At 58.8% G+C, this 57671-nt stretch carries 52 protein-coding genes, 1 tRNA gene and 1 riboswitch; of the genes, 30 read left to right on the top strand and 23 right to left on the bottom strand.

The window, feature by feature from the left end:
• Positions 1 to 749 precede the first annotated feature (749 nt).
• From QZ377_RS05035 to QZ377_RS05020, 5 genes are all read left to right on the top strand, one after another.
• Positions 750 to 1670, top strand: a complete 921-nt coding sequence (locus QZ377_RS05035; protein WP_291440107.1) for a LysR family transcriptional regulator — start codon at positions 750 to 752, stop codon at positions 1668 to 1670.
• A gap of 145 nt (positions 1671 to 1815) precedes the next feature.
• On the top strand, positions 1816 to 3954 hold the full coding sequence (locus QZ377_RS05030; protein WP_291440106.1) for an FUSC family protein: 2139 nt from the start codon (positions 1816 to 1818) through the stop codon (positions 3952 to 3954).
• Entirely contained in the window at positions 3926 to 4138 is a 213-nt protein-coding gene (locus QZ377_RS12630; RefSeq protein WP_365854233.1) for a DUF1656 domain-containing protein, read from the top strand. The genes QZ377_RS05030 and QZ377_RS12630 overlap by 29 nt, the downstream gene beginning before the upstream one ends.
• 31 nt (positions 4139 to 4169) lie before the next feature.
• Positions 4170 to 5099, top strand: coding sequence for an efflux RND transporter periplasmic adaptor subunit (locus QZ377_RS05025; protein WP_291440105.1), 930 nt, complete (start codon positions 4170 to 4172; stop codon positions 5097 to 5099).
• A 9-nt stretch (positions 5100 to 5108) separates the two neighbouring features.
• Positions 5109 to 6605 carry an efflux transporter outer membrane subunit gene (locus QZ377_RS05020; protein ID WP_291440104.1) on the top strand — a complete coding sequence of 499 codons (1497 nt, stop codon included), beginning with the start codon at positions 5109 to 5111 and terminating at the stop codon, positions 6603 to 6605.
• 329 nt (positions 6606 to 6934) lie between these two features.
• Here the strand turns inward: QZ377_RS05020 and QZ377_RS05015 are convergent, their stop codons facing one another.
• The 3 genes from QZ377_RS05015 to QZ377_RS05005 form a co-directional block, all read right to left on the bottom strand.
• The gene (locus QZ377_RS05015) at positions 6935 to 7519 is read right to left on the bottom strand and encodes a phospholipase D family protein (RefSeq protein WP_291440103.1); all 585 of its coding nucleotides are present in this window, start codon (positions 7517 to 7519) and stop codon (positions 6935 to 6937) included.
• A 66-nt stretch (positions 7520 to 7585) separates the two neighbouring features.
• A complete protein-coding gene (locus QZ377_RS05010; RefSeq protein ID WP_291440102.1) occupies positions 7586 to 7948 on the bottom strand; it encodes a hypothetical protein in 363 nt (120 codons plus the stop codon).
• Positions 7949 to 7961: 13 nt separating this feature from the next.
• Positions 7962 to 8390 carry a hypothetical protein gene (locus tag QZ377_RS05005; protein ID WP_291440100.1) on the bottom strand — a complete coding sequence of 143 codons (429 nt, stop codon included), beginning with the start codon at positions 8388 to 8390 and terminating at the stop codon, positions 7962 to 7964.
• A gap of 175 nt (positions 8391 to 8565) precedes the next feature.
• Here QZ377_RS05005 and QZ377_RS05000 point away from each other — a divergent pair, with 175 nt between their 5' ends.
• The 9 genes from QZ377_RS05000 (at position 8566) to QZ377_RS04960 (ending at position 15898) form a co-directional block, all read left to right on the top strand.
• Positions 8566 to 8919, top strand: a complete 354-nt coding sequence (locus QZ377_RS05000; protein ID WP_291440098.1) for a helix-turn-helix transcriptional regulator — start codon at positions 8566 to 8568, stop codon at positions 8917 to 8919.
• A gap of 419 nt (positions 8920 to 9338) precedes the next feature.
• Positions 9339 to 10019 (top strand): IS1595 family transposase, encoded by a 681-nt coding sequence (locus tag QZ377_RS04995; protein WP_291440096.1) that lies wholly within the window; start codon positions 9339 to 9341, stop codon positions 10017 to 10019.
• A 43-nt stretch (positions 10020 to 10062) separates the two neighbouring features.
• Complete coding sequence (locus QZ377_RS04990; RefSeq protein ID WP_291440094.1) at positions 10063 to 10527, top strand: hypothetical protein; 465 nt, start codon at positions 10063 to 10065, stop codon at positions 10525 to 10527.
• A 158-nt stretch (positions 10528 to 10685) separates the two neighbouring features.
• Complete coding sequence (locus QZ377_RS04985) at positions 10686 to 10868, top strand: hypothetical protein (RefSeq protein WP_072312438.1); 183 nt, start codon at positions 10686 to 10688, stop codon at positions 10866 to 10868.
• Positions 10868 to 11341: a zeta toxin family protein gene (locus tag QZ377_RS04980; RefSeq protein WP_291440090.1), complete on the top strand. Its 474-nt coding sequence runs from the start codon at positions 10868 to 10870 to the stop codon at positions 11339 to 11341. Before QZ377_RS04985 ends, QZ377_RS04980 begins: the two co-directional genes overlap by 1 nt.
• 75 nt (positions 11342 to 11416) lie before the next feature.
• Positions 11417 to 12763: an AAA family ATPase gene (locus QZ377_RS04975; protein WP_291440088.1), complete on the top strand. Its 1347-nt coding sequence runs from the start codon at positions 11417 to 11419 to the stop codon at positions 12761 to 12763.
• Between the two features lie 9 nt (positions 12764 to 12772).
• Entirely contained in the window at positions 12773 to 13795 is a 1023-nt protein-coding gene (locus QZ377_RS04970; RefSeq protein ID WP_291440086.1) for a DUF3150 domain-containing protein, read from the top strand.
• Positions 13752 to 15488, top strand: coding sequence for a VWA domain-containing protein (locus QZ377_RS04965; RefSeq protein ID WP_365854256.1), 1737 nt, complete (start codon positions 13752 to 13754; stop codon positions 15486 to 15488). Before QZ377_RS04970 ends, QZ377_RS04965 begins: the two co-directional genes overlap by 44 nt.
• Positions 15489 to 15736: 248 nt before the next feature.
• The gene (locus QZ377_RS04960) at positions 15737 to 15898 is read left to right on the top strand and encodes a hypothetical protein (RefSeq protein WP_291440084.1); all 162 of its coding nucleotides are present in this window, start codon (positions 15737 to 15739) and stop codon (positions 15896 to 15898) included.
• Between the two features lie 381 nt (positions 15899 to 16279).
• Here the strand turns inward: QZ377_RS04960 and QZ377_RS04955 are convergent.
• Positions 16280 to 16356, bottom strand: a tRNA-Arg gene (locus tag QZ377_RS04955).
• A gap of 281 nt (positions 16357 to 16637) precedes the next feature.
• Here QZ377_RS04955 and QZ377_RS04950 point away from each other — a divergent pair.
• Both QZ377_RS04950 and QZ377_RS04945 read left to right on the top strand, forming a co-directional pair.
• Entirely contained in the window at positions 16638 to 17234 is a 597-nt protein-coding gene (locus QZ377_RS04950) for a UbiX family flavin prenyltransferase (RefSeq protein WP_291440125.1), read from the top strand.
• Between the two features lie 187 nt (positions 17235 to 17421).
• Complete coding sequence (locus QZ377_RS04945; protein ID WP_291440083.1) at positions 17422 to 18114, top strand: metal-dependent hydrolase; 693 nt, start codon at positions 17422 to 17424, stop codon at positions 18112 to 18114.
• 140 nt (positions 18115 to 18254) lie between these two features.
• On the opposite strand, the gene QZ377_RS04940 is transcribed toward QZ377_RS04945, so the two are convergent.
• A complete protein-coding gene (locus QZ377_RS04940; RefSeq protein WP_291440080.1) occupies positions 18255 to 19142 on the bottom strand; it encodes a flagellin in 888 nt (295 codons plus the stop codon).
• 946 nt (positions 19143 to 20088) lie between these two features.
• On the opposite strand from QZ377_RS04940, the gene QZ377_RS04935 reads away from it, so the two are divergent.
• On the top strand, positions 20089 to 20976 hold the full coding sequence (locus QZ377_RS04935; RefSeq protein WP_291440078.1) for a flagellin: 888 nt from the start codon (positions 20089 to 20091) through the stop codon (positions 20974 to 20976).
• Between the two features lie 340 nt (positions 20977 to 21316).
• Here the strand turns inward: QZ377_RS04935 and rimO are convergent, their stop codons facing one another.
• Positions 21317 to 22645: a 30S ribosomal protein S12 methylthiotransferase RimO gene (gene rimO / locus QZ377_RS04930; RefSeq protein WP_291440076.1), complete on the bottom strand. Its 1329-nt coding sequence runs from the start codon at positions 22643 to 22645 to the stop codon at positions 21317 to 21319.
• Positions 22646 to 22836: 191 nt separating this feature from the next.
• On the opposite strand from rimO, the gene QZ377_RS04925 reads away from it, so the two are divergent.
• Positions 22837 to 25035, top strand: coding sequence for an EAL domain-containing protein (locus QZ377_RS04925; protein ID WP_291440074.1), 2199 nt, complete (start codon positions 22837 to 22839; stop codon positions 25033 to 25035).
• Positions 25036 to 25267: 232 nt separating this feature from the next.
• On the opposite strand, the gene QZ377_RS04920 is transcribed toward QZ377_RS04925, so the two are convergent.
• The gene (locus tag QZ377_RS04920) at positions 25268 to 25837 is read right to left on the bottom strand and encodes a hypothetical protein (protein ID WP_291440072.1); all 570 of its coding nucleotides are present in this window, start codon (positions 25835 to 25837) and stop codon (positions 25268 to 25270) included.
• A gap of 192 nt (positions 25838 to 26029) precedes the next feature.
• On the opposite strand from QZ377_RS04920, the gene panC reads away from it, so the two are divergent.
• The 4 genes from panC to QZ377_RS04900 all read left to right on the top strand — a co-directional run bounded on the left by panC (position 26030) and on the right by QZ377_RS04900 (position 31848).
• On the top strand, positions 26030 to 26878 hold the full coding sequence (gene panC / locus QZ377_RS04915; RefSeq protein ID WP_291440070.1) for a pantoate--beta-alanine ligase: 849 nt from the start codon (positions 26030 to 26032) through the stop codon (positions 26876 to 26878).
• A gap of 40 nt (positions 26879 to 26918) precedes the next feature.
• Complete coding sequence (metK, locus tag QZ377_RS04910) at positions 26919 to 28091, top strand: methionine adenosyltransferase (RefSeq protein WP_291440068.1); 1173 nt, start codon at positions 26919 to 26921, stop codon at positions 28089 to 28091.
• 397 nt (positions 28092 to 28488) lie between these two features.
• Positions 28489 to 29583 (top strand): chorismate synthase, encoded by a 1095-nt coding sequence (gene aroC, locus QZ377_RS04905; RefSeq protein ID WP_291440124.1) that lies wholly within the window; start codon positions 28489 to 28491, stop codon positions 29581 to 29583.
• 15 nt (positions 29584 to 29598) lie between these two features.
• Positions 29599 to 31848 (top strand): ATP-dependent RecD-like DNA helicase, encoded by a 2250-nt coding sequence (locus tag QZ377_RS04900; protein ID WP_291440066.1) that lies wholly within the window; start codon positions 29599 to 29601, stop codon positions 31846 to 31848.
• Positions 31849 to 32017: 169 nt separating this feature from the next.
• Here the strand turns inward: QZ377_RS04900 and ribB are convergent, their stop codons facing one another.
• The 5 genes from ribB to dsrA all read right to left on the bottom strand — a co-directional run bounded on the left by ribB (position 32018) and on the right by dsrA (position 36779).
• The gene (gene ribB / locus QZ377_RS04895; RefSeq protein WP_291440064.1) at positions 32018 to 32689 is read right to left on the bottom strand and encodes a 3,4-dihydroxy-2-butanone-4-phosphate synthase; all 672 of its coding nucleotides are present in this window, start codon (positions 32687 to 32689) and stop codon (positions 32018 to 32020) included.
• 153 nt (positions 32690 to 32842) lie between these two features.
• Positions 32843 to 32991: riboswitch (FMN riboswitch) on the bottom strand.
• 170 nt (positions 32992 to 33161) lie between these two features.
• On the bottom strand, positions 33162 to 33737 hold the full coding sequence (gene amrA / locus QZ377_RS04890) for an AmmeMemoRadiSam system protein A (protein WP_291440061.1): 576 nt from the start codon (positions 33735 to 33737) through the stop codon (positions 33162 to 33164).
• A gap of 271 nt (positions 33738 to 34008) precedes the next feature.
• On the bottom strand, positions 34009 to 34245 hold the full coding sequence (locus QZ377_RS04885) for a dissimilatory sulfite reductase D family protein (protein ID WP_015939294.1): 237 nt from the start codon (positions 34243 to 34245) through the stop codon (positions 34009 to 34011).
• Between the two features lie 56 nt (positions 34246 to 34301).
• Complete coding sequence (dsrB, locus tag QZ377_RS04880; protein ID WP_291440058.1) at positions 34302 to 35447, bottom strand: dissimilatory-type sulfite reductase subunit beta; 1146 nt, start codon at positions 35445 to 35447, stop codon at positions 34302 to 34304.
• 18 nt (positions 35448 to 35465) lie between these two features.
• Entirely contained in the window at positions 35466 to 36779 is a 1314-nt protein-coding gene (gene dsrA, locus QZ377_RS04875; RefSeq protein ID WP_291440056.1) for a dissimilatory-type sulfite reductase subunit alpha, read from the bottom strand.
• 557 nt (positions 36780 to 37336) lie between these two features.
• Between dsrA and QZ377_RS04870 the strand changes: the two genes are divergently transcribed.
• From QZ377_RS04870 to QZ377_RS04860, 3 genes are read left to right on the top strand one after another with little or no spacing between them, the layout of a single operon-like run.
• Entirely contained in the window at positions 37337 to 37606 is a 270-nt protein-coding gene (locus QZ377_RS04870; protein WP_291440054.1) for a hypothetical protein, read from the top strand.
• Complete coding sequence (locus QZ377_RS04865; RefSeq protein WP_291440052.1) at positions 37603 to 38619, top strand: hypothetical protein; 1017 nt, start codon at positions 37603 to 37605, stop codon at positions 38617 to 38619. Before QZ377_RS04870 ends, QZ377_RS04865 begins: the two co-directional genes overlap by 4 nt.
• Positions 38616 to 39332 (top strand): septal ring lytic transglycosylase RlpA family protein, encoded by a 717-nt coding sequence (locus QZ377_RS04860; protein WP_291440051.1) that lies wholly within the window; start codon positions 38616 to 38618, stop codon positions 39330 to 39332. The genes QZ377_RS04865 and QZ377_RS04860 overlap by 4 nt, the downstream gene beginning before the upstream one ends.
• Positions 39333 to 39800: 468 nt before the next feature.
• On the opposite strand, the gene prfA is transcribed toward QZ377_RS04860, so the two are convergent.
• From prfA to rpmE, 3 genes are all read right to left on the bottom strand, one after another.
• Positions 39801 to 40868 (bottom strand): peptide chain release factor 1, encoded by a 1068-nt coding sequence (gene prfA, locus QZ377_RS04855; RefSeq protein WP_291440050.1) that lies wholly within the window; start codon positions 40866 to 40868, stop codon positions 39801 to 39803.
• Positions 40869 to 41069: 201 nt separating this feature from the next.
• Positions 41070 to 42038: a DUF1385 domain-containing protein gene (locus QZ377_RS04850; protein ID WP_365854252.1), complete on the bottom strand. Its 969-nt coding sequence runs from the start codon at positions 42036 to 42038 to the stop codon at positions 41070 to 41072.
• 88 nt (positions 42039 to 42126) lie between these two features.
• Positions 42127 to 42339 (bottom strand): 50S ribosomal protein L31, encoded by a 213-nt coding sequence (gene rpmE / locus QZ377_RS04845; protein ID WP_291440048.1) that lies wholly within the window; start codon positions 42337 to 42339, stop codon positions 42127 to 42129.
• 393 nt (positions 42340 to 42732) lie between these two features.
• On the opposite strand from rpmE, the gene QZ377_RS04840 reads away from it, so the two are divergent.
• A complete protein-coding gene (locus QZ377_RS04840) occupies positions 42733 to 43542 on the top strand; it encodes a TlyA family RNA methyltransferase (RefSeq protein ID WP_291440122.1) in 810 nt (269 codons plus the stop codon).
• A gap of 6 nt (positions 43543 to 43548) precedes the next feature.
• Here the strand turns inward: QZ377_RS04840 and QZ377_RS04835 are convergent, their stop codons facing one another.
• From QZ377_RS04835 to lptE, 3 genes are read right to left on the bottom strand one after another with little or no spacing between them, the layout of a single operon-like run.
• Complete coding sequence (locus QZ377_RS04835; RefSeq protein ID WP_291440046.1) at positions 43549 to 43893, bottom strand: hypothetical protein; 345 nt, start codon at positions 43891 to 43893, stop codon at positions 43549 to 43551.
• Between the two features lie 4 nt (positions 43894 to 43897).
• Entirely contained in the window at positions 43898 to 45601 is a 1704-nt protein-coding gene (locus QZ377_RS04830) for a hypothetical protein (RefSeq protein WP_291440044.1), read from the bottom strand.
• 40 nt (positions 45602 to 45641) lie between these two features.
• Positions 45642 to 46229, bottom strand: a complete 588-nt coding sequence (lptE, locus tag QZ377_RS04825; RefSeq protein WP_291440041.1) for an LPS assembly lipoprotein LptE — start codon at positions 46227 to 46229, stop codon at positions 45642 to 45644.
• A gap of 366 nt (positions 46230 to 46595) precedes the next feature.
• Here lptE and serS point away from each other — a divergent pair, with 366 nt between their 5' ends.
• Positions 46596 to 47873 (top strand): serine--tRNA ligase, encoded by a 1278-nt coding sequence (serS, locus tag QZ377_RS04820; protein WP_291440039.1) that lies wholly within the window; start codon positions 46596 to 46598, stop codon positions 47871 to 47873.
• Between the two features lie 193 nt (positions 47874 to 48066).
• Here serS and QZ377_RS04815 read toward each other — a convergent pair whose 3' ends face one another.
• The 5 genes from QZ377_RS04815 to mtnA all read right to left on the bottom strand — a co-directional run bounded on the left by QZ377_RS04815 (position 48067) and on the right by mtnA (position 53736).
• A complete protein-coding gene (locus tag QZ377_RS04815; RefSeq protein WP_291440037.1) occupies positions 48067 to 48366 on the bottom strand; it encodes a putative quinol monooxygenase in 300 nt (99 codons plus the stop codon).
• Positions 48363 to 49784: an L-serine ammonia-lyase gene (locus QZ377_RS04810; RefSeq protein WP_291440035.1), complete on the bottom strand. Its 1422-nt coding sequence runs from the start codon at positions 49782 to 49784 to the stop codon at positions 48363 to 48365. The genes QZ377_RS04815 and QZ377_RS04810 overlap by 4 nt, the downstream gene beginning before the upstream one ends.
• Positions 49785 to 50112: 328 nt before the next feature.
• Entirely contained in the window at positions 50113 to 50538 is a 426-nt protein-coding gene (locus QZ377_RS04805; RefSeq protein WP_015939310.1) for a C-GCAxxG-C-C family protein, read from the bottom strand.
• A gap of 1 nt (position 50539) precedes the next feature.
• Entirely contained in the window at positions 50540 to 52603 is a 2064-nt protein-coding gene (locus QZ377_RS04800) for a TIGR04326 family surface carbohydrate biosynthesis protein (protein ID WP_291440027.1), read from the bottom strand.
• Positions 52600 to 53736: an S-methyl-5-thioribose-1-phosphate isomerase gene (gene mtnA / locus QZ377_RS04795; protein ID WP_291440025.1), complete on the bottom strand. Its 1137-nt coding sequence runs from the start codon at positions 53734 to 53736 to the stop codon at positions 52600 to 52602. Before mtnA ends, QZ377_RS04800 begins: the two co-directional genes overlap by 4 nt.
• Before the next feature lie 361 nt (positions 53737 to 54097).
• Between mtnA and QZ377_RS04790 the strand changes: the two genes are divergently transcribed.
• From QZ377_RS04790 to QZ377_RS04780, 3 genes are all read left to right on the top strand, one after another.
• Positions 54098 to 55279 (top strand): aminotransferase class I/II-fold pyridoxal phosphate-dependent enzyme, encoded by a 1182-nt coding sequence (locus tag QZ377_RS04790; protein ID WP_291440023.1) that lies wholly within the window; start codon positions 54098 to 54100, stop codon positions 55277 to 55279.
• Positions 55280 to 55433: 154 nt separating this feature from the next.
• A complete protein-coding gene (locus QZ377_RS04785) occupies positions 55434 to 56783 on the top strand; it encodes a homoserine dehydrogenase (RefSeq protein WP_291440021.1) in 1350 nt (449 codons plus the stop codon).
• Positions 56780 to 57671, top strand: an 892-nt coding sequence (locus QZ377_RS04780) for an ATP-grasp domain-containing protein (protein WP_291440019.1), incomplete at its 3' end; no start/stop codon positions are given. The genes QZ377_RS04785 and QZ377_RS04780, both read left to right, overlap by 4 nt.

Below are 57671 nucleotides of genomic sequence, written 5' to 3'. Positions count from 1 at the left end.
ATTCGGCATACGTGCTTCTGGTGGGACACCGTTGGCTGGCGCTTTATTTGGGGGGCTGCAAACCATGCTGTCATTCAAAGAGCAGCGCAAGATGACTCTTGTTGCCACTGACGGAATGCTGGACACCCCAGCGTCCGCAAACAGCGTTATGGAGGTGCCCTTAAACCTCTCCTTTGAAGGTTTGTCCTTGGCATGCGGGATGAACACATAAGGCATCTGCTGCCGCAACCAGAAAAATGGTCAATGGTGTACCAGATCTGGCGCCAGCTTGTTTATCATGCTGCAGGCTGCCTTGTTAATGGGGAGGCAGTATGATGGTCCTCTTCGATTTCAGCCTTTGGTACCGGCGGAGAATATTCCGCTTCCTTACACGTAACAAAAAAACGGCACATCCCACGCTGTTGTCTGTTTAGAAGCGCAAATGAATTATCCCAGTTAGACGTCATACGTTATAGCTTTGCTTCAGACCATCAAAACAATTGAGACACTAGGCCGCAATTAGCCTGGCAGAGTCGGGAATTCTCAACCCTGCAAATTCATAAGAACAATCGAAATGACCTCAGAACAATTCCGCGTCAGAGTATGTCTGTGATCGAACTGGAATGGAGCAGTAGCACGACATGGGAATCAAGCGGCGTTAAAGGATCCGTTATTGATTGATGTGCCGTCGGTCATATTTGCCTTTTAATGCTATTCCAATTATGCAACATGAAGTTTGAGTGCGTTTTGGTTAATGAACAGGGGCGAATATGGCACATCCGGATTTAAACTTGCTGTTGGCATTGGACGCGCTGCTGGATGAAGGCAGCGTCATTGGCGCTGCCCAGCGCATGAATTTGAGCCCTCCGGCCATGAGTCGTACCTTAAGCCGCATTCGGGACGCGCTGGATGATCCTATTTTTGTTCAGGTGGGTCGAAAGCTTGTGCCGACGGTCAAGGCGCTGGCCTTGCGCGAGCAGGTGCGCAACGTGGTGGCGCAAGCGACGCAGGTTTTTTCATCCGATGTCGAAATTGATCTAAAAGCGTTGGATCGGCGTTTCAACGTGCGCGCCACCGACGCGTTTGTGAGCATGCACTTGGGGCATCTGCTGAGAATTATGGCCGCAGATATGCCCCGCGCCATGTTGCGGTTTTCACCGGAAGAGGATGACGTGGATGAAGAAGCGCTGCGCAGTGGGCGCATTGACCTGTTTATCAGCGCTTCGCGCAAGCTGGGGCCGGAGATTTGCGTGCAGTCGTTGTCTACCACGACGTTCGTTGGCGTCGCCCGCGCTGATCATCCAATTTTTACCGACGAGATGACCCCCGAGCGCCTCACCCGCTGGGAACACATCAACGTCTCGCGGCGCGGAAAATCTATCGGTCCCATAGACGCCGCACTGGAAGAATATGGGTTGCGTCGGCATGTTGCCCTGGTTGTGCCGAACCCCTATACGGCATTGTTCGCATTGCAGGATTCGGATCTCCTGCTGTCGTTGCCCAAAAACCTGGCTAGCAGCGCGCTTTCAGCAGGTCTGCGCATTCGTCTGTTTGAATTGCCGGTTCCGCTGGAGACAGTGCTGATGATGCAGGCATGGCATCCGCGTCTGGAGAGCGACCCTGCCCACCAGTGGCTGCGGCGCACAATCCACGCCCTCTGCAACGGGGCTTCGTCGGGCATGGGGGGGTAGTTGGCTTGGCGAGGAGAGCCGCGAGGGTTAGCGCTTCTTTATACGTGCGCCAGACGCAATCGACGTAATGCAATAAATTCACTTTTCGGAATGATCGAGTCTGTCTACAGTGCAACTTATTAATTCACTGTAGAAGGATTCTGTCATGTGGTATGCGAACGTGCCTTCGGCACTTTCGAGTGTCTTTTTCTCCCGCCTTTCCCTGCTCCGGGAAGGGTTTCTCCGTGGGCTGCCCTATCTTGATCTGACCACGCCGCGTGCGACCTATGCGATGCGTTCTATCCTTGCCGCATGGCTGGCGCTGGTGGTTGCCTATTGGCTTGACCTGCGTGCCCCGTATGCGGCGGCATCCAGCGTTCTTCTTGTCATCACTCCTGTGCAAGGCGCTGTGATCGGAAAGGGCGTATGGCGAATACTCGGCACGCTGGTGGGAATGCTGGCGGCCTTCATTCTGATGAGCGCATTTGGCCAGAGTCCCTGGTTGTTTTTGCTCGGCTTTGGCCTGTGGATGGGCGTTTGTGTGGTGGGCATGACGCTCTTGCGCCATTTCAGGGCCTATGGCGCGACGCTTGCGGGGTACACCGTGGGGATGGCGGCCTATGGAGCCATGCAGCACCCAGAACTGACGTTCGATCAGGTGATGGGGCGCGGCGCTGCCGTGCTGGTTGGCGTGGTGTGCCTTGTGTGCGTGTCTGCGCTCTTCAGTACACGCAGCGTGCGAAGCCGCCTGGAAGCACAGCTGCGGCGGCTGGCATCAGCCACCGCAGGCATTCTCACGACAGATCACCCGGCGGTGCACAATGGTGAAGCATCAGCGACCAGAGCGCTGGATGCGGGCAGGCGCAATCTCATTCTTGACGTATATGGGGTGGATGATCTGTTGGCATTGGGCAAGGCCGAATCCCCTGATTTGGCGCAGCGTGCCGCCACGGTTCGGCAAACCATGGTGTCCCTGTTCGCCGCATTGGTGGGCGGGATGCCTCCCCCGTGCGAAGGCAGCTCCAGCCAGAAGGCTCTGAGAGAGTTCAAGCCCGTATGGGAACGGGCATGGCAGCAAGCCAGTCAGGCCCTTGAGCTGGAGCAGGGCCTCGCCGGGCTGGAACGTGCCATTGAAATATTGACAGATGTTCGTACGCAATTGCTGGACATGCTCTCCACGACATCGCTTGAAAATGGGGCAGAGCATGCTGCGCTGATGATCGCTGGCGATCGACTGCTCGAACAGCTCAACGACTTTGTTGAAGCTCTCAAGGGCATGCAGCTTTTGCGTTGCCCGCAGCCAACCGCAGCGCACGTCTCCGTGCCGTTCTATCGGGACAAGACTGCCGCATTGCAGAACGGCCTACGGGCCCTGTTGACTGTCATGCTGGGCGGTGCTTTCTGGATAGAAACAGGATGGACTTACGGGAGCTTGATGCTGGCGGGACTGGCATCAGGCTGCGCACTGCTGTCCACAGCTCCCAATCCTGCGCTCGGCGCAATCGAATTCATCAAGGGCACCGTGTTTGCCATCGTGATGGCGTTTTTCTGCACATTCATGGTTTTGCCCCACGTCTCCGGGCTGCCGCTGCTGCTCGTTGTCTTGGGGCTGTTCTGGTTGCCGGGTGTGTACGCAACCTCCATGCCCCGCCATACGGCGGCCGGGGCCACCTATCTTGTCGCTTTTACCACGCTGGCGGCGACGGATAACATGATGCATTACGATTTTGCGTTGTTTCTCAACAGTTCCGTCGCCTGGATACTGGCAACTTTTTTTACTTTGCTGGGCTTCCTGATTGTGCTGCCGCGCAATCGGTCGCGTGATGTGGCTCGTTTGCGCCTTGCCATCCGCGATGCCGCCCTTGGCACCTTTAAAGGGAAGCGGACGGATGCGAAAGTCTGGCAATGGAGTCAGCAGCACCGCATTGCGCAACTCGGCGCACTACTCAGAACGCAACCCGAGGCAATGGATCGGGATATCGCCAACGCTCTGGACAGTATCCATCTGGGGCGGGAGGTTCTGCGCCTGCGCCAATGGCTGCGTCAGGCGTCCAAGGATTCTGCATTACGCCGTCCGCTCGCCACAGCGTTTCGCTATATGAACCGTCGGGCTGGTGAGCCCCAACTGGCAGCACGTCATGCCCGCCGCACTGCCAGGGCCTTGTCACAATTATCATTGCAGGAGAGCGCCGCCAGAGCAGAGGCGCAGCGGCTAATCGTCGTATTGCTCGACATTGCGGCACTGCTCGAAAGTCGCGCAGAGTACTTTTCACAATATGCTGGAGGACGAGCCAATGCTCAGTGAGTTCTCACTGGCGGGCATCTATTTGCCGCCATTTTTCGTCTATTCGTGCGTAGCGCTGCCAATATACCTGGGGATTCGTTTCTTGTTCACACGCAGTGGAGTGCTGGAGTGGGTCTGGCATCCCGGTTTGTTCGGATTCGCCATTTCCCTTTGCATCGTTTCGCTGCTGATCCTTTATGCTTAACCGTTCACTTCCAGAAAGGGTGTGATTTTTTATGTTTAATCGCTCATTTCCTGCAAAGCAGATCATCCGGGCGGGCCTCACGCTGTTTGTCGTCATTGTTGCCTGGGTTTTGGTGAGTGCGCTTTGGCGCGCCTATGTGCTGGCTCCCTGGACGCGCGATGGCCGCGTCAGTGCGCAAATCGTTCGTATAGCCCCTGAGGTGTCTGGCACCGTGGCGGAAATCCTGGTGTCGGATGACCAGTATGTAAAACAGGGGGATGTGCTTTACCGCATAGATTCTGCCCATTTTACACTGGCATTGGCACAGGCCGAGGCGCAACTGGCCGCAGTACAGGCATCGTTACGTCAGAAAACCGAGGACGCCAGGCGGCGTAGGGGCATGGAGGACATCGTGCCCGCTGAAGAAATACAGCGCGCCAATCAGACACTGGCCATAGCCCAGGCTGAAATGCGCAGTGCCCAGATCGCTGTGGACAGGGCAAAGCTGGATATGGAGCACACCGTCCTGCGTGCTCCTGTTGATGGCTATATTACGCGCCTGCGGCTGAGCAGGGGCGACTATGCGGCGGCTGGTCAGGCCAATATTGCCCTGGTGGACGCGCACAGTTTCCAGCTCATCGGTTACTTTGAAGAAACCAAATTGCACGGCATCCAGCCCGGTGCATCCGCGCGGATTCGGTTGATGGGCTTTGACGAGGTGATTCCTGGCCGGGTGGTGAGTATTGGGCGTGGGATAGCCGATACCAATCAGCAGGCTGACGCGCAAGGTTTGCCAAGCGTAGCGCCGAGCTTCAGCTGGGTTCGTCTTGCGCAACGCATTCCCGTTCGCATTGAATTTGAACAAATCCCGAAAAACCTTGTCCTGGCTGCGGGCATGACAGGCAGTATCGAAGTGATGACCCCAGAAGGCGACAGACCGCCCCAGGGCCGCCTCACGACACTGCTGCACAGCTGGCTGTAGGGGGTGAACATGCTTACCTCACGAAATTATGCGCGGCTACGTATCTACGAAACGTGCTCAATCGGCCTGTTGCTGATGAGTCTGTCAGGCTGCATGGCTGTAGGCCCTGATTATAAAGCGCCAGCATTGAACCTGCCCGTAAACTGGACCGAGGCCGGCAACGGAGAGGTCACCAACGGCGTGAACAACAGTGTGAACAACAACAGTGTGACCATCAGCAGCCAGGATGGATTGCACACGTGGTGGCGGTCATTCAACGACCCCTTGCTCGACAGGATGGTCGATCAGACCTTGGCACAGAATCAGGATATAGGCATAGCCCTGGCGCGGTTGCGGCAGGCGCGCGCTGAACGGGTGCAGACCGCATCGGCGTTTGGGCCGACAATCTTGGCCGGTGGGTCTGGCGAGACCCGGCGCACCAGTAAGGCGCTCAGTTCTCAACCTGGCGGCGAGTCACGGAAGTGGCTTGTGGGCCTTGATGCAAGTTGGGAGTTGGATTTGTTTGGCGGCACGCGCAGGGCTGTCGAGGCGGCAGATGCGGGCATAGAGGCGATCGCTGAAGATCATCGGGCCTTGCAGGTGAGTCTTGTTGCAGAGCTTGTGTCAAACTATGCGGGGCTTCGTGCAACGCAGCTACGCCTGGCCATCGCGCATGACAACATCCGTACGCTGCGTGAGGGTGAGCGACTGGCAGATCAGGCTTACCGGCATGGCATGGGCACCTTGGTGGACGTAATGCAGGCGCGGGCCGAACGTGAAACAGCCGAGGCGCAGCCACCATCGCTTGAGGCAGATATTGCCCGCTTCAGTCATGCCATTGGCGTGCTTGCCGGCGGCTTTCCTGGTGACTGGCGCACAGAACTGGCCAATTCTTCTTCAGTGTTGCCCATACCTGCCCGCCTGCCTCTTTCATTACCGTCGGAGGTGATGCGCCAGCGTCCCGATATTCGTGCGGACGAACGCCGCCTTGCGGCGGCAACCGCCCAGATTGGCGTTGCCGAGGCCGAACGATTTCCCAGGTTTAGTATCCCGTTGGGCATTAGCAGCACTGTTAGCGCCATTCACAACCTCTTTTCCATCGCCAGCCAGGCTTGGGCAGCGGGTGGGCAAGCCGGTCAGTCCATCTATGATGGAGGGCGGGCAAGCGCAGGCGTAAGAGCGGCACAGGCCAAGGCCGATGCTGTAAAACTGGTTTACGAGCGGGATGTGAGGCTTGCCCTTCGCGATGTGGAAGATGCCCTGACGGCATTGACCAGTGAGCGTTTGCGACAGGCATCACTCAAGGAAGCCGTTTCAGATAGCCAGAAAGCCCTGGAACAGGCAACCCGGCTCTATGGACGCGGATTAAGCGCCTATATGCCAGTGCTTGTTGCGCAGCGCACGGTCAACCATGCGCGGGATGCTCTGGCTCTCAGTCAGTGGGAGGAAGTGCGCGGGGTCGTTGCCCTTTACAAGTCGCTGGGCGCGGGTTGGTCGGACGCGGTATCTACTGAAAAAGATGATTAAACCGATGTGCTCAACAAGTCGGCTGGACAATAATCCTCGTCGTGGATTTACGCCATCTACGCTTTTTTTGTCCATGCCTCAGAATTCATCGCCTTGGCTGCCGCAGAGGGGTGGTTCATGGACTTCAATCCCGGATTTATTAAGGCATTCAGCGCACGACACGAGATACTACCGCATTTATCCCCTAAGCTAAATCATGATCTCCCATAGCTGTTGGAGTATGTGAAATGGTCAGCCCTTTTTCGGAACAGCGCTGAGTCGCCCCCAATTTCGTAGTGCATTTCCTGTTATTACAAAGTATTAGAGTCATTTAATAAAAGCGACACGAATCATTCTGCTCTTGCATGATCCATATGCCGCTCAAAGTTCTGAAGATATATTTCACTCAGGGGATGACTATGGATGATGAGCAAATTCTCGGCATTTCGATCTTCTGCCGATTTGGTGAAGTTGAAGCTGCCAGTGATGACTATCTGGCTGTCGATGATCATTACCTTGTTATGTGCAATGGCGTGTGTGTAATCGATATACACTGGAATTTTGGCGTCTTTGAGCCTTTGCAATTTGCTTCCTCTGGCTGTGCATTGTGACTTGTCCAGCACCACCCGCACCTGAACTCCTTTTCGATGCGCCGCTATCAAAGCGGCACTAATAGGATCCGAGGTAAAGCTGTAGGCAAGCACGCTGACATCATCGGTTGCCGCGCCGATAGTTCGAATGATGGCTGCTTCTGCGCCTCCTCTGGGCGAAAAGTATATATCAACATACGCGCTATGGATGACAAGTGACGCACCCGAAGCGAAATGCGCCATAAGTGTATGTGCAAGGCCAAAGATCAATAAAAAAGCCATTGTAAGTTTTACAACGGCCATCTGAACCCAGCAGTCCCGTATCAATACGGGACTGCTGGGCATTGAATCCAATCCAGTCAAATTTGAGGGCGTAGTTTTTTGAGCAAAAACTCTTGCCATCGGCATAGGCTAAAACTGATCTGCCAGCTTTGTTATGAGCCCTGCCCCAATGGCAACGGCAAAAAATGCGGCTACAGCTTGTGGACCAATAAACCAAAACAGTTTTTGCTTCACAAGGGCGGAAAATCCTCCCGTAGTAAAAATCATGTCGGGAATGAAGAGTTTCCGTACAAAATCGCCCAGCAAGGCCCCCAAATAACCGCTGGCAACACCCACAATAAAGGCGATTGTCTTGGTAAACATCCCGTAGTCATCAGCATTTTTCAGACTGCCAACTACAAGGCATGCCATTATTACAGCAAGAATTATGTGGACTATTTTCATTGGATTCTGTGAAAGCTGCCTCTGCACTTCTCCACTCACATCAGACATGAATAGTCCTCCATTATTTTTCTTTTGTTAGTACAATTTCAGCGAACCCTGTTTGTTGCAAAAATACTTTGGAGCGCATTGTTATTTTTCTTTCTGAATCAAATATTATTTCAACTGGAGCACCACGGTTTAATGTTATTACGATTATATTACTTTTATCTTTTTTAACTTCAAAAGGCAGTGTAAAGCCATCTTTTTGATTTTCAGTGTAATATATTTCAACCGTCTTCCCAAGAACATCAAAAATTAATGAGGGTCTGACCATTCTACTTATCAATTCAGACTTCATTTCCTTTGACATCTTCCCGTATTCGGGACTCAAATCAACGGTTTCTTTCCTGTCCACTGACCATTTTCCATGAAGCTTCTCCAGGTTGTTTCCGCTCGAACCGCAAGCCAGCAAAAAGGCGCTTATAGCTACAGCAATAACAAGCGTGCCCAAAATCCTTAGCCGACTAACCATCGCTTGGCTCCATTTTGATTTTTATGCGTTGCTTGATGTTTCAAGCGTACCACGTCAGTTTTACCTCTTTTACGCCTTAAATCACGCTTTTTAGCATATGTCAATGCCGCGCCTACCGTTTAAATTATAGACTAAATCTATTCTGGAGAGTGCGGTGAAAGAGCGGCCCAACTCATTGACGCAAACAGTAGGTCTGGCCATTTGCCTGCGTCGGAAAGCCTTGGCGATGTCTCAGGAAGAACTTGCGGAAAAAGTCGGTATTGGGCAGCAGTCGCTTTCGCGTATGGAACAGGGAAAGATAGCTCCTAAATTTGAGCGATTACAGTTATTTGCTGAAGCGCTGGATTGTCGTGTGATTGATTTGTTTTCAGCGCCAGAAGCTTCTGCTGACTCTTGCGCCGAATCTCTCGCGAGCTTATTGCGCCCACTCCCAGAAGAGCAGCGAGCTTTCGTTCACCAACACACAACGCAGTTGGTGCAATTTTTGCGAAAAATGGAAAAAAATTAAAAAGTAGTGAGCCCTGCCTGGCATAACCAGACAGGGCTTTTCTTTTTTTGTAGCAAATACCATTAGAGTTGATCCATAGATGCCTGCGGGTTTGTATGGCCTCGCAGATCCGCCCTGTATCACGAATTTGCCATTGCCAGAGCCCCTGAACCCAAAACTCGTCATCAGTGGTTGGCCCGGCTTGTACAACCTTTTAATGCCGTTAAAGTCAAAAATACATAGCACAATGCAGCCGCTTACAGGCGAAAGGCCTCAATGCTTTTCAGCATTGAGGCCTTTAATTTTATGTTTTTCATGAGGATTACTGCATATGACGTGAAGAGCAGCGGTACGATCTATCACTTCAGGACCATGCTATTCATATAAAATAGAAAGGGTCATGACTAGCTGAGAGGCCTTAAAGAGGCTAAAAGCTAATAATGGCAATGAAAAACAAGTATGCTTATCGCTCGAAAATTTCAGAGGACAAAATCCGGCAAATTGTAAAGCTGTTTGCTGTTGATTTGGACGCCTCTCAAATCTCTGAGGTTACGAGCCTAAACCGCAATACCATTAACAGATATCTCGCCGCTTTCCGGGAAAGAATCGCCCGGTACTGTGAAGCTGAATCGCCTGTCAGTGGAGAGGTTGAGGTTGATGAAAGCTACTTTGGGGCACGCCGAGTTAGAGGTGTTAGAGGCCGGGGTGCTCGTGGTAAAACTATCGTTTTCGGTCTGTTTAAGCGCAATGGACGCGTTTACACTGAAGTTGTGCCCGACTGTTCAAAAGCCACTCTTCAAGGCATCATCCGAGGCCGTGTTGAACTTGAGAGCGTTATTCACTCTGACGGCTGGCGTGGCTATGATGGTCTTGTAGACCTTGGCTACCAAAAGCATTTTCGAGTTGAGCACGGCAACAACGAATTTGCGAACAAACAATCCCACATTAATGGGATTGAAAGCTTCTGGGCCTTTGCAAAGACTCGACTTGTACGATTTAGAGGCCTGCATAAACACACTTTTTATTTCCATTTGAAGGAATGTGAGTTTCGATTTAATCATCGGCGAGAGGACATATACAAACTGGTGCTCAAAATGCTCCGTAATTTTCCTCTCAGCTAGTCATGACCCAATAGAAAATATTGCCCTTGGCATTACCGCCCAGATGACAAATAGCACATTCAAGTACCGCGCCGGGAAATTGTCCCTTTCGCAGGTGGACTGCGCCCAAGGCTTTTACCCGTTGTGCTCATACTGCGAATACAACAGTGATTGCCCCAAATTCCCGCTGGGCGTGGAGATGCCACAATGGGAACCTGCTCTGGACAAGCTGGCTGTTCTCAAAAAACAGCGCACCACCTTGGATGCTGAAATCAAGGAGATGGAAGCCGTACTCAAGCTGGTGCATCGGCAGGCTGGCACTCGGGATTGGGTGAATACTGCGAATTACCGCTTTCGCATGTCAGTGGCTGCAGGCCGAACCACATTGGACAAAAACGCGCTACGGGGAGAATTGTCCAATATCTTCTGCTTTGAGCATCTGGACGATATTGACGTGGACGCCCTGTTGGCCCGCTGCGAGCGCACGGGGGAGCCTTTCGAGAAGCTGAGTGTTTCACCCATAAACTGAACTTCGGAAAATTATCATGGGATATTATTCTAACGTAGCCCCATGCCTGACAAAAAAGGGATAGCAGCCTGACTTTCAATTCCCTGCAAATGTTTGGTGCATGCACAGCCCGTTGACCGACAGCAGGCTTACCCGTAATCTGTGAGAACGGAGGCATTATGTCGCTTACCCTTGAAGAACTGGTCGAGACTGCCATAGAAAATCAGCGCGTAATCCTTGAGCTTGAGCTGAAAAAAGGAATCCCGTTGAACTACCTGGATGAAAATGGGCAATATACCCTTCGCTACCCAGATGGACATACTGAAACAATGTCACTCACCGAAGTCCAACAGGCCAACTGATGCCCAAGCTTTTGTGCATTTGTGGCCCCAATGGAGCAGGCAAGAGTACATTCTCAAGGACAATTGCCATGCGGGAAAACCTGCTGGTTATTGACCCTGATAAGCTTGCTGCTGAAGGTTTGTCCCCGATAGGCGCTGGCAAGGCTGCGGCCCGTATGGCTCGCCTCTTTTTGCAGGAAGGGGTTTCATTTGCGCGCGAGTCTACCCTTACCGCCAAGTTTGACTTCACTCTGATGCAAGAAGCAAAACAGCGGGGTTATGAAGTTGAGCTTGTCTACATACGCCTTGCTTCGGCAGCGCTGGCACAGGAACGTGTTGCTGCCCGTGCATCACGCGGAGGGCATAGCGTTCCTCCACAAGACATAGTGCGCCGCTTTGCCCGCAGCCTTGAGAACCTACCCAAAGCCATGGCCCTGGCGGACAAGGTCACCATTTTGGATAATTCCTTCTGTAATTACAAAAGAATAATATAACCCCAAAGAACATATTTTGAAGAGCCCGGCTTTCCTGATGGAAGCCGGGCTCTTTGCATTGAAGGAGCATGTATTATGAACAAAACTTTAGTCAGCGATTTCAACAATCTCCAGCCCACCGACCTCGACGCCGATCAGGTCTTCAGCGGTAAACCCTCCGGCACCACGGTCAGGGGCTATGCCGCACCTTCGGCCTACAGCCCGGCCATTGACCATGGCTACATCTTTCATGAATCCAGCCGGGACATCGTAGTTTGGTTTGTCAGCCCCCAAGGGGCTAACGAACCGCTCTATGTCTTTGGCCCCACAGGTTGCGGCAAAACAAGCTGCATCAAGCAACTGGCGGCGCGGCTCAACTATCCCGTGTTTGAAGTGACGGGCCACGGACGGCTGGAATTTGCCGACTTGGTGGGGCACCTGACGGTCAGGGACGGCAACATGACCTTTGAATACGGTCCGCTTGCGCTGGCCATGCGTCACGGGGCGATTCTGCTCCTCAATGAGATTGATTTAACTTCGCCGGAAATCGCCGCTGGCCTGAACAGCGTTTTGGACGGCTCCCCCCTGTGCATTGCAGAAAATGGGGGCGAGATCATCCAGCCGCACCCCATGTTCCGTTTCGTGGCCACGGCCAATACCAATGGTGCTGGTGATGACACAGGTCTCTACCAAGGAACCCAGAGGCAGAACCTCGCATGGCTGGACCGCTTCACCATCTGCGAGGTGGGCTACCCCGATGCAGCGGTGGAAAAAAATCTGCTGGCCCAGCGCTTCCCCTCGCTGCCCGCAAGGCTTTGCGCCAGCATGGTGGATTATGCCCATGAAGTCCGCAAGCTCTTCATGGGCGAGGCTTCCGGCAGCAATCTCACCACTACCATTGAAGTCACCTTCTCCACGCGCAGTCTGCTACGCTGGGGAGACCTGACCTTGCGCTTTCAGCCACTGGCCCATCAGGGCATCCAGCCTGTCACCTATGCCCTTGACCGGGCACTGGCTTATCGTGCCAGCCGTGAAACCCGAGCCATGCTGCACGAACTGGCACAGCGCATGTTTCCTCAACATACGGAAGCTGACCTCAAGGCAATGAGCACCGACACAGAGGAAGAATTCCTGCAGGGTGAGCAAGCCCTGCGTTTCATGCGCGGCCAGTTGCACAAAACGTCGACGGTAGCCAAGCCCCGCGTTCATCTTCAAGTAGTTCATAATCTTCCCGGCAAAACACAGGATGGCAAGTTCTGGGTCGGCGAGGCCCGCCCCGAAGGCCTTACGCTCCACTGGGGCAAACCTGGCACCGCTGGGCAACAACACCTTATCTCCGCTGAAAATTGTGCGGGCAATAACTCCGTTCTGGAACTTGAGGCCCGCGCAGCCAAAAAACTCACGGAAGGCTACCTCCTCAACACGACAAAAAGCTCATTATAGGAAAGCATCATGACACACGTTCTTTCAGACATTCGCATTTTGGACAATTTGCTGGCCCTCAATCTCAACGTCAGTTTGTGGTCGGCCCGCCGCAAAATGAGCCAGGAAGATCTGGGCGGTGCGGAACTGCCGCCTGATGATCTGGCCTCTCTTGGCTCCAAGCGCATTGCCGACCCGGAAAACCTCAAAGTGTTCGGCACACTCAAGGCCCGCGCCTTCAACTATCTGGATCGGCACGGAGTACGTTTCATGTCCGGCTGGGCCATACCCGAAGAAAAGGCCGGTGAAATTGTGCAGGAGCTGCTCAGCATCCGCAGCGACTTCCAGAAAGAAAAGGAAGCCTTCTTGGCAAGCTATGATCAGAACGTCCAGGCCTGGATTGAAAAGCACCATCAGTGGGGCGAAATCATCCGCAACTCCATCGTGGGGCCGGATTATGTTCGCAACCGCATGGATTTTCGCTGGCAACTCTATAAAGTGGCTCCTCTGGCACAGCATGCGGATAATACCGCCGTGCTGGAGGCCGGTCTGGCCGAAGAGGTGCAGGGCCTGGGTGGCACGCTCTTTGGCGAAGTGGCCAAGTCTGCCGAAGACATCTGGCGCAGGGTGTACCACGGAAAAACAGAAGTAACCCACAAAGCGCTTTCGCCCCTGCGGACTCTGCATGCCAAGCTCACGGGCTTGTCTTTCGTAGAACCGCATGTGGCCCCTGTAGCGGATATCGTACAGGCTGCACTGCTGCGTATGCCCAAGAAGGGCAATATCACCGGACCTGATTTGTTGCTTCTGCAGGGTTTGGTTTGCCTGCTTAAAGACAGTACGGCCCTCGTGGGGCACGCCCAGAAGGTCATTGAAGGCTACGGCCCGGCCTTTGTGCTGGACGCTCTGCTGGCTGGGTCGGGCGACACCTCAAGCATGCAGGTGCATAACACCGCAGGCGAAGAATCAGTCGAAGAGCCTATTCTACCAGATATCCCTATACCAGACGATGCGTTGCCACATCCTGTCATTCCCAGCCTGGGCTTGTGGTGACGTCATGATCCGTTCCAAAGATATACTCAATTGCCTGCCTCTGCTGGCGTCCGTTCTGGGCGATCAGTACGGTGTGCAGGTGCGTATCGGTGGTAAAGAGGCCTGCACCAACGGCAAGGTCATTCAGTTACCTTCATTACCTATGGATTGCGAGCCGGAAATGTTGGCGCTGGCCAAAGGTTTTTGTGACCACGAGGCAGCCCATATTCGGTACACGGATTTTGCTGTGCTGCAAGCCGCCAGGCTTGATCCTGTAACCTTCAACTTGTTCAACTGTCTGGAGGACTGGCGTATTGAAAAGCAACTGTCCGCCATTTTCCCCGGTTGCCGCCAGAATCTGAACTGGCTGATACGACGATTCTTTGTAGAGCAGGCACAGCCAAGGGCCGGGGGTGATTCCCCGGCCCTTGCTGTTTTGGACTATGTGTTGTTGACGGTGAGAGCCTGGGATGTGGAAGAGGTCAACAGACTTCGCACGGCGGTGGCAGAGGTTCTACGCCAACACTTCTCCGGTCTGAAAGAAGTGCTGGACGCAGTTTTGGTCAAGGTTCGCATCCATTGCCCTGATACGGTTTCAGCCATCGCCTATGCTCGGCAACTGGCACAAAGCATCCGACAATGGGAACCACAACAACAGGCAAGAGATGACGAAAAGCCTGCGCAACATAAATGCAAAAGGGGCAAAGGCCACGCATCCGGTGTAACGACGGGCATGGGAGATGCCACTGACCACAGCGTTCCTGCCTCCCAAGGGGAAGGCACCGGCTCGTCAGCTTGTGCATCACAAAGAGACCTGTCTGCATCTTCATCTTCCAGCAGGGCCAAGGCGCAACTGACAGCCCTGCTGCATGCCGAAGCACAGGATTTGCCACAAAACCTCGGAGAGCTTCTGTCGGCAGCACTCACCAGTCAGTCGCCGGAATCAGCAGCCGAAACGGTTACAGTCGCTGTTGAAGGCTTTCGGCAGACTGGAGCATTGCCGGAAGCGCAAAAGCTGCAAGCACTCCAAGCCAGCATCGCACTGCGCACCAGGCTCCAAGGTTTTCTGCAGGCGCAAACGCAAAAACGGTGCAGCATCGGGCGACGCGGGGCCTTGCATACCGGTTCGCTCCACAGGCTACAAACGGGCAATCCGCGCATCTTCCGCAGGGAGGTGGAACAGCGGGGCCTCAACACCGCTGTACACATCCTGCTGGACGTTAGCGGCAGCATGTCCGGCGCTCCTATCGCCTTGGCAAGGCAGGCCTGCTTTGCTGTGGCAAAGGCACTGGAAAACATCCGGGGCGTAAACCCTGCGGTCACAGCTTTTTCTGCGACAGCTTCCACAAGTTCCGTATTCCCTATCATGCGGCATGGTCAAAAGGTGCCGGACTGCTTCGACATCAACGCATCGGGCGGCACCCCTCTGGCTGCGGCCATGTGGTGGGTCATGCAGACCATGCTGTTCCTCAAAGAACAGCGAAAAATAATCCTGACTATCACTGACGGTGTGCCTGATAGCGCACACGCAGCACTACAGGCTTTGAACATAGCGCAAAGGCTCGGTTTTGAGTTTTATGGCCTTGGCATTCGTGATGAGCATATATCCCATCTGCTGCCACAGACCAGCCGGGTCATTAACGACCTGCCCGATCTGGCACCCGCCATGTTTAGTGTGCTTCAGGATGCGCTTCTGCAGGGAGGCGCGTCATGATGGTGCCACCGGACTTTTGCCACTGGAATCTGTACCGGGCGCTCCGTGCAATTCTTACACACAAACGGCGGCACATCCCGCGCTGCTGATACCCAAGGAGGATATATGAACCCATTGGCATGGATACCTGTTGCCATCGCTGTGCTGCAGGTCATCAAGGAAAATTGGGACGACTAATCATTAACAGGCACACAGGGGCGGGAGTAATCCCGCCTCCTGCATTTATGTAACTGAAAAGGAGAATATTCATGAGCAAGACTTGGACTTTTATCGGTGGCATACTGGCTGGTGTCGCAGGGGTATTCACTGCGGCGGCGATTGCGGTGGAATTAGAAAGTCAGAAAAATGGCAGTTGCGATGCAGTGGAAGAGCAAGAGAAGCTGGCCCTGCCGGAAAATAAAGACAAGTAGAAATTGCGGGCGGGAAGCGGGGAAATCCCCGTTTCCCTACCTTTGCGATGCCTATTTCAGTCTTCGTTTTTTTGACTGCGAAATTATTGGCCGATTAGTGGGCAACATGCGCATTCCACAAACGGATCGCGGCGGATTGGCTGATCGACCACTGCAAGGGATATTACAATCACAGCAGGCCAAACGGTAAGCGTCGTGTGTCCTTCCATCTGTTGTAAGCGCAAATCTTAAGGGCTGGTTCGCTCATGAGGCTACCGGACATGCCAACAATGTGCTACGGAACTGCATGGAGCAGTATCTATTTCCCATAAAAAGGTTGGAAATAGGGTTGGAAAAACAAAAAAGCACTTACAGGTATCTCCTATAAGTACTTAATTTTTATGGTGCGCCCGGCGAGATTCGAACTCACGACCTTTGGCTCCGGAGGCCAACGCTCTATCCGGCTGAGCTACGGGCGCATAAGAACTGTTTTGATATGCCGACTCGCCTTCCCTGTCAAGGCCGCAAACAACGCAGAGCGTGCCGGAGGCATGCTGCTGGCCTTGCATGTTGACCAGCCCGGGCGCGAGCGTTCTTCATGCGATTCCTGCCAGCCTGACCGCGTTGCAAGCTGAAGTTGCGCACCGTTGCCTGTTTGCGTGTAACCTGCTTGTCAGGTATGCAAGCAGCAGGGAGAATAATCATGACAAGCGCCATATCCCCAGCCACCGAGGCAGCCCGGACAGGCAGCCGCGCCGCCATGCCCGCTGTTTCGTGCGCCCGGCCGCGCGACATTCTGGTGGGCGTCAGCGGCGCCAGCGGCATGCCGCTGGCGGCATGCCTGCTGCGCAGCTTGGCGGCCATGCCCGATGTGCGTGTTCACTGCATCATTTCGCAAGGCGCGCATGCTGTTCTGCGCGCCGAGTGTGAATCCGGCCCGGAGCTGCTGACCCAGTACGCGCACCACGTTCACGACGCGGAAAACCTGGGGGCCGGACCTTCCAGCGGCTCATGGTGGCGGCGCGGTCCGGAGCCTGCGGCCATGATTCTTGCGCCGTGCTCAATGGGTACACTCGGGGCCATAGCCTCGGGAGCCACACGAAACCTTGTGCAGCGCTCGGCGGATGTAGCCCTCAAAGAGCGGCTGCCCCTGGTGCTGGTCCCGAGGGAAAGCCCGCTTTCGGCCATTCACCTGCGCAACATGCTTGCCCTGCGTGAAGCCGGAGCAGTGATCATGCCCCTCTGCCCGGGCTTCTATCTTAAACCCCAAAGCGTGGATGACCTGCTGCTGCACCTGTGCGGCAGAATTTTCGACCAGGTAGGCCTGCCGCACAATCTGGGGCGATGGCCGGGCTGACTGTAACACCGACGGAACACTGCATTCCGGCCACCTCAGGCTTTCCGCCACCTCAAACAGCAGCGGGACCAGCGCAGGTTCGGCGATATTTGCGGTTTTCGCGTCAGGACGCATAGGCGCAAGGCGGCTGCCCCTTTTCGCGGGCAGGACAGAAATAACGGCAAAAACAACAGCAAAGGAGGCACGCATGAGCGATATAACCTGGTTTGGACACTCGGCCTTCAAAATCAGCAACCATGACGTACATGTGGTTATTGACCCCTTTCTGGCTCCGCAATACGGGCTTGGCGTAGATGATGTGGGCCGCGCCGACCTTGTGCTTCTGACCCACGACCACGGTGACCATGTGGGCGAAGCAGTAACCATATGCAAAAAAACCGGAGCCATGCTCGGGGCCATCGTCGGCACGGCGCAAAAGGCCGCCGCCGGTCTGCCCGACAGCCAGATACTCAACGGCATCGGCTTCAACATGGGCGGCACCCTCGCCTGCAAGGGCGCGAGCATTACCATGACTCCGGCATTCCACACCACTGACTCGGGCTGTCCGGCGGGCTACATCGTGCGCATGCCCGACGGCCTCACCGTCTACCATTCCGGCGACACATGCGTTTTCGGTGATATGGCCCTGTGGGGGCAGCTCTACTCCATTGATGTGGCCCTGCTGCCCATTGGCGGCGTTTTCACAATGGACGCATCGCAGGCGGCCCTGGCCTGCAAGCTGCTCAACTGCAAAAATGTGATCCCCATGCACTGGGGAACCTTTCCCGTGCTGGCGCAGGACACCCGGGACTTTGAAAAAGAACTGGCAAAACTGGACCTGCCCTGTTCCTGTGCGGTTATGGCCCCGGGGCAAACGCGTGCCTTTTCTCCGGGCCGCTGACAGCAGCCGTAACCAGCATAAAAAATACAAGGCCGGTCCGCCAAATGGCGAACCGGCCTTTTCTGATTTTTATAGCCACGCAGCACTCCCCTGCCGCAGGGCTGTTCCGGGCAAACGCCCTCCACCACCTGTTTTCAGCCCTACCTCGAAATGAGCGAAAGCGCCATCTGGGGCATGCTGTTGGCCTGCGAAAGCATGGCCACAGCGGACTGGGTGAGGATCTGGTTGCGTACGAACGCCGTCATTTCCGTGGCCACGTCCACGTCGGAAATGCGGGATTCGGCAGCCTGCAGATTCTGTGACTGTGTGGTCAGGTTGGAAATGGTGTTTTCCAGCCTGTTCTGCAACGCGCCAAGGTGCGCGCGGATCTTGTCCTTGGAGATCACGGCATCGTTCAGGCCCACAAGAGCCTTCTGCGCGGCTTCCTGCGTGGAAACCGTGTAGGCGGCAGACGCCGAATCGGCCTGGTTACCCACACCCAGGGCAGAGGCGGTGCTGTTGCCTATCTTGATGTAGTAATAGTCTTCGGCCGAGTCGTTCATGCTGCCGAAGTGCACCTTCAGCTTGCCGGTGGCTGTCAGGTCGCTGCCGTTGTGCGTATCGCTCGACAGGTTGCCGTTCAGCAGATAGATGCCGTTGAAGTCCGTGGCATTGGCGATTCGGGTAATTTCCGAAGCCATGGCCTGGTACTCCGATTCGATCATCAGGCGCTGTGTGGAGTCATAGGTGCCGGTGGCTGCCTGTTCGGCCAGTTCCTTCATGCGTATGAGCTTTTCGTCAATAACGGCCAGAGCGCCGTCAGCGGTCTGGATGAGGGAAATGGCGTCGTTGGCGTTGCGGACACCCTGCTGCAGAGCGGCGATGTCGGTACGCATCAGTTCGCGGATGGCGAGGCCGGCGGCGTCGTCGGCCGCGGAGTTGATGCGCAGGCCCGTGGACAAACGCTGCACCGAATTTGACAGGTTGCCGTAGTGCGATGTCAGCGTGTTGGCCACCTGGGTGGCCATCTGGTTATGATTGATATACATACATTCCTCCATGAATGCTGTACGTCACAGGCGGCGCGAAATGCCAACGCGTCCTTGCGTATACCGCCTTTGCTTGCTTTATCGGCCGTTGGCGTCAGGACATTAGAGCAGTTTTATTTTAGAGCGGGTTGTTCCTGAAAATGCTTATCCCCCCTGGCGCCTGCAACAGACGCCCGCCGCCAAACCGCAAACGCGGCGCCTGCGCGGCCAGAGCCGGGGCAAGCGCCGCAAAAGGTTGATACAGTAGCTTCTTAACGAAAAAATGCTCCCCCCTGCATAAAAAGCGCCTTCCGGCGGCAGCCTGCACAAAAAAACCGCTTCATTTCAGGTCTGTGCCGGTAGCACGGGCCTGCCTGATGCGGATTTTTGCCGAAAAAACATTTCATCCGAAGCCGCACGGGCAAAAAGCAGATCCCCGCCACAATAGCGGGGATCTGTGTGGGCCGAAGCGCAGGCCCGCTGGAGGAGGAAGCCTTTCACCCGGCGCGGAGCTGTACAATATTGCCGGCGGGCAAGTCCCTGCCTGATCAGGGGCAAGTCCATACTGCCTTTTTTGAGCACGCCTGAAAAAACATCTCCCCCATCAGGTAGATATCATTCCGTTCCTGTCAACACACATGCAAAGCACTCCGTATGCACAGCAGGTGGCCCTACGGCCGCAAGCACTGGACGACGAAGTGTTGACGCTTTTTCCCTGAAAAAAAATGGCATGATTCCTGCTGTATCCCCTGGCACAGGTTTCCGGGCATTTTTTGCCCATAGCTGCCACGAGGCTGTGGGAGCAAAAAACCCGTAGTTTTGGGGCTTCGCAGCGGCGATGGGCCGTTACGAAGAAATCAACAACCGTCATCCGTTCGTCAGTACGAACACTGTGCGGCGACAGCCCGCAAGGAAGCGGACGCGCGCAAGCATCGCCGGGCATGCAGAACATTCAGGGAGGAATGTCATGTATATCAATCACAACCAGATGGCCACCCAGGTGGCCAACACGCTGACATCGCACTACGGCAATCTGTCGTCCTCGGTGCAGCGCTTGTCCACGGGCCTGCGCATCAACTCCGCGGCTGACGACGCCGCCGGCCTCGCCATCCGCGAACTGATGCGTACCGACATCGCCGCTCTGCAGCAGGGTGTCCGCAACGCCAACGACGCCATTTCCCTCATCCAGACCGCTGACGGCGCTCTGGCCGTTATTGACGAAAAGCTCATACGCATGAAGGAACTGGCCGAACAGGCAGCCACCGGCACCTATGACTCCACACAGCGCCTGATGATCGAATCGGAGTACCAGGCCATGGCTTCGGAAATTACCCGAATCGCCAATGCCACGGACTTCAACGGCATCTATCTGCTGAACGGCAACCTGTCGAGCGATACGCACAACGGCAGCGACCTGACAGCCACCGGCAAGCTGAAGGTGCACTTCGGCAGCATGAACGACTCGGCCGAAGACTATTACTACATCAAGATAGGCAACAGCACCGCCTCTGCCCTGGGTGTGGGTAACCAGGCCGATTCGGCGTCTGCCGCCTACACGGTTTCCACGCAGGAAGCCGCGCAGAAGGCTCTTGTGGGCCTGAACGATGCCGTGATCTCCAAGGACAAGATCCGCGCGCACCTTGGCGCGTTGCAGAACAGGCTGGAAAACACCATTTCCAACCTGACCACACAGTCACAGAATCTGCAGGCTGCCGAATCCCGCATTTCCGACGTGGACGTGGCCACGGAAATGACGGCGTTCGTACGCAACCAGATCCTCACCCAGTCCGCTGTGGCCATGCTTTCGCAGGCCAACAGCATGCCCCAGATGGCTATGCAGCTCATCGGCCGTTAAACCGCCACCAGGCGACTGGTTGAGGGCGTGCCACAGCACGCACACCAAATATCCCCGGAGGGTTTCCTCCGGGGATATTTATTGGGGGACATTTTCAAGACGTTGCCGCCCCAGCGGCTTTTCTGCAAAAACGGCCCCTGGAGCATTGTTACTTTAACCTGCGTGCCTGACAGCAGAACAGGGGCGCCCCGCACACCTGGCGTTGCTGCCTGTTCCCCCAACCCGCACCGCAACCGGAGAAAATACCCGGCGTGCCGGGTACGCCTCGCGCAGCATCATACCACGGATTTGCCGCAAAAATCCGCGCCGGGCAGTCAGATATGTTCCATGTGACGCGGCGCTAAGCCAGCGCCGTCAGGTCATATTCGGTACTTTCCACAATGTCGCATTCCACCAGCGCTCCTGGCGCAACGCCAGGGCCGCTCACATAGGTGATGCCGTCCACCTCAGGGGCCTGAAGCCATACGCGGCCGCTGTGCAGGCCCGGCCATTCAGGATGCGGCGCATCCACCAGCACCTGCATGCGACTGCCCACATGGGCCGCCAGCAGGCGCTCGCTGATATCCGCCTGTATGTCCATAAGGGTGTCGCGCCGCCACTGCTTGACCGCATCCGGCACCTGATCCGGCAGGGTCGCCGCTTCTGTGCCGTCTTCAGCCTGGTAGGCAAATACCCCCACATGCTGAAAAGCGCTTTCTTCCACAAAGCGGCACAGACTTTCAAACTGTTCGTCCGTCTCGCCGGGATAGCCCACAATAAACGTGGTGCGCAGAGCCGCATGCGGCAAAATTTGCCGCACGGCATCCAGCACGCGCCGGGGATTGCCCGCAAAAGGCCTGCCCATGCGTGAAAGCACATCGGGATGGGCATGTTGCAGGGGAATATCCAGATAAGGCAAAAGCGGCGCCCCGGTATCGCGTATCAGGGTAAGAAGTTCCGGCGTCACTCCGCTGGGGTACAGATAGAGCAGGCGCAGCCAGGCCAGACCGTCCAGCGCGGCAAGTTTTTCCAGCAGGGACGGAAGGCCGTTTTTCATGCCCAGATCCGCACCCCAGGCCGTCAGGTCCTGGGCCACAAGGGCCAGCTCGCGCACCCCCTGCCCCAGCAGAGCGCGGGCCTCGTCCACAATATCTTCGGCTGGCAGCGAATGCAGCCCCCCCCTGATGGAAGGAATGGTACAAAAGGCGCACTTGTGCCGGCAGCCTTCGCCCACCTTGAGCCACGCATAGGAAGGCCCGGTGGAAAGCAGCCTGCCGCCGCCGGGCATACGCACCGGCGGCGGGGGCAGGGCCAGAGCCTCGGCCACCATGGCGGGCCAGCGGGCCAGGTCAGCCGTGGGCAGCCACAGATCCACTTCGGGCAGATCTTCAGCCAGATTTTCCGCGCCGTACCGGCCCACCATGCAGCCGCCCACGGCCAGCAGGGGCTTTTTGCTGCAACGGCCCAACCGCTGGCCCGCGTCCAGAACGGCGCGCACGGATTCGCGCACGGCGGGATCAATAAAACCACAGGTATTGATGAATACAAGGTCAGCGCGGCCCATGTGCTCCACATGGCTCACAGGCGCGCCCAGCGAACCGAGCAGGCGCTCACTGTCGACCCTGTTTTTGGGACATCCCAGGCTCAACGACCAGACCTTGATTTTTTTCTGTTTGTTTGCACTTGTCATGAGGGGCATCCTACAGATGTGCCTGCGGCTTGTCACCAGTGCGGCTCATTTGCAAAACGCCGGGTCCGGTGCTAGGCTCAAGACTTGACAGCCCGGCGTTAGCGCCGTATCCGTGCGCAACCAAACAAGCGTTGCTTATGAAAAACAAACCCATCCCAACCGACATCAAAAAAAATTTCGCTGTAGCCCCCATGACATGCCTCGCAAGCGGCAGGATGGAAGAGCAGTGTTATTCAGGCGTGCTACGCAGCGTCTACGCCGAAATATACCTTCTGGACTTTGAAAAAGACGAAGCGCGCGAACTGTACAGGGGCGATGACACGCTTCTGGCGCCTTCGGGCGAATTCACCCTGTCAGAGCTCTTTACCGAGGCTTTGACCAGGCTTGTCCACCCTGACGACCACGATGCGCTGCTGCGCTTCTGGGACCCTCTGTCCAGGCAGGGCCTTGAAAAAAACGGCCTGCCGTTCTCAACGCTTGACGTGCGCAGAAAATGCCACGACCTGAGCTACCGCTGGACGCGCATTACCGCGTTTCCCGTCCGTCAGCCCGGCGGGCACTTCATCTACCTTGTCTGCGTGCAGGATGTGGACGACCTCAAGCGCGCGGCCACCATTGTGCGTGAAAACGAGCTTCTCCAGCAGCAGAAGCTCGACAACCTGCGCTACAAGGCCGTGGTGGACCATACGCGCACGCTGGTGTTCGAGTGGCGCAATAATGATCTGACCTACATCAGCCCCCGCGTAGGCGAACTGCTGGCCGGAAATTACGATGGCCGCATTCCCTTTGATGTCTGGCGTGAAGACAATGTCCTGTACAGCGGCGACAGTGCCGCCTTTGACACCTGCCTTTCACGCCTGGCCCTGGGCATACGCTCCGGCGAAATGACCCTGCGCCTGCTGCGCCGCCGCGACGGGCAGTTCATCTGGTGCAAGGTCACCTATACCTGTCTGGCGGACGACAGCCCGGGCGACCGCTACATCGGCACCATCAACGATGTGGATGCCGCCACCCGCACAGAGCAGGCCCTGCGCCTGCGGGCCGAGCATGATCCCCTGACAGGGGCGTACAATACCCAGACATTCTTTGAAAAGGTCGAAGCCCTGCTGCGCGAGTACCCCACAGAGCCGTACTCCATCCTGCGCTTTGACGTGGCGGGCTTCAAAGCCATCAACGAAGCCTTCAGCCTGGAAGAAGGCAACCGCCTGTTGCGGGCCATCGCCCGCCTCATCCGCCAGCGCATCAACACCCAGTGCGAGGCTTACGCCCGCCTTACGGCCGACGTGTTTGCCGTGTGTATTACTGGCGACATCAGCCGGATAAAAAATTTCATCCACTCCCTTTCCCGCAGGCTCGAGCACTACTCCGATACCTTCAGGGTCAAGCTTTTCTTTGGCGTCTGCCAGGTGGAAGACCGCCGTACTCCGGCCCATGTGCTCTGCGACTGGGCCTATCTGGCGCAAAAAACCATCAAGGGCAGCGACCTTGCCAATTACGCCTTTTATGACACCGCGCTGCGCCAGCGCCTGCATGACGAAAGCTACATTACCGACCAGATGTACCGCGCGCTGGAGCAAAAGCAGTTCAAACTCTACCTGCAACCCAAGGTGGAACTGTCGAGCGGCCGTATCGTGGGGGCAGAAGCGCTTGTGCGCTGGCAGCACCCGCACGACGGGCTGATCCTGCCCGGCCGCTTTGTGCCGCTTTTCGAGCGCAACGGCTTTATCGTGCGGCTCGATGAATATATCTGGGACCTCACCTGCCAGAACCTGCGCATGTGGCTGGACAAGGGGTATAAACCCATGCCCGTCTCGGTAAACATGTCGCGGCTGCACTTTAATGACGGCGCTCTGACCAAAAAACTGGTCCAGCTTACAGACAAGTACCGCCTGCCGCGCCACCTGCTTGAACTGGAGCTTACCGAAAGCGCCTTTTTCAAAAATGAAAAGGCCCTCATTCACATCATGTGTGAACTGCAGGCCGAAGGCTTTATTTTTTCCATGGATGACTTCGGCACGGGCTATTCCTCACTGAGCACCCTGCGCGCCCTGCCGTTCAACATCGTCAAGCTGGACCGCGCCTTTATCAGCGACGGCACAGACAACGAACGCGGCCAGATTGTGGCCCGCAATACCATTGCCCTTGCCAAGGACCTGCACATGCATATCGTGGCTGAAGGCGTTGAAACCCTTGATCAGGCCCGCTTTCTGCTCAGTTGCGGCTGCAACTGCGCCCAGGGCTTCTACTATTCCCAGCCGCTGGACAAAGACGCCTTTGAGGTGCTTTCCTTTATTCAGGAAAAAGCCTTCTGGGTGGACCCCCTGCTGGATAACGACGCCCGCAATCTGGGCCTGCCCCTCAGCGACGAAAAGCCTTTCTGCGATTTCTAGCTCACCCGCCGTTGAGACCGTGCATTCTCAACCCTGCACGCTCAAAAACACCGCCTGCCCGTGCCAGCGTTTGGCTGCGCAGGCCTGCGGCGTGTTTCCCGGTCGCAAACTTTTACCAGCGGCTCAAGCCGCGTTGCGGCCCCTGTGGCGGGCGGCTGATCCCGTGTCCAGGCACAGCGTGGCCCGGACAGGCGCTCACCAGCCGGAAGTGCCGCCCCCGGCGGAGTACCCTTTACAGGGGCAGCCGCATAAGCCGTATGGTATTGGGCTGGATGTAAAGAAGCTTTTCCTGACATATATCCCGCACGCTGGTGACAAAACTGTCTTTGCGCACGTTCAGCACAGCCTCGGCCTCATGGCTACAGTCAAAAAGGCGCAGCACGTTGTTTTTCAGGCTGTCGGCAGTTGTCCAGTGGCGGTTCATGGGCGGCCCGTCAGGCGTAAGATGCCGTAAAAAACGGAAAACAAGCGCCCGGTTGCCGCCGCCGTTAAGCCACTGGTCAAAACAGTCCCACACCTGGTCCACTGAAGGATCCTGATCTGTGCCGAAAGGCTGGCGCACGTCCAGGGGGAAGATGCGGCTCTGGGTCCGGAGCATGCCGTCCACCAGGTCGCAATAGTCCGTTTCCTGCTCCAGCGCGGCCCGGAACGCCGCAGGCGAGGCCGCAAGGGCCATAAGCGTGTCATTAAGGATTTCGCGCGCCTTGAGCACCCGGATGCTGTGGGTAAGCCGCAGGGCATTAAGCACGGCGTAGATGGCGCAGAAGGTGTCGAGTTTGCCCTGATAAAAGGGTTTCAGCATGAAGATCCTCCCGTAGTTCTTATGCCCACTGCCGCCCTGCCGGTCAAGGCAGAATGCGCCTCGCGGCCCTGGCCCCGCGCTGCCCGCCCTCCGGCGCTGCGGCGCGCTTTTCGTAACGCCGACTTTTCCTTTACAACCGTGGTCTGTACGTGTATAAAAGGTCATTCATAAACCATATCACAATACCTTGATATGCAGATATTTACTACGCCTCAGCAACTTGCGGCCCAGTGCCGCGCCTGGCATGCGCCCGGGGACGATATCGCCCTTGTGCCCACTATGGGCTATTACCACGCCGGCCATGAAGACCTCATGGCCCATGGCCGCACCCTGGCCAAACGCCTGGTGGTAAGCCTTTTCGTCAACCCCGCCCAGTTCGGTCCCGGTGAGGACCTGGCCGCTTACCCGCGCGACGCCGAGCGTGATACGGCCATTGCCGCAAGCCACGGCGCTGACGCCATTTTCATGCCCGAACCGGGGAGCATGTACGAAGCCGACCATGCCACCTGGGTCGAAGTGCCGGAGCTTGCCAGGGGCCTGTGCGGGCAAACCCGCCCCACGCACTTTCGCGGTGTCTGCACGGTGGTGCTCAAGCTCTTTATGCTGAGCATGGCAGACGTTGCGGTTTTCGGCCAGAAAGACTGGCAGCAGCAGGCCATCATCAGGCGTATGGTCCGTGACCTGAACCTGCCCGTGTGCATTGAAACCCGGCCCACCGTGCGCGAAACCGACGGCCTGGCCCTGTCTTCGCGCAATGTCTACCTTTCGCCGGAAGAACGCGCGCAGGCGCCGCAAATCCGCCAGGCCCTGCTCCATGCCCAAAAGCTCGCGCAGGAGGGGGCAGGCAGCGCATCCCTGCTGCGTGAGGCCGTATTGCGCCGCTGGGCGGAGCTTCTGCCCCTTGGCCGCCTGGACTACCTCAGCATAGTGCATCCGGAATCACTGGAGCCGCTTGACGAGGTAACAGGCCCGGCCCTTATGGCCTGTGCCGTGCGCATGGGCAAGGCACGCCTTATCGACAACATTCTTTTACGCTCGTAAACCACCGCGCCTGCCGCGCGTCCCTTCCAAGGAGAACAGCATGCAGACCAAGGGCAAATATTTTTTCACCTCTGAATCCGTTACCGAAGGCCACCCCGACAAGGTGGCCGACCAGATATCCGACGCCGTACTGGACACCCTGCTGACGCAGGATCCGGACGCGCACGTGGCCTGCGAAACGCTGGTCACCACGGGCATGGCTGTTATCGCCGGCGAAATCAGCACCACCGGCTACGCCGACCTGCCCACCGTGGTACGCGAAACCATCAAGAACATCGGTTACAACAGTTCCGAAATGGGCTTTGACTGGCAGACCTGCGCCGTTATTTCCACCATCGGGCACCAGTCTCCGGACATTGCCCAGGGCGTGGTGCGCTCAAAGCCCGAAGATCAGGGCGCAGGCGACCAGGGCATGATGTTCGGCTTTGCCTGCAATGAAACCTCTACCCTCATGCCTGCCCCCATTTACTGGGCGCATCAGCTTTCACAGCAGCTTGCCAAGGTGCGCAAGGACGGCCTGGTGGACTTTTTCCGCCCGGACGGCAAGACCCAGGTGTCTTTTGAATACCAGGACGGCAAACCCGTACGCATCAACAACGTGGTGGTCTCTACCCAGCACGCGGCCAGCGCAAGCCAGGACGATGTGGCCGAAGCCGTGAAAAAACACGTCATCCGCCCCATTCTTGAACCTTCGGGCTATTTCAACGAAAAAGACTGCGAAATTTTCATCAACACCACCGGGCGTTTTGTGGTGGGTGGCCCCATGGGCGACTGCGGGCTTACCGGCCGCAAGATCATTCAGGACACTTACGGCGGCAGCGGTCACCACGGCGGCGGCGCGTTCTCCGGCAAGGATCCCTCCAAGGTGGACCGTTCCGGCGCATACATGGGCCGCTACATTGCCAAAAACGTGGTGGCCGCTGGCCTTGCCCCGGTGTGCGAAGTGCAGATCGCCTACTGCATCGGCGTGGCCCAGCCTGTGAGTGTGCTTGTTTCCTCGCAGGGAACCAGCGAAATTCCTGATGAAATCCTCACCAAGGCCGTGCGCGACGTTTTTGACCTGCGCCCCTATTTCATCACCCAGCGCCTTGATCTCAAGCGCCCCATCTATCAGAAGAGCGCCTGCTACGGCCACTTTGGACGCGAGCTGCCCGAATTCACCTGGGAAGCCACCGATGCCGTGGCCGACCTGCGCACCGCCGCCAAGGTGTAAGCGGAAAAGCAGCAACGCTTTGGGTTGCGCTGTCAAGAATTGCAGTGAGCGCCTTGTAAATCTTACGCATGCAGATGCTGAAAATCAGCGCGCTCTGACTGATACGAGAGGGGGAACTTTTTCCAGAAGTTCCCCCTCTTGCTTCGTCATTTTCCACAAAAATCTTTTCCGGAACCACTTGAAAATTTTCTGGCTGCGCAACTTGCGCCTGGTCAGCGCGCGTACCGGGCAACACGCCCGGCAAGCGCGGACTGCCCCTGCCCGCGTGTTCATGCCTGCCGCCGGCATCCCTTTTCATGCGCGCCTTGCCAGCCGCGCCGCCCTTTCCTATACTGGCCGGATTGCAGCCGCCGTATGGCGGCCCGAATCCTATTTTCTGTCCAGCGCGAGGTACACCATGGCCGGAAACACCTTTGGGCGCGCCTTGCGCCTGACCACCTTCGGCGAGTCCCACGGCCCCGGCCTCGGCGGTATTATTGACGGCTGCCCTGCCGGTCTGGAGCTGACCGAAGCACATATCCAGGCAGAACTGGACCGCCGCAAACCCGGCCAGGGGTCCACGGCCACCAAACGCAAAGAGGCCGATACCGTGCGCCTGCTTTCCGGCGTTTTCGAGGGTTGCACCACGGGAACCCCCATTGCCTTTTTCATTGCCAATGAAGACCAGCGCTCCCGCGATTACGGCAATCTGGCCGAAGCCTTTCGCCCAGGCCATGCGGACTGGACGTATTTTCAGAAATACAACGGCCTGCGCGACCACCGGGGCGGCGGGCGCTCTTCGGGGCGCGAAACAGCCGCGCGTGTTGCTGGAGGCGTTATTGCCAAAAAAATCCTGGCGCGGCGCGGTGTGACGGTTCTCGGCGGCTGCGTTGAACTGGGCGGCGTTGCCGCGCCCCTTTGGGGACTGGACATGGACGGAGCCGCGGCACGGCCGTATTGCGCCGCAGCGCCCTCTGCCGTCAGCCAGTGGGATGCGCTGGTGGCCGAAGCCCGCAAAGCCGGAGAAACCCTGGGCGGCATTGTGCGTATTGAAGCACGCAACGTGCCAGCCGGCCTTGGCGAACCTGTTTTTGACAAGCTTGATGCTGTGCTGGCCCATGCCGTCATGAGCGTGGGCGCGGTCAAGGGCGTAGAGGTGGGCGAAGGCTTTGCCGCAGCAGCCCTGCGCGGCTCGCAAAACAACGATCCCCTGCTTCCGGCGGATGCGCCGGAGCCGGGCAAGGCGCGCTTTGCCTCCAACCATGCGGGCGGCATCCTGGGCGGCATATCCAGCGGACAGGATATTGTGCTGCGCGCCGCCGTCAAACCCATAGCCTCCATAGCCGTTACGCAAAAAACCGTGGACAGGCAGGGCCAGCCCGTGGACATCCTCATTGGCGGGCGTCACGACCTGTCCGCCATTCCGCGCATCGTGCCCGTTCTTGAGGCAATGACAGCCCTGGCCCTGGCAGACGCCCTGCTTTTACAGCAGCGCATGGGCCTCGGCCTTTAAGGATATATCATCGCCATGAAGGACATGCCCCTGCTGCAAGACCCGGATGCCGTTGAAATTTCCGGCACTGTGGAGCGCGTTATCTTTCATAACGAAGAAAACGGCTATACTGTACTGCGCCTTATGCCTGGCAGCGTCAACAGCGGCGGAGGCGACGGCGGCCTCACCCGCCCGCGTGACTCCGTAAGCTGCGTGGGCCACATGGTCAATCCGCAGGCGGGCGTGCAAATGAAGCTCGGCGGCCGTTGGGTCAATAATGCCCGCTTTGGCCGCCAGGTGGAGTTCAGCCACGCTGAAGAAATGCTGCCCGCCACCAGCGAGGGCATACGCCTGTACCTGTCTTCTGGGCTTATCAAGGGCGTGGGCGAAGAGATGGCCACGCGCATCGTCAAGGCTTTCGGCACAGACACCATCCGGGTGCTGGATGAAGAGCCGGAGCGCCTGCTCAAGGTGCGCGGCGTGGGGCAAAAAAGCCTGGAGCGCATACGCGCATCGTGGGGCGAACACCGCGGCATACGCGACCTGCTGCTTTTTCTACAGCCACACGGCATCACCCCGGCCTATGCTGTGCGCATTTACCGCGCTTATGGCGCGGATGCCCTGGGCATCGTGCGCGAAAACCCCTATCGCCTTGCCATGGATATCCACGGCATAGGCTTTGTCACCGCCGATGCCGCGGCCCGCAAGCTGGGCTTCGAGCATGACCACCCGCTGCGCATACAGGCAGGCACACTCTATGTGCTGCAAAAAGCCACGGATGACGGCAACGTCTACCTGCCGCAGACCGCGCTTATGGAGGCCGTATGTGCGCAACTGGGCGTTGACGAAGCCCTTGTTTGCGACGCGTTGGCCGCCCTTGAAACGGACGAGCGCATCGTGCGCGAAGACATGGACATGCCCGGTCCCGACGGTACGCAGCCTGAAACAGGCGTGTACCTGCGCCGCTATTTTCACTGCGAGTCCAAAACCGCGTTCTACCTGCAACGGCTTATGCGCTCGCCCAAATCCATCCGATTTGAAAACCCCGACGCGCTGGTGGACAAGGTGGTGGGTGAACTCAACATATCCCTTGCGCCGGAACAGCTCGAAGCCGTGCGCACCTCCGCCCGCAGCAAGGTCATGGTGCTTACGGGCGGCCCCGGCACGGGCAAGACCACCATCATCAACGCCATTATCAAACTTTTTGCCGAGGTGCGCGCCCGCATCCTGCTGGCCGCGCCCACAGGGCGTGCCGCCAAGCGTATGGCCGAAACCTCGGGGCGCGAGTCCCGCACCATCCACCGCCTGCTGGAATACAGCCCCAAGGAAGACGGCTTTGCCCGCAACGAAGACAGCCCCCTGGCCTGCGGTCTGCTGGTGGTGGACGAAGCCTCGATGATGGATACCCTGCTTTTTTACCACCTGCTCAAGGCCGTTCCCCTGGGGGCGACCCTTGTACTGGTGGGCGATGTGCACCAGTTGCCCTCGGTGGGACCGGGCAATGTGCTGGCCGACATCATCGCCTCCGGCGTGGTTCCCGTGGTGGAGCTGACGGAAATCTTCCGCCAGTCGGCGGAAAGTGAAATTATCTGTAACGCCCACCTTATCAATCGCGGCGAGGTTCCTTCGCTGGAGTCCAGCAAAGACCGCCTTTCGGACTTTTACTTCATCCACCAGAATGACCCGGAAAAAGCCGCCGACCTTATGGTCGACCTGGTGCGCAACCATATTCCGCGCCGCTTCGGGCTTGACCCGGTGGACGACATCCAGGTGCTTACCCCCATGCACAAGGGGGCCGTGGGCGCGGGGCATATGAATGCGCGCCTGCAGGAAGCCCTGAACCCCAACGGCCTTGAAGTGCGGCGCGGCGAACGCGCCTTTCGCCTGCACGACAAGGTCATGCAGATACGCAACAACTACGATAAGGACGTGTTCAACGGCGACATGGGCCGGATCAGCTTTCTTGACCTTGCCGACCGCACCCTGAGCGTCACCTTCGATGATCGCGTGGTTCCTTATGAATTTGATGAGCTGGACGAACTCGCTCCGGCCTACGCCATATCCATCCACAAATCCCAGGGTTCTGAATATCCCGCCGTGGTCATACCCATAATGATGCAGCACTACGTGCTGTTGCAGCGCAACCTTATCTATACCGGAGCCACACGCGGCAAAAAGCTTGTCATTCTGGTGGGCGAATCCCGCGCGCTGCATATGGCTGTCAAAAATAACAAGACGCGCAAGCGCTACACCCGGCTGGCCGAACGGCTGGCTCCCGACGAGTAAAAACAGGATGTTTCCGGGGCAGCCCCCGGCCAGCTTCAGCCGCGCCAAGCCCGGCTGGCTGCAAACATTTCAGGCCGTCCGCATATGCGGACGGCCTGTTTATTACGTGTGTGGAAATGCAGCTTTCCGGCATGTATTATCATACTTCCGGCAACTGTCTGCCTGCTGCCTACGCGGAAATGGCGATGCTTTCATCCCCAAGGCCATGCCGCCAGGCCACCAGGTCTTCCACGCTGCACAGGGGAATGGAATGAGCCACAGCAAAGGCCGCCACCTGTGGCAGGCGGGCCATGCTTCCATCATCCAGGGTCAGTTCGCACAGCACGCCGCAGGGCGCATGTCCGGCCAGACGCATGAGGTCAACCGTGGCCTCTGTATGCCCCCGCCGCGCCAGCACCCCGCCGGGCTTTGCCCGCAAGGGGAACACATGGCCCGGACGGCGCAGATCCGCAGGGCCTGCATTTTCCGCCACAGCGGCCTGAATGGTCGCCACGCGGTCAGCAGCGGAAACCCCTGTGGTCACGCCTGTGGCGGCCTCGATGGAAATGGTGAAAGCCGTTTGCTGGGTATTGGTGTTGTGCTCTGTCATCATTGGCAGATCAAGGCGGCGGGTGTACTCGTCTGTAAGGCACAGGCAGACAATGCCGCTGCAATGCCTTATGAGCATGGCCATTTGCGGCACAGTGATGGTCTGGGCCGGAAAAATGAGGTCACCTTCATTTTCGCGGTCCTCATCATCTACCACCAGAACGCCGCCTCCGGCGCGCAAGGACGCCAGGGCCTTCTGTACCCGCTCGTGCGAGCTGCCAAAAGAATCAAGGGAAAGTGAGGGCTGATGCATGCCGTTCTCCTTTTCCGGCTGGTGCCGGGAGAGGGTGCATCAGGGCGTGGACGGGCCGCTCAAAGGAGTGCCGCCGAAAACTTCAGCCCAAGGCGAAAGTTCACACACGGCAGCAAAAACCCGGCGCACATGCGCAAGGCCATTGGCGGCTGCAACCGTTCTCTTCCATCCGGACTATTACCGTCGGCTTCGGATTCACACCGAATCTGCTGACCCCAACATGGGCGCTCGCGGGCTGCCGGCAGCCATTAGGCCGCCAGATCACCGCCGGTGGGGACTTGCACCCCGCCCTGAGAAACATGAAAAGCATACGCTTTCACCCCCGGTTGTGCAAGATGTCGCAGACGGAAAAAAGATATGGATGCCGGATCGTTTGGCGAAAAAATCGCAAAAACGCCGCGCCAGATGAATGCAGGTGAATGCAGATAAACAGGACAGGTCGAAAAAATACGAACGCGCAAACCTGAAAAGATCAGGCCGGAAAAACAAAAGCCTCAAAGCAAAACAGGTCCACGCCCGGTTCTCGCCAACACCCCTTGGGCAAACCGGCCTTGAGGCAAAGATTATCCAGATACTCCAGGCGGCCCCAGCCCTGGTCCACAGGAACCTGCGGCAGAAAAACGCCACTGTGTCCCTGCCATTGCAGGACAAGGCCGTGAAGCCCCACCGTTATTTTTTCGGGGTTCGGGCAGGACTGCAACGCCCCCAGCACAGAAATCTCGAGTTCGGCCTTGCGCCACTCTTCCAGCGTCAGGGGAGAAAAACGGGGATCGCTGAAAGCGGCCGCTGCGGCCAGATGCCAGACACTCTTGTACAGAGGTTCCCGGCCGACAATATTGCCGATGCAGCCTCGCAGGGTACGGTTGAGAGTGACGGTCACAAACGCGCCAAGGGGGCGCAGCAGAGGTGCTTGAAGCCTGTTCAGGGTATCCGGCGGTTCGGGGATGGAAGGCACGGCCTTGCCCAGCAGACCAGCTTCAATGGACATCCTGGCCTGGCGGCTTAAAAAATTTTTCTCCGCATCCGTAAGGCTGAACGAAATGCCCATGCTCACTCCTTGCCGTATCAGTTTTGCGATATAGTGCAAAATAATACCGTACAAAGCAAGAAATGCCGCAACAGCAGTTACGGCATTTCTTCTATAAGGCTTTCACGCAAAGGCTGACGCGCCCCGCGAAGGCCATGAACGGGTCAAACCCGGCGCTTGGAAATTTTTAGCCGCAAACAAGATACACAGACTTTTTATTGCGGAAACGAACAGGCCGGTTCCACAATAGCGAGCCGGTTGTGACGCTGCATGCGGCTAAAAAGGCCAAACGCTAGTCTTCGCCTTCAGCGTGGGACTGCTTGCCGGCACCCTTCAGGCCATACATGGTGGTGGAACCGGAAGACCAGAACTCCAGCACTTCTTCGTTAACCAGCTTGGTGAGGATCTTCTTCACGTCGCGGGGACCTTTGTCGGGGAACAGGTCCGTAAAGTCCTTGAAGTAAAACTTGGACTTGGAGGCGGCTTTGCTGTTCAGAAAATCAACAACAATATCTTTGTCGTCAGCCATGGTGATTCTCCTGTCCCGGCGGCGCTGGTGCGCCGCCGGGGTTAAACAAGATAGTCCTAGAACTTGAACTGCGTGCTCTGCCGCCAGGTATAGTAGGCAGGGTCACGGAAGTCGTCGATAAGGTGGTGGGTGAACTCAAGACCGGTCAGCTTGAAGAAGGTTTCCCAGCCGATGCGCTCAGCCCAGTCGCCCAGGCGTTCGTACTTGTTGGCATTGGCCGCGTACACTTCAACGATGTGCTTCACGGTTTTGGTCAGCGAGGGCCAGCGGGGCGGTTCGTTGGGGATGTAGCCCACAACGACCTTGGAGAACTTGGGCATGCTGATGCGGTTGGAAACCTTGCCGCCCACCATGATGGCAATGCCGTCGCCTTCGCCGTCCGAGATGGGCAGCGCAGGGCACATGGTGTAGCAGTTACCGCAGTACATGCAGCGTTCGTTCTTGATGGCGATGGAGTTCACCTTCTTGCCGTCAAGCTCCACCTTGGTGGGACGAACGGCGGCAGTGGGGCAAGCGGCCACGGCCAGGGGAATTTCGCACAGCTGGTCAGTCCACTCGTGGTCGATCATGGGCGGCTTGCGGTGGATACCCACAAGGCCGATGTCGGAGCAGTGCACCGCGCCACACATGTTGATGCAGCAGGCGAGGGCAATGCGCACGGGGGCGGGCAGACGCATGGACTTGAAGTCCTCAAACACAACGTCCATCACAGCCTTGACCGGGCCGGAGGCGTCGGTGGCAGGCGTGTGACAGTGCACCCAGCCCTGGGTGTGTACCATGTTGCTGATGCCGGCACCGGTGCCGCCCACGGGGAACTTGAACGAACCGCCGTCAAACTTGCGGCTGCTCAGGTCGTCGCGCAGGGCCTTCATGCCTTCTTCGCTGTCCACCATAAACTCAATGTTGTTACGGGTGGTCCAGCGCAGATAGCCGCCGCAGTACTTGTCGGCGATGTCGCACAGTTCACGGATCAGCGTGATGGACATGGTACGGGTTCCGCCCACACGGACGGTGTAGCACTTGTCGCCGCTTTCGGCCACGTGCAGCAGCACGCCGGGCTCAAGAATCTCATGATAGAGCCACTTGCCGAAGTTGTTTTTGATGATCGGCGGAAAGTATTCGTCATACTTGTGGGGGCCGATGTCAGTGATACGGCCTTCCATCGGTTTTGCGGGATTGTACCCGGAAGAAATAAATGCCATGTTCTTCTCCCCCTTTGACTAGCGTTGATGGCGTTTGCGGTAAGCGACGAGGTCACGGTCCCAGCCACCGGTAACTTCTTCTTCCTTGAAGAAGATGTACGGGTTGGAACGGGGTTCCTTGACGTGGTAGGCGGCAGCAGGAGTGTCGGTGACTTCCAGCAGTTTCTGGAAGGACAGACGCTTCATGGTTTCACCCACGCGTTCGCGGTTTTTGCCTTCTTCCATCCACCAGTCCCAGATCTTTTCGATGACTTCTTTGACGTCATCGTAGGGAGCTTCACAGGAGACAAAAGGCACGAGCAGCGAACCCATCTGGGCGCCGTCAACCACGGGAGCCTTGGCGCCCACGAGGATGCTCGCGCCGCGCTCGTCGCCGATGTGCAGGGCGCGGGGCATGGTGTTGATGCAGTGCATGCAGCGCACGCAATCAGCGGTCTTGATGGAAAGCTTGGAACCGTCCCACTTCATGCACTGGGAGGGGCAGCGGTCCACCACTTCTTTCTGCAGGTCGAACTTGCCCCAGTCGCGACCGGAGTGAGCACCGGCGTTGGGAGCAAACTCACCGGCCACATAAGCCTTCACGGCTTCCTGGTCGATTTTGATGTCGTCCTTCCAGGTGCCGACCACGGCGAAGTCGGAACGCGCCATGGCGCACACGCAGCCGTTGGGGCAGCCGTCGAACTTGAACTTGAACTTGTAGGGGAACGCGGGGCGGTGCAGTTCGTCCTGATAGTCCATGGTCAGCTGGTAGCACATGTCCTGCGTGTTGTAGCAGGCATATTCGCAGCGGGACTGACCGAGACAGGCTTCGGGCGTACGCAGGTTGGAGCCGGAGCCGCCAAGGTCCACGTTCATTTTGTGGGTCAGTTCGTGGAAGATTTCTTCAAGCTGGGCGGTCTGGGTGCCAAGCAGCACGATGTCACCGGTGGAACCGTGCATGTTGGTCAGGCCGGAGCCGCGCAGGTCCCATATGTCGCACAGATCACGCAGGAATTTGCTGTGATAGTACTTGGCAGCGGGCTGGGCCACACGCATGGTGTGGAAGTGAGCCACGCCGGGGAACATTTCGGGCTGGTCGCAGTAACGGCCGATAACGCCGCCACCATAACCGAACACGCCCACGATGCCGCCGTGCTTCCAGTGGGTTTCCTTGTCATTGTAGGAAAGCTCAAGCACACCCAGCAGGTCTTCAGGGCAGTCCACGGGGATCTGATAATCAAGACCCTTGGGATTCTCGGCCCGGTAGGCCGCTTCCTGCTTGATGTCGGACACAAAGCTCGGCCAGGGGCCGCTTTCCAGCTGGTCCAACAGGGGGGTTGCATGTTTCGCCATTGCCATACCTCCACATGGTTTGTTTGTATCACGCAGCGCGTGATGTACCGGTCAAGTGCGGCGATCCGGGGCTGGCGCCTGAGCGCACTCCGCACCGGGCGCGGGTGGAAACAAAAAAGTTTCCTGCCGACGGGTATTGCCTCCCGCCGCAACGCGCCCGCCCCGTGAAATACGGGACGCCCCAAGGAATCGCGTAAGACGGGCGAGTCAAAACCTCGGCCCCTCTAGGCCGCAACGCGGTCAACTCACTACATAGCGCAATTTTGCGCCAATGACAACCTGGGCGGGATTATATGCGCAAATTATGGGCGCAAAGCCCGGAGCGCAAGCCCTTGCGCCCTGAGGCGCAAATATCGCCCCGGTGTGCCCCGTCTTTATATGGCCTATGAATACCAATTTTTTTGCCATTTGTGCAACTTTTTTTCGCCATATGTACATTTTTTCACATATACAGTGCTTCCGGCCTTGGCAAATCTTCTCTTTTCAGCGTACACTGCGCTGCATATTATCGAACAGCCGCCGTCATTCCGGCGTTATTTTCAAGGAATCCTCCCATCATGAAAGACGAACTCGGTTTGTACTACCACCCCCAGGCGGGCAACAGCCTTTCCCGCGTCTATGTGCGGCGCGGCGAGCACGGCGAAGTGGAGTTTCGCCTCTGGCGCTCCGACATGCCCGAAGTATGGGACCGCCACCCCTGGCTCAGCATGAGTGTCGTGCAGGATGCCGCCCAGCTTTACCAGCAGGAACGCAACTCCGAAGCTGACCCCCTCAAGCTTTATGACCTGGCAGTGGCACGGGCGCTCCTCAAGGAGGACGAGGCGTGAAAGGGCGCTGGCTGTTAGCCAACCGCGACTTTCTTGTGCGTGACCTTGTGCGCGACTACTGCACGGTCTATCACACGCTTTCTGCCCAGCGCCGCCGTTTTGAACTGGACGGGGCCGTGTCGTACACGGCCCTGCGTGACCTTTTGGGCGAAGCCATGCGCAAGGGCGTGTTCTGGCGGCTGAAAGACACTGCCCACCTGCTTTTCCGCAACGGCTCGTCCAACGGCGATGTTGCCCCTGTGGACACACCCGCGCCTGTGGCCGCCAACCCCGGCCCGGCTGGCGGAACTCCCGCGCCGGACACAGGCCCCTGCCAGGGCGCGCAGGCCGCCCGCGCCGAAACGGAGCAGATTGAACACCTGCGCCGCCACGCCCAGAACATCCTGCCAGGCGGCACCGAGGGCATAAAAGCTCTTGAGGCCCTTATTGACTGGTGCATCGGCTATGCCTTTCATGAATGCGTCAAGCTGAAAGAAGACGCCTTTCAGAACCAGCACTACGCCAACCGGCTCATACAGATATCACGGCATGACGCGGTAACCGCCGAAATGTACAATCCTTTGCGCGGTCTTGGCGGGCAGACTGCGGAAAGCTCTTCACGCGAGCTTTCACGCATAAGCCACGTGCTTTCCCACGGCCTGCGGCTGCTCGCCCAGTACCTCGTGATCGAAAAGCACAATACCCACCTGGCCCGCTGGCTTGCCAGCGAAGAGCAGATGGCCGCGCAGGCCTTTGGTGCGAGCTACGAGCTCCTTCTGGACGCCCTGTACGGCCCGGGCCATGAAAATCTTTACCTGCTGGCCGCTCGTGACTTTCTTGAAGCAGGACGCCGTGAACCGGCCATTGCCCTGCTTGAAGGCGCACGCGGGCGGGGCCTGCTGCGCGGCCCGGGGCAGGACATGCTGTGCCGCCTGCTCAACGAGGGCGCCTCCGGCATCTGCGCCAGTTGCGGCAAAAGCGCCGAGTTCCCCTGCCTGCCCTACCTCGCCCCTGTGGAGACTACCAAAGTATGACACCGGCCCTCCGCACCCTGCGGACCTGCCTCATCCTTGCTCTCTGCGTTCTGCTCTTTTCCGGCTGCGGCTCACGCGGGGGCGGCTCGTGGCGCAAGGGCGGCGTTACCGGAACCAAGCCCTATACCGTGCGCGGCAAGACCTATTATCCGCTCAAATCCGCCCACGGCTTTGTGGAGGTAGGCGTGGCCTCGTGGTACGGTCCGGGCTTTCACGGCAAAAAAACGGCCAACGGCGAACGGTACAATCAGTACGCAATGACAGCCGCCCACAAGCTCCTGCCCCTGGGTACAAAGGTGCGCGTGACCCACCTGGGCAACGGGCGTAGCATCATTGTACGCATCAATGACCGTGGCCCCTTTGTGGGCGACCGCGTTATCGACCTCTCGCGCGCCGCGGCAACGCGCCTCAATATTGTGGGGCCGGGTACGGGGCGAGTGCGTATCCAGAGCCTGGGCGGCGTGCCGCAGATGCGCGACGACGGCGATTTTACAGGGGCCTATTATGTGCAGGTGGGTGCTTTCGCCAACAAGGGCAATGCCGCCCGCCTGACCCAGACCCTTGCCAAGGCAGGCCACAAGAGCCGGATGCGCTACGGCAGCAACAATATGTGGAACGTACAGGCAGGGCCGTGGCCGGATTCTTTCGGTGCGCAAAAGCAGCTTGAAATTTTCAGTATTCTCTATCCCGGCTCATTTGTTGTGGGCGACTAGAGCAGCCAACGGTTAAAACCGCCCTCGCCCAAGCCGAAGCGCCTGCGCCACACGAGCTGACACCGTATTTTCTGTCCATTGTCCAGCCCCCTCCCCGGCCGATCCCGCTGATGACGTTACGCTGCGCCGGGGAAGACCCGCAGGCCTGCCACGCGCCCCTCACGACCCAGGCGCCCAACGTGGCTGCATGGAAGTGAAAATACTGGGGATTCCGGGGCGAAGCACGGAGCGGCACGCGGAGGGCGCCCCCCCCTGGCAGGCCCCGCCGCGCTGACAGCCAAGTAAAGATGATGAAAGCATTTCAACGGCTAACGGTTCTGGCGTGAGCCACCTTTCTGGGTTGCCGCAAAAAAGCCCTCGCAAGCATACAATACTTGCGAGGGCTTTTTTGCGGCAAACAGCGTCTGGCCCGGAGCGGACGCGCCGGGTTCCCCCATGCCGGACAGGGAGAAATATTCCGGATGACTATTAAGAAGCCTGGGCCTTGAGGGCTTCGGCCTGGGCGGCAGTACCCAGAGCCTCCACCAGCGGCTCCAGTTCACCTTCCATAATCCTGTCCAGAGAATACAGTGTCAGATTGATGCGATGGTCCGTGCAGCGGCCTTGCGGGAAGTTATAGGTACGGATGCGCTCCGAGCGGTCGCCGGAGCCTACCTGCGCCTTGCGGTCCGCAGAAAGCTCCGAATTCTGGCGCTCGCGTTCGGCAGCCAGAATACGCGAGGCAAGCACCTTCATGGCGCGGGCCTTGTTTTTATGCTGCGAGCGCTCATCCTGACAGGTGACCACGGTATTGGTGGGCAGGTGGGTGATGCGCACGGCCGATTCCGTTTTGTTGACGTGCTGGCCGCCCGCGCCCGAGGCCCGGTAAATATCTATGCGCAGATCGTCAGGGCGGATTTCAACGTCCACTTCTTCAGCTTCGGGCATAACGGCCACAGTGGCGGCCGAGGTATGAATACGGCCTTGTGCCTCGGTAGCGGGTACGCGCTGCACGCGGTGGGTTCCCGCCTCGAACTTGAGGTGGCTGTACACGCGGTCGCCGGCGATAAGGCAGATGATTTCCTTGTAGCCACCGTTTTCGGAAGGAGATTCACTCATGATCTCCACCTTCCAGTTTTTAAGCTCTGCATAGCGCGTATACATGCGGAAAAGATCCGCCGCAAACAGGGCAGCCTCTTCACCGCCCGTACCCGCACGGATTTCAAGAATGGTATTTTTTTCGTCCAGAGGATCGCTTGGCAGCAGCATGACCTTAAGCTCATGCTCAAGCTTGGGCAGTTCGCCCTCGCCCCGATGTATTTCTTCCTGCGCCATGGCGCGGATTTCGGGGTCTTCATCGTGCAGCATCAGCTTGTTTTCGGCCAGTTCTTCGCTCACCGCGCGGTGGCGGCGAAAAAGCTCCACCACGTCGCTCAGATCGGCGTGGGCTTTGGTCAGCTTGCGATACTGATCCTGATCACTAAAGACATCAGGTTGGGCAAGGGCCTCTTCAAGCTCCAGATATTTCTTTTCCAGGCCTTCCAATTTGGCGAACATAAACGTCTCCGACTGGCAGTGGACAAAAACAACTCATGCGGCGGCGAACCGCCCCAACCTCACAGGCAGGACGCTTTCGCGAGAATGTCATATTTTCAATATAGTCCGGCGCGGGGCCGGTATCGTGGCCTGCACGGACGGCGGCCATACGGCGGCCTGTCGCAAGCAGCCGCCCGGCACGCCGCATTGCGGCGGCCATGCCTATTGCCTGGTGTAGGGTACAGGCCGTACCCGTTCTCCGGCATCAGGCCCCAGTGCCTCGCGCAAGGCCACCACCGCCACCTCAAGCTGGCTCTCGTCCGGCTCGTATGTGGTCAGTTTTTGCAGGGCCAGACCCGGCGCGCGCAGCACGTGGGCCAGCGGTCCTTCAGGCAGGCGCGCGGCATAGCGGATAAGCTCGTATGCCAGGGCGCTGATGGGCGCCATAAGCAGCAATTTGAAAAATATGGTCAATGCGTGCTTGGCCACGGCGCTCTGCGGCGTATACAGGGCCAGCAGCATGGGTACGAGCACCGCATGCAGCACAATGGAAATGCAGATGACGAAAAGCAGAAATGTTGTGCCGCAACGCGGGTGCAAACGGCTCATGCGGGCAGCGTGTGCCGCGTCAACCTCACCCCCGGATTCGAAGGCGTGTATGGTTTTGTGTTCGGCCCCGTGATACTGAAAGACCCGGCGGATATCAGGCACATACGAGATGGCCTTGATATAGCCCATAAAGATGCAGCACTTGAAAAAGCCGTCCCACAGGTGAAAGCTCAGGCCTTCCACATCGCCGCCCAGATGCAGCCACAGCATAAGCAGGGACATCAGGTGCGGCACAACCACAAAAAGCCCGATGGCCATAAGCAGGGCCGCCGCCAGCGTCAGCACCAGATGCCAGCCGGAAATCTCCTCTTCCTGCCCCTGGGCTACGGCTTCCACAGAGCGGTTAAGCGCCTTGATACCGTTGACCAGTGTTTCAAGCAGAATGGGAAACCCGCGCAGAAAGGGCCTTTTGAGCCAGGGGCGACGCAGCAGGGAAAACCACGGCAGACGACGGGCGAGAATGCTCCCGTCCGCCTGGCGCACGGCAAGGCCATAGGCGTCACCGTTGCGCATCATCACGCCTTCCATGACGGCCTGCCCGCCAACAGTGGGGCAAGCCGACGTCAAAGCACAAAGCGCCATCGTGGCCCACCGGGGCTGTTCCCCTGTGGCCGTGCGTGGCGCTCCCTGCCGTGCGTCGCTCATGTGCGGCATGGTCTGCCGCCCGCGATTACTTCTGCTCAAACTTGGCGTACTTTTTACGGAAGCGGTCAATGCGGCCAGCCGTATCAAGGAAGCGCTGCTTGCCGGTGAAGAACGGATGGCAAGCGGAGCAAACTTCCACGGCCACCTGCTCACCCTTGGTGGAGAGCACGTTTTCTTCGTTCCCGCAGGCGCAGGTGATGGTGGCGTTGAACACTTTGGGATGGATATCTTTTTTCATGACAGCTACCTCATGGAACGCGGCATAATCCGGCTGAATCACCGCCAGACGCCCGCGCGTTTTTCCTCTGGCGCGAAAACATATCGCACAAGGGCAAGCTATATAGCGCTTCTTTAAACCTTTGGCAAGGGGAAAGCGCAAAGGAAAAGCCGTGCCGCCGGAAGCGGCGCAACCGCAGCCCGGCCAGCACGCGCCCCTGCCCTGCCAGAAAGGCACAGCGCACATGCCCTGCACGGCCATTGCAGCGGCCGCATGTCCGTAAAAAACACCCGCCTGCTGCGGAACATTCCGTCACGCCCCGCCCCGGGCAGCAAGCCCGGCCTCCACTCTACCCGCGTAGCGCGTACCGCATGGCGCATTGCCAGCCGCCGCCTTCGGCGCTATATAGCCCGCATGGCAAAAAATCCACGTCAACGCGCAGACCAGCTTGTTTTTGAACAGGGCCTTGCAGACAGCCGCGAGCAGGCCCGCCGACTCATCATGGCGGGCAAGGTCGCCCTTGCCGCCGGTGTACCCGGCGCGCCGCCACAGCTTGTTCCCAAGCCGGGACACCCGTACCCGGCAGACACGGCCTTTGCCCTGCTGCAACCGGAACCCTACGTCAGCCGGGGGGCATACAAGCTGCTGACCATTCTCGACCAGTTCAAGCTGGACGTGACCGGCCTTGTGTGCCTGGATGCCGGGGCCTCCACAGGCGGATTTACGGACTGCCTGCTGCAAAGGGGCGCAGCCCGCGTTTACGCTGTGGACGTGGGGCGCAACCAACTGCACGAAAAGCTGCGGGGCGACTCCCGCGTTATCAATCTTGAAGGCGTGAACCTGCGCCATGCAGAAACCGGGCTTATCCCCGAACCGGTGGACATGGTGGTCGCCGACGTTTCCTTTATATCTCTCACCCTCGTGCTTCCCTCCTGCATGACATGGCTCAAGCCCGGAGGCCTTGTGGCCACACTTATCAAGCCGCAGTTTGAGCTGGGACCGGGCGAGACAGTCAAAGGCGTGGTACGGGACGAAGAAGCCCGGCAGAGAGCCGTGGACAAAATACTTGCATTCAGCCGGGCCAGCCTGGGCTTGAGCTGCCGTGGCGTACTGCCCGCTGCCATCAAAGGCCCCAAGGGCAATCAGGAGTATATGGCGCTTTTTGAGCGTGGCGATACTGCGGCTGAAGACGGCAACACCCCTGGCCAGGGCTTTATAAAATAAAATGTGCTAGTGTCCGGAATAGTCCAGCACGTTGTTCAGTGAGGCGCTACTGCTTTTGATGCGCCCCGCGTCAAAGACGTGGCGGGTCAAGCGCCAGCCTTCCATATCCAGCACATCGAGCTTGCCCTTGTGATCTGGCCGCAGCCCGCGGGCCAGCGCCTCCAGCGTTTCGTCCACAGGAAAATACGCGCCCTCGAAGGATATACGCGCCATGTCCCCGTCCATCTCGATAACCGGAATATCCGTTTCGTCAGGCAGGGCGTCCGCGCAGGCGCGGGCCAGAGCATCATAAAATTCCCGGTCCACAGGGTAGATATGCCCATAGACCTTGAGCAGAGGATCGCGGCTCACGCTGTCACTTCCTTTTTTCAATGCCGCCGGGCAACGGCGTACCTGTTTTCTGCGGTACGGGCGCCATTTTCTGATCTGCCTCAGGCGAATCCGTCCCGTCCGCGCCCGCAGATGGTGCGGCTTCCCGCAGCTTCACAACGGCAGGGGGCAGGCACTGCCCCTGCGCGCGCGCCAGAGCAAGCCCCTCGCAATCACCGAGAGCGCAGGCCGCGCTGAAATCTTCACACATACCCGCTGTATCCTGCCGCTGCATACGCACCGCGCCACGGGCGCGCAAACGCCGTGCCCGGTCTTCACCTTGCGGCTCGATGCCGTAGCGACGGGCCAGGGAAACTGTCAGATCAGCCTCGGCAAGCGCCATCTGTTGCAGGCGCAGATGCCCAAGCGCCCGGATATAACGCGCGCGACTCAGCCCGGAATCCAGATCAAGGGCCGCATCACAGGAGGCCACGCTTTGCAGGGGCAGATCATGGCGCATCTGCGCTTCGGCCAGCAAAAGCCATACCGAGGGGCTGTCCGGCACGAGCAGGGCCGCCTGCTCCAACCGGGGCAGATCCCCGGCCTGCACGAGCCAGCCATCCGGATCGGCATCCGCCAGCATGTCCTGCACGTCAAACATGACCTGCAAACGGCGGGCAGCGAGGCTCCAGTGGCTTTGCGCCCACACTTCGTCCGACAGGGCGGGCGGTGGCGCCTGCGGGAGCGGAGCGGCTTCGGGCGCAGCAGCGCCTGCAACAACGCCCGCAGCAGGGTCTGAAGCAGCGTCAGAAACGCTGCCCGTGGGATTTGTTTTAGCTTCAGGCCGCACGGAGGGCGCGGCAACGGCCGACGGCGAACGGCGCGCGCCCATGCCTGTACCGGCCCGGCCGGAAAAAAGCTCGTCCAGGGCATTCTTGCGCGCATTGCCCCGCTGCTCTCCGTGGCCGGCCACATCCGGCAGGCTGACAGGCGCACGAAAAACGCTGCGGCCAAAACCGGACCCGGCCGATCTGGCTGGATTGGCTGGACTGGCTGGACTGGCCGTGTTGGCCGTGTTGGCAGGACTGGCCGTGCTGACCGGGTTGCCTGAATCGGCCTCACCCTGCCTTGTTTCCGGCAAAAGACGGCTGTTCATAAGCTGCAAAAGGGCCGCGCTCTCCCGCAACAAGTGCAGGCGCATCTGCATAAGGTCAAAACTGTGCAAAATATGTGACATGCGGGCGGCGGCTGCCGGACGGGCCTCAAGACTCACTCTCGCCCGGGCAAGGCCATTGTCGGCAGGAGGCGGCGTACCCTCGGATTTAGGCGTGCTCACGGCTTTGTAAAGGTGGGCGGCCAGCGCCAGACGCTCTTCTGCCCTGACCGCGCCCATGCGGATGTCGCGCCGGTTGGGCAACGCCTCTGCGGCGGCCCGCAAAGCCCGCAAACGGGCGTTCCCCCCGGCCAGAGCCAGCCCCGACGCATGGCTGAGGGGCGGACGAAGGGCAATGCTTTCGCTGCGCTCAATGGGGCTGACAAGAACCAGCGGCGCGGACAACACCCCGCCTTCCACCGGATATTCTCCGGCGCCTCCTTCGCCCTTGATCGGCGCAGCGGGCGCGGCATCAGGTGCAGAGGCATGGGCAGACACGACGGCGGCAGCTTCTGCTTTTACCGGGCTTGCCAAGACAAAACCGCCGGCCACAAGGGCCGGCGGCAGCACACAAAATCCCGGCACAGTCAGTATCATGACTGTGCAAAAAAACAGAAGATTCAAGGCCCGCAAGGGCTTACTTCTTGGCCTCGATAGCCTGGACAATCTTTTGCGCCATGGGTTTGATGAGTTCACGCAACGTGTCCAGCATGAGGTTGTCGGCCGTGGACCCCAGGGGCATGACCGTGCGCGACTGCGAAGCATTGAGCGCCTCGCTGTAGATGCGCCCCTGCCGGTTGGCCAGGGCGTAGTTCACGCGCATGTTGGTGGCAAGGTCTGTGGCGGAATTTTCCTTGAGCCAGACCTGATCCACGTCGCCGGTCACGAGGTAGTCGGGGTTGCCCGCCCGCGCCTGATTGACACTGTCAGCATAGGAAACCTGCAGGCCGTTACGGGCCAGCTCATCAGCCAGAGCCTTGCTTATCCACTGGGTAACGCTGTCGCTGGTGACAAAGGCGCTGTTGTCGCGGCGGGAACCGATCACGGTCTGATCCTGCCGCTTGTCCTCAAAAGCCACCACCGTCACCCGGGGAGCCTTGGGGCCGGGCAGCACGCCGCCTTCCATAAAGGGCGGCGGCATCAGCCGCACATTGTTGGCCGGGCCGCAGGCAGTAGCCAGAAAGGCCAGCAGAACAAGATATAAGACGTTGCGCACAGGTTTCATGACAGCCTCGCGTTTTATAGAAATTCTCGAGAGTATTCCCGTGAGCTATATACGGAAAAAGCCAGCCTTGCAAGGCGGCGTACCCCCATGCTAAAGGAATAATATTGTCGCGGGCGGCCCAGTGCTGTGCCGGCATTCGTACCTTCCGGCCCTTGAAGCTTCTGCTTTTACCCGCAAATATCCTGCGGTGAATACAGCGAAGATAAATGCGCTTTTTTGTTCCGGCCCGGCGCGCAAGAGCGCGCTTTCGTACAAAGAGCACATTTTTTCTGCCGCAGGCCGGGTCATACGCATGCCACTACAGCCTTGTGCCGCAATTTTTACCGCGAATCCGGCGCGATACAGCGCAGATTTTCAGGAGCGGTCATGATTGATCTTAAACTGGTGCAGAGGCAACCCGAAGTTTTAGCCAAGGCCCTGGCCGACCGGCATTCGGGTATCAGCGTAGATGCATTTCTTGAGCTGGACGGTCGCCGCCGCTCCCTGCTTACGGAAGTGGAAGGGCTTAAAAGCAAGCGTAACGAGGCTTCAGCCCAGGTGGCCGCGCTCAAGCGCTCCGGCCAGGACGCTGCGCCGCTGCTTACCGAACTGTCTGCCCTGTCAGACCGCATCAAGGAACTGGACGTTGAAACAACGCAGGTCAAGGCTGACGTGGAAAGCCTGCTCATGAGCATGCCCAATATTCCCGACAGCACCGTGCCTGTGGGCGCTGACGAAAACAACAATGTCGAAGTAAACCGCTGGGGCGAACCTCGGCAGTTTGATTTTGAGCCTCGCCCGCATGACGACATCGGCACGGCCCTTGGCGGGCTCGACTTTGAACGTGCCGCGCGCCTTACGGGCAGCCGTTTTGTCGTGTCCCTGGGCTGGGCCGCGCGCCTTGAACGCGCCCTGGTGAACTTTTTTCTCGACAGGCACACCCGGCACAACGACTACCTTGAGGTAAGCCCCCCCTATATGGTCAACCGCGCCTCAATGACCGGCACGGCCCAGTTGCCCAAGTTTGAAGAAGACCTTTTCAAGCTGGCCGAGTGGGATTATTTTCTCATCCCCACTGCGGAAGTGCCGCTGACGAACCTGCATGCGGGCGAGGTGCTTGAAGAGTCCGACCTGCCGCGCGCATACTGCGCGGCCACGCCCTGTTTCCGCTCCGAAGCGGGCAGCGCGGGTAAAGACACGCGGGGCATCATTCGCCTGCACCAGTTCACCAAGGTTGAGATGGTCCGCTTTGCCCATCCCGAAGACAGCTTCAATCAGCTTGAGCTTATGCGCGGCCACGCCTGCAACCTGCTTGAACTGCTTGAACTGCCCCACCGCGTCATCACCCTTTGCACCGGCGACATGGGCTTTTCGTCTGCCAAGACGTATGATGTGGAAGTATGGCTGCCCGCCCAGAAAACCTACCGTGAGATATCGTCCTGTTCCAACTGCACGGATTTTCAGGCCCGCCGCGCGGATATCCGCTTCAAGCCCAAGGGCGGTAAAACGGCTTTTGTCCACACGCTCAACGGCTCCGGCCTGCCCACTGGGCGCACCATTGCCGCCATTCTGGAAAACGGCCAGCAAAAAGACGGCAGTGTGGTGCTGCCCAAGGTGCTGGTTCCCTACATGGACGGGGTGGAAAACATCGAACCGCGCCAATAATGCCTTTCAGGATACGGCAAGCTGCCCTGAAACTGTTGTAGCGGCTTTGCATTGATAAAAAAACGGGGCTTTGACGCCAGGTGCATACCCATAAGGTAGCCCTGACGGCAAAGCCCCTTTGCATGACATATGGCGCACGACCGCTGAAGACATGAACCTGCAACGGCCGCAACCGTCACCGGCAAAAAGCAGCCTATTCAGCCTGAAAGACTTTTTTAAGCAGGGTCACGTTCATATGGCGGAGCTTGCCCTCTGCAAACGCGCCAAAGGCCGTAAAGTGCGGCGAAACATTGTGCGCGTCCACCGCCTCTTGCGAGGCCCAGGTTTCAAGCACAAAAAAACGGCACATATTGGAAATATCCTCGGTAAGCTCATAGCCCCGGTTGCCGGATTCCCCGCGGCTGCCGTCCACCAGGGCGCGCAGCTCGGGCATGAAGGCTTCACGGTGCTGCGGCAGCACTTCCAGTTCAGCTACTATATGTATTTCATTCATGATACGGCTTCCTTCTTGCCGGACGGCCCCGCGCCGCCCTGTTTTTTGCGTTCCAGCCCCTCGGCCACAGCCTGAGCCAGGCCGCCCAGCGAGGTTTCCTTGTAGCGGGACTGCAAATCAAGGCCCGTGCGGTACATGACCTCAATGATGGCGTCCAGGGAAATAACGCGCTGTCGCCCGTCTTCCAGCCGTGAAAGCTGGGCGCAGTTGACGGCGCGTTCCGCAGCGACCCCGTTGCGCTCGATGCAGGGTATCTGTACAAGGCCGCCCACAGGGTCGCAGGTAAGGCCCAGGTTGTGTTCCATACCAATCTCGGCCGCCACTTCCACCTGCTTTACGCTGCCGCCTGTTACCGCACAGTAGGCACCGGCAGCCATAGAACAGGCCACGCCCACTTCACCCTGGCAACCCACCTCAGCCCCGGAGATGGAGGCATTGATCTTGTAAAAAAGACCGATGGCCCCGGCCGTAAGCAGAAAGTCCAGTGCGCCGTCTTCCGTGGCATGGGGGTAGAAGTTCTGGTAGTAGGTCAGCACTGCGGGTACAATACCGGCCGCCCCGTTGGTCGGGGCCGTGACCACCCGCCCGCCGGAGGCATTTTCTTCGGCAACGGCAAAAGCATACAGGGTGGGCCACAGGCTCAGATCGCGGCGGCCCTGGGCCTGAAGGGCGCTGACCTTGCGCAGCAGGTTGGGCGCGCGACGGCGCACGTTGTAACCACCGGGCAATATACCGTCAGTATAACAACCGCGCTCCACCGAATCGCGCATGGCATCCATGACGGCCTGAGCGCGACGGCGCACTTCAGCCTCTGAATGCCAAAAACTTTCATTGACCATGACAATCTGGGCCACGGTCTTGCCTTCCCGCTCGCAATGGGCGAACAGTTCCTCGGCTGTTTCATAGACATATGGCGGCGCGGGGTATTCTTCCGGCCCGGTTTCAAAGTCCGCATCGGTGCGTATAAAGCCGCCGCCGATGGAATAGTATACGCGCGAGTGCAGTTCCGTGCCGTCAGCGCCATACGCCACAAGCTTCATGCCGTTGGAATGACGGGGCAGAAACAGGCCCTTGTGCAAAAGCATGTCGCGCTCGTAGATAAACGGGATGCGGCGTGCGCAAATAAGATTCAGGTCCGCATTATTTTTCAGCTCCGCTGTGCGCCGCGCCAGATGGGCGGTATCCACCGTGGCCGGTTCCTCACCCTCAAGGCCACCCAGGATGGCTCCGGTAGTTCCATGCCCTTCGCCCGTAAGGGCCAGAGAACCAAAAAGATCCACGGTTACACGTCCGGTCAGGGGCAGCAGCCCCAATACCGCCAGTTCGCCAGCAAAGGCCTTGCCTGCCACCATAGGGCCCACAGTATGCGAACTGGACGGCCCGATGCCGATTTTGAACAGATCAAAAACGCTCAACATGACGTCCCCCGCGAAAAAATGTGCAGTGCCGCGCAATGGCGCGCAACCCCGCCTATTCCCTTGTGACACAGGAGGCCCCGTCACGCAACGTGTGGCACGGCGTGGCGCGTGAAAACGCCTGGGCGGCGGGGCATTGTGCGTTGCACATGGACCGGATGAAAAGGGATCAGCCTGCGAGGATGTTTTTGCGGCCCTGCGGGCGCGAGGGCTTTTTCTTTGCTCTTTATTGGCCGCCTGCGCGGCGGGCGGCCAGGTGGGGCCGGCTATGGGGATACATCCCCTTCGCAGGCGCATTCCCCCGCACCAGCAGGCCCCACACCGGTAAAGACTACTTCAGCGTAATAACAAAGTCATGAATGCAGGTCACGGCCCTGACCGTGAAGCGCTCACACATGTGCGGCGGATCATCGGGGCGGAAGCCGCCGGGGCGCAGGTCGCGACAGTCGAGACTGCCGAACTGTCTGGTAAACACAGCGGCATAGCGCGCGCAGAGGGCCACGACCTCTTCGTCGTTTTTGCCCAGCACCTCTCCGTAAAGGCCGAGAAAAAGCAGCGCTCCCTCTACCAGCCCGCACTGGCCGCCCATGCCCCCGGCTCCGTGGCAGCCCCGCACGGCCTGATACAGTTGGGGATGCACGGGCTGCCCCGTCAGATGCTCCAGACAGTACAGGGTCGTGTAGGCGCAGTTGGCGTTTCTTTCCCAATAGCAGCGATGCACCAGGTCAACAATGCGTTCTTGTGTGCCCATGCTCATGTCACACTCCGAGCAGCTTTTTCCAGCGCGGCAACGCCGGGTCCAGGTCCAGATAGTCCGGGGGCAGATGCAACGGCGCGGCACCAGCCAGGGCCAGCGCCACATCCTCTACATTGCCCGTGCGCGGCAGGGACGCCACATCCTGCAAGGGACAAAGATCAAAATCGTCCACGGGCAGCATGCTCATGACGGGCAGCCCCTTGAGCGCCGCTTCCAGAGCTACCGTTGTGGAGTTTGAAGACCAGACAACAACGCCGGGAACAAGCTCCTCGGCAATGGCTCCCCGGGCCACGCGCACCTCGTCGAAACGACGGCCCAGCAGGGCGCGCAGGCGATCCTCCACAGGCAGATAGGGGTGGGGCTTGACCACGACCTGCCAGCCGTCCAGCAGACCGGCATGCAGGGTGCGGGCCAGCAGAACCAGGTGGGCCTCTGTTTCATCCCTGAAAAAGCTTGTGACCGCCAGCAGGCGCTTTGGCCCGGCCGGTGCCGTCGCCGCGTCTTCTGCTCCGGTGGTCCGGCCGCTTTCATGCGGTTTTCTTTCTTCCGCAAGATACAGATAGCGCAGGGCTTCGACTGTTCCCAGTTTTTCCGGCGGCAGACCTGCTTGCAGCCACTGCCTACAGGCCGAATCGCCGTTGCCGCGCACGAGGTCGGGCTGAAATTCGTTGCAGGGGGCGTCAAAAGTGCGGGGATCGTCAAAATAACGAAAATCCGTGGACCGCACAGTGGAGTGCTGCGCGCCGATAACCGCGCCCGGGGCCGCCCCGCCACTATGGGCGGCAGCGCCGCCGTGTGCGGTTTTTTGTGTGGCTGGTTCCGGCGTGGGCGCGGCGGAGCGCACCGCATAGGAAAGCATGCGCTCCCAGGGGCAGTTCTCAAGGGGAAAAAGCGTCCAGCGCTGCGGCCCTGCCGCCTGTGCGTACACATCAAACGCCCTTTGCTGCAAACAGCGCTCAAGCCCTCTCCAGCCCCTGAAAGACTCGGCCCAGTACTCGCCCATATACGGCCAGAAATTGACATGGGACCCGGCAAAGCGAAAGGCCGGGCGAACGGCCCTCTCCAGCCCGCGACTGCTGACGCACAAACGCAAATGACGCCACAGGGCGGCCCACAGGTCGCGATGGCGCAAAAATTCTTCAAGATAATGAAAGCTCGCGCCGTCCCTGTTTGCCTGCCGGAAGCGGTCACGCAGGGCGATGCACTGTTCAAGACTCAACTGCGGCGCGGGAAAACGGATAAAAAGCCAGCGCACCCACGGCGCGCCCTCTTTTTTAAAGGATATGTCAAGGGCGTCGTGCAGGCTCTCCCAGTAGCGGGAACGAAAGCGCCCTTCTCCGGCGGCTTTCATGTCCACATTGGGAAAATAGGTGGCAATGGTGGCGGCCTGCACCGGCCCGTCCGGCCCATTCGCCTCTTCCGGTCCCTGCACCGGGGGCAGCCCCTTGCCCGCATCCGGAACGGCGGGCAGCCTGCGCCGTACTGACCACAGCCAGTGGGCGTAGCGCGCCAGAGCGCGCAGCGGCGCCGGAGCCGCGTTATACAGGCGGCGCAGCAGGCCCACGGCCGGCTTGAGGTCCATCCCGCTTTCGTGCTGCTCGATAAAGGTGCGGCCCGAAGAGGCGCACATGGCCGCCAGCACCTCGCGCAGGGTGGCGTCGCCACCGCAAAGGCGCAGGGCGGTATACTCCCCTTCGTCCATAAGGCGCTCGAGGGCGCGCAGCTTGTACACCGTGTACAGGCCGGGCGTCATCTTGGGGTGGCGTTCGTACAGCAGTGAACACCACCACATGGAAAGACCGTGCCCGCCCTTCAGGTATTCCTGCACCTCCTTGCCGCCGACCACAAGACGGCCGAGATCATAGGCCCAGGCCGCGTGCTCGGCACGTATGACCTCAAGATCCTTGCGCAGGCGGGCTGCCAGCGGAATATGGCCCTCGGGGGCCTCCCAGCCTTCCCACTGCACAACGGTCTGTGCGGCGCCGCCCGTGAAGCTTTCAGGGTTGACCGGGCATGGACCCAGACCGGGAACAACCGGCCCGACTATGAGGATAAGCTCCTTCATGCGCGCTCCTGGCTCCGGCCAGGCTCCGCATCGGGGGCGTCGCCACTGTCCCGCAAGGGGCCTGCGCTGATGCCCGCGCTGCGACCCGTGCTCAGATCATTGCGCGCCGCCCATATGGACAGGCCGTAAGGCGGATAAAGCACGCCTTTTTCTGTAATGATGCCGCTTATATATTCCGCAGGCGTCACGTCAAAGGCAAAGTTGAGCACAGGGACGTTTTCCGGACACAGGCGCGTTTCTCCCATATGGGTCACCTCAAGGGCCGGACGCTCTTCAATGGGAATGCCCGCGCCGTCAGGTGTGGCCGGATCAATGGTGGAAAGCGGCGCAGCCACATAAAAAGGAATGTGAAAATGCCTGGCCAGCAGCGCCACGCCGTAGGTTCCTATCTTGTTTGCCGTGTCGCCGTTGGCGGCGATGCGGTCGGCCCCCACCACCACGCACTGCACCTGCCCGCGGCTCATGAGCAGGGCGCAGGCATTGTCGCAGGCCACGGTCACGGGGATGCCGTCCCGTTCAAGCTCCCAGGCAGTCAGACGCGCGCCCTGAAGAAAGGGACGGGTTTCATCGGCGATGACGCTGATCTTCTTGCCCGCCTCCACCGCAGCCCGGATGACGCCAAGGGCAGTGCCGTAGCCCGCCGTTGCCAGCGCCCCGGCATTGCAGTGCGTGAGCACGCAGTCGCCGTCTTCAATACAGGCAGCGCCGTGACGGCCCAGAGTTTTGCATATGGCCACGTCTTCATCCTGCATGGTCTGGGCTGCGTGGGCAAAAGCCGTCAGCAGGGGCGCGGGGTCGCCCGTCTCGCCGCCCGCCGCAAGCCACACGCCGCGCATGCGCTCAACGGCCCAACGCAGATTGACGGCCGTGGGCCTGGCCGCGGCGATGCGCTCCATACCCTGCTCAAACCTTGCCGCCCAGTCCGGCCCCTGGGCCTCCCTGAGCGCCAGTACGCAGCCCCAGGCCGCTGTAACGCCAATGGCGGGCGCGCCGCGCACCACCATGGCTTGCAGGGCGTAAACCACATCTTCCACCGTGCGGCAGACAAAGTCGGCCTCCTGTGCGGGCAGAAGCCGCTGGTCCAGCAGGTGCAGTTCAAAACTCTGGTGGTCAAAACGTATGTGGTCGTCCATGCTTTCCTCCGGTGGCGTACCCCCGGATCATACACCACAATAGCCTGAAAGCAAAGATGATAGGGCGCGGAGGAACTTCAGGCACAGCGTGTGCGACCCCTGCCAAAAGCGATGTAACAATGTGAAAAGAAGAGTTTAATTGCTTTTTACAGCGCCCTGAAGCTTTACAAACAGGCTTTCTGCTGGCTATGCTGCATCACACTGAAGAGGCCGCACCCGCAGGTGTTCGCCGCGCCCGCGCCCAAGCGCGGCAGCGCGCGACTTTTCAGTATGCGCGGCCAGATAGCACCGCAGACCGCCGCGCCAGCGCAAGGGCGCTTTTGCCTTTGGCGCGACAATCATCATGCTCCGGAGCAGGACAATGGAAGAGTTTTCACGCATTCGCCGTCTGCCTCCCTACGTTTTCGCCGTAGTGGGGGACCTCAAGATGCAACTTCGCCGGCAGAATATCGACATCGTGGACTTCAGCATGGGCAACCCGGACATTCCCACGCCCGCACCCATTGTGGAAAAGCTCGCCGAGGCCGCAGCCAAACCCATCAACCACCGCTACTCCCTGTCCCGCGGCATTCCCAACCTGCGCAAGGCCGTCTGTGACCGCTACAAGCGCCACTTTGACGTGGAGCTTGACCCGGACAGCGAAGCCATTGTGACAATGGGTTCCAAGGAAGGGCTGGCCCACCTTTCTCTGGCCATGCTTGAGCCGGGTGATGTGGTACTTGCGCCGGACCCCACCTATCCCATTCACAAATACGCGCCCGTCATTGCAGGCGCGGATGTGCGCAGCGTGCCTATCGGCTCCGGTCGCGATTTTTTTGAAGACCTTGAGGCCGCCATGCGCCATGCCTGGCCCAAGCCCAAGCTGCTTTTCCTCTGTTACCCGCACAACCCCACCACCGAAGTGACGGACCTGGCCTTTTTTGAAAGGATTGTCGACTTTGCCAAGGCCAACAACATCTGGGTCATCCATGACCTGGCCTATGCGGACCTTGTGTTTGACGGCTACAAGGCGCCGAGCTTTCTTCAGGCCAAGGGCGCCAAGGACGTGGGCGTGGAGTTTTACACCCTGTCCAAAAGCTACTCCATGCCCGGCTGGCGCGTGGGCTTCTGCCTGGGCAACAAGCAGCTTATCCACGCTCTTGGGCGCATCAAGAGCTATCTTGATTACGGCATCTTCCAGCCCGTGCAGATCGCTGCTACCGTGGCGCTCAACAGCTCTGAAGACTGTGTGCACAATATCTGCAACATCTACAAGGAGCGGCGCGACCGCCTCATTGACGGCCTGAACCGCATAGGTTGGGAGGTTCCCTCGCCCAAGGCCACCATGTTCGTATGGGCGCGCATACCCGAGGCCTTCCGCAAGATGGGCTCGGTGGAGTTTTCCAAAATGCTGCTCACAGAGGCCCATGTGGCGGTTTCTCCGGGGCTGGGCTTCGGCTCTTACGGGGATGAGTTTGTACGTTTTGCCCTTATCGAAAACGAACACCGCACACGGCAGGCCATAAGCGGCATGCGCAAGCTGCTGTCTGGCACGTCCGACTAGGGCTGCGGCCGGGCCTCATGAAAACTGAAAAAACCCGGCGGCGCATAGCCGCCGGGTAAAAAATAAAACACGAAGTCCGGGCCGCGCGCCCGGACTTCGGCAAAAAGGTGCCTCATCAGTTACGGCATGGCGACCGGGCACTTCAGGAGACATCATGACCAAGAACAGCGACAAGCCACTTGTAGTGGGTCTGGCCGGATTCGGCACAGTGGGCGGCGGCCTCGTGCGCCTGCTTGAAGAAAACGCGGACCTCATCCGCCGCCGCTCGGGTCGGGATATCCTGATCAGAAAGGTACTCGTGCGCAACGCCAAAAAGGCGCGCAGCGTTCCCCTGCCCGAAGGGGCCGAACTGACCACCAATCCGCGCGATCTTACGGACGATCCGCAAATCGACGTGCTGGTAGAGCTTATGGGCGGCATTGACCATGCCCGTGACCTCATCGACCGCGCCCTGGACCAGGGCAAGCACATCGTTACGGCCAACAAGGCACTGCTGGCCGAAGAAGGGCTTTCCCTCTTTCAGAAAGCCGACCGCAAAAAACGCATCCTGCGTTACGAAGCCAGCGTGGCCGGAGCCGTACCCATTGTGGAAGCCCTCAAGGAAAGCCTCACGGGCAACCGCATTCAGTCTCTCATGGGCATTCTGAACGGCACGAGCAACTACATCCTGTCCGAAATGACCTCCAACGGGCTGGATTTTGACGTTGCCCTCAAGCAGGCACAGCAACTGGGTTACGCCGAGGCCGACCCCACCCTGGACATTGACGGGCATGATGCGGCCCACAAGCTGATTTTGCTTATCCGCCTTGCCTTCGGGGCCAATTATCCCTATACAGCTCTTTCTGTGCGCGGCATTCGCGGCCTTTCGGCTCTGGACATCCGCCTTGCCCGTGAATTCGGCTACCGCATAAAGCTCATCGGTCAGGTGCGGCAGGTTCCCTGCCCCGAAGAAAAGATCGGGGGCAATGACTGTGGCGAAGGCCCGGTGCGCCTTGAAGCCGGTGTTTTTCCGGCCCTTGTGTACCACAAGTACCTGCTGGCCCGCGTGGGCGGCGCCTACAATGCCGTGCGGGTGGATGCCAACGCCTCGGGACCGCTCTTTTTTCACGGGCGCGGCGCGGGTGACCTGCCCACCGCGGGGGCCGTGCTGGCCGACCTGCTGGCCGTAGCCCGCGATGAACGCCCCAACAATACGGGCTTTGTAGGCAAGGAACTGCCCAAGGCCGCCATTGTGCCGCCCGAAGAATGGCGCTCGTGCTACTACGTGCGCGTTATGGTGCAGGATGCGCCGGGTGTGCTGCGCGATCTTTCGGGCTGCATGGCCGCAGAAGGCATCAGCATGGCCCAGGTCATCCAGAAATCTGACGAGGGCCAGGGCGTGCCCCTTGTTTTCATGACTCACGAAACCACAGCCCAGGCCATGAGCGACGCCCTGCAGCGCACTCTTGACGCCGGGCTGCTCAAAGAACCCGCGGTGTACTTCCGCGTGCTGGGTGGTGAATGATAATTCTCGATCAACCGTATGTTTCGCCGGAACTGGCGGCCTATGCCGCCAACCGGCAGGAACCTGTGCTGGATAACGACATGGCCCGCGCCTGCGCGGCCGAGCTTGAAGCCCAGGGCGGCCCTGCTCTGAACATCGTGTCTGAAGACCGTTTTGCCGCCCTGCTGTGCGAGGGGCAAGACAGCGAAGACGCCTCCCCTCCCCGTCTGTATACCTGCTCTGAAAACTCCCTTGCCTGGGTAACGGACCACTGCGCGCCGCCTTTGGCCCGCGCCATTGAAAAGCTCAAAAACAAGGCCCTTACCCGCGAGCTGCTCCGCCCCCTGGATCAGGACTATTATTACCGCCGCCTTGATTTCGCGCAGATGCAGGCCCTGCCCTTCGACGAACTGCGCACTCCCTGCATACTCAAACCCTCTGTGGGCTTTTTCAGCCTCGGCGTTTACCGCATCAACAATGCGGACGACTGGCAGGCCGCAAAAACAGCCATTGCCGAAGAGTCCTCCCGCTGGTCCGAGCAGTACCCGCTGTCTGTGGTTGACGGCGGCGACTGGCTGCTGGAAGAATACATCGAGGGCGACGAATTTGCCGTTGACGTGTATTTTGACGAAAACGGCCGCGCCGTCATCTGCAATATCCTGCGCCACGAGTTCGTCAGCGCCGATGATGTGAGCGACCGCCTGTACTACACCAGCGCGGACATCATCCGCGACCGCCTGGAAGAATTTGAAGGCTGGTTCAACAGGGTCAACGCCATCCTGGGCCTGCGCAACTTTCCAGCGCATGTGGAGCTGCGCCGCAGCGACGCCGGGCGCATCCTGCCCATAGAGTTCAATCCGCTGCGCTTTGCCGGCTGGTGCAGCACAGACGTGAGCCTTTTTTCCTGGG

The organism is Desulfovibrio sp., from assembly GCF_019424165.1.
In the GTDB taxonomy this organism is placed as follows: Bacteria; Desulfobacterota; Desulfovibrionia; order Desulfovibrionales; family Desulfovibrionaceae; genus Desulfovibrio.
Note: the sequence above shows the minus strand (reverse complement) of the source record. Positions and strands in the feature narration are given on the sequence as shown.

Coding starts and splice junctions, on each gene's coding strand:
- QZ377_RS04960 (WP_291440084.1), top strand. CDS start 15,737: ATGAGCAAGACTTGGACTTTTATCGGTGGCATACTGGCTGGTGTCGCA.
- QZ377_RS04995 (WP_291440096.1), top strand. CDS start 9,339: ATGGCAATGAAAAACAAGTATGCTTATCGCTCGAAAATTTCAGAGGAC.
- serS (WP_291440039.1), top strand. CDS start 46,596: ATGATTGATCTTAAACTGGTGCAGAGGCAACCCGAAGTTTTAGCCAAG.
- QZ377_RS05020 (WP_291440104.1), top strand. CDS start 5,109: ATGCTTACCTCACGAAATTATGCGCGGCTACGTATCTACGAAACGTGC.
- prfA (WP_291440050.1), bottom strand. CDS start 40,868: ATGTTCGCCAAATTGGAAGGCCTGGAAAAGAAATATCTGGAGCTTGAA.
- amrA (WP_291440061.1), bottom strand. CDS start 33,737: ATGGGCATTTCGTTCAGCCTTACGGATGCGGAGAAAAATTTTTTAAGC.
- rpmE (WP_291440048.1), bottom strand. CDS start 42,339: ATGAAAAAAGATATCCATCCCAAAGTGTTCAACGCCACCATCACCTGC.
- QZ377_RS04925 (WP_291440074.1), top strand. CDS start 22,837: ATGACATGCCTCGCAAGCGGCAGGATGGAAGAGCAGTGTTATTCAGGC.
- QZ377_RS04830 (WP_291440044.1), bottom strand. CDS start 45,601: ATGATACTGACTGTGCCGGGATTTTGTGTGCTGCCGCCGGCCCTTGTG.
- aroC (WP_291440124.1), top strand. CDS start 28,489: ATGGCCGGAAACACCTTTGGGCGCGCCTTGCGCCTGACCACCTTCGGC.
- QZ377_RS12630 (WP_365854233.1), top strand. CDS start 3,926: ATGCTGGAGGACGAGCCAATGCTCAGTGAGTTCTCACTGGCGGGCATC.
- rimO (WP_291440076.1), bottom strand. CDS start 22,645: ATGACAAGTGCAAACAAACAGAAAAAAATCAAGGTCTGGTCGTTGAGC.
- QZ377_RS04900 (WP_291440066.1), top strand. CDS start 29,599: ATGAAGGACATGCCCCTGCTGCAAGACCCGGATGCCGTTGAAATTTCC.
- QZ377_RS04985 (WP_072312438.1), top strand. CDS start 10,686: ATGTCGCTTACCCTTGAAGAACTGGTCGAGACTGCCATAGAAAATCAG.
- QZ377_RS04980 (WP_291440090.1), top strand. CDS start 10,868: ATGCCCAAGCTTTTGTGCATTTGTGGCCCCAATGGAGCAGGCAAGAGT.
- QZ377_RS05025 (WP_291440105.1), top strand. CDS start 4,170: ATGTTTAATCGCTCATTTCCTGCAAAGCAGATCATCCGGGCGGGCCTC.
- QZ377_RS04950 (WP_291440125.1), top strand. CDS start 16,638: ATGCCCGCTGTTTCGTGCGCCCGGCCGCGCGACATTCTGGTGGGCGTC.
- QZ377_RS04800 (WP_291440027.1), bottom strand. CDS start 52,603: ATGAAGGAGCTTATCCTCATAGTCGGGCCGGTTGTTCCCGGTCTGGGT.
- QZ377_RS04920 (WP_291440072.1), bottom strand. CDS start 25,837: ATGCTGAAACCCTTTTATCAGGGCAAACTCGACACCTTCTGCGCCATC.
- lptE (WP_291440041.1), bottom strand. CDS start 46,229: ATGAAACCTGTGCGCAACGTCTTATATCTTGTTCTGCTGGCCTTTCTG.
- QZ377_RS04975 (WP_291440088.1), top strand. CDS start 11,417: ATGAACAAAACTTTAGTCAGCGATTTCAACAATCTCCAGCCCACCGAC.
- QZ377_RS04940 (WP_291440080.1), bottom strand. CDS start 19,142: ATGTATATCAATCATAACCAGATGGCCACCCAGGTGGCCAACACGCTG.
- QZ377_RS04815 (WP_291440037.1), bottom strand. CDS start 48,366: ATGAATGAAATACATATAGTAGCTGAACTGGAAGTGCTGCCGCAGCAC.
- QZ377_RS04870 (WP_291440054.1), top strand. CDS start 37,337: ATGAAAGACGAACTCGGTTTGTACTACCACCCCCAGGCGGGCAACAGC.
- QZ377_RS04970 (WP_291440086.1), top strand. CDS start 12,773: ATGACACACGTTCTTTCAGACATTCGCATTTTGGACAATTTGCTGGCC.
- QZ377_RS04850 (WP_365854252.1), bottom strand. CDS start 42,038: ATGGCGCTTTGTGCTTTGACGTCGGCTTGCCCCACTGTTGGCGGGCAG.
- QZ377_RS05030 (WP_291440106.1), top strand. CDS start 1,816: ATGTGGTATGCGAACGTGCCTTCGGCACTTTCGAGTGTCTTTTTCTCC.
- QZ377_RS04945 (WP_291440083.1), top strand. CDS start 17,422: ATGAGCGATATAACCTGGTTTGGACACTCGGCCTTCAAAATCAGCAAC.
- QZ377_RS05010 (WP_291440102.1), bottom strand. CDS start 7,948: ATGTCTGATGTGAGTGGAGAAGTGCAGAGGCAGCTTTCACAGAATCCA.
- QZ377_RS04810 (WP_291440035.1), bottom strand. CDS start 49,784: ATGTTGAGCGTTTTTGATCTGTTCAAAATCGGCATCGGGCCGTCCAGT.
- QZ377_RS04785 (WP_291440021.1), top strand. CDS start 55,434: ATGACCAAGAACAGCGACAAGCCACTTGTAGTGGGTCTGGCCGGATTC.
- QZ377_RS04805 (WP_015939310.1), bottom strand. CDS start 50,538: ATGAGCATGGGCACACAAGAACGCATTGTTGACCTGGTGCATCGCTGC.
- dsrB (WP_291440058.1), bottom strand. CDS start 35,447: ATGGCATTTATTTCTTCCGGGTACAATCCCGCAAAACCGATGGAAGGC.
- dsrA (WP_291440056.1), bottom strand. CDS start 36,779: ATGGCGAAACATGCAACCCCCCTGTTGGACCAGCTGGAAAGCGGCCCC.
- ribB (WP_291440064.1), bottom strand. CDS start 32,689: ATGCATCAGCCCTCACTTTCCCTTGATTCTTTTGGCAGCTCGCACGAG.
- QZ377_RS04840 (WP_291440122.1), top strand. CDS start 42,733: ATGGCAAAAAATCCACGTCAACGCGCAGACCAGCTTGTTTTTGAACAG.
- panC (WP_291440070.1), top strand. CDS start 26,030: ATGCAGATATTTACTACGCCTCAGCAACTTGCGGCCCAGTGCCGCGCC.
- QZ377_RS04885 (WP_015939294.1), bottom strand. CDS start 34,245: ATGGCTGACGACAAAGATATTGTTGTTGATTTTCTGAACAGCAAAGCC.
- QZ377_RS04935 (WP_291440078.1), top strand. CDS start 20,089: ATGTATATCAATCACAACCAGATGGCCACCCAGGTGGCCAACACGCTG.
- QZ377_RS05035 (WP_291440107.1), top strand. CDS start 750: ATGGCACATCCGGATTTAAACTTGCTGTTGGCATTGGACGCGCTGCTG.
- QZ377_RS05015 (WP_291440103.1), bottom strand. CDS start 7,519: ATGCCCAGCAGTCCCGTATTGATACGGGACTGCTGGGTTCAGATGGCC.
- QZ377_RS04965 (WP_365854256.1), top strand. CDS start 13,752: ATGCGTTGCCACATCCTGTCATTCCCAGCCTGGGCTTGTGGTGACGTC.
- QZ377_RS04990 (WP_291440094.1), top strand. CDS start 10,063: ATGACAAATAGCACATTCAAGTACCGCGCCGGGAAATTGTCCCTTTCG.
- mtnA (WP_291440025.1), bottom strand. CDS start 53,736: ATGGACGACCACATACGTTTTGACCACCAGAGTTTTGAACTGCACCTG.
- QZ377_RS04860 (WP_291440051.1), top strand. CDS start 38,616: ATGACACCGGCCCTCCGCACCCTGCGGACCTGCCTCATCCTTGCTCTC.
- metK (WP_291440068.1), top strand. CDS start 26,919: ATGCAGACCAAGGGCAAATATTTTTTCACCTCTGAATCCGTTACCGAA.
- QZ377_RS04790 (WP_291440023.1), top strand. CDS start 54,098: ATGGAAGAGTTTTCACGCATTCGCCGTCTGCCTCCCTACGTTTTCGCC.